This is a genomic window from Stenotrophomonas sp. 14P6.2.3 (assembly GCF_057799055.1).
On the sequence record NZ_JBYOLA010000010.1, the window covers coordinates 1 to 57,498 of the forward strand.

A 57,498-nucleotide genomic window follows, 5' to 3' on the forward strand; every position below is an offset into this window, starting at 1 on the left:
GAACACGCGAAGGATGCGGCGGCGACGCCCGCGGATGCTTCCAGCTCCGTCGAGCCCGCAGCAGACGACGCCCGCGCGCGCATCGAGACGCTGCTCGGCGATGCGGCGCAGTATGAAAAAGTATTCAATGCCTTCAAGACCGCCGTGGTCGCGGGTGACCGTCCTGCCGTGGTTGAAGAAGTGCGGTTCCCACTGAACATCAGTGGTGGGAAGAAGATCACCGGACCCGGTGAATTCCAGCGCAACTACGAAAAGATCATCACCCCGGCGGTGGTCAAGGCGGTGTCCGCGCAGGAGTTCGGTAAGGTCTTCGTCAACCAGCAGGGCGTGATGATCGGCGATGGCCAGGTGTGGTTGAACGGTGCGTGCCTGGACAAGGCCTGCACGCGCACGGAAGTGAAAGTCATCACCATCCAATGAAAGCAGACGGCCCCGCATGCGGGGCCGTTGCAGTTCGGTAGTGCCGGCCGCTGGCCGGCAACCCGGCCAATCAGGCCTTCGGCGTGAGCTTCAGCAGCCGTGCCTTGCTGCCGTCTTCCAGCAGCCACAGCGCGCCATCCGGGCCCTGTTCCACTTCACGGATACGCTCGCCCATGTTGAAGCGTTCGGCTTCGCGTGCGTTGTCGCCGTCGAAGGCAACGCGCACCAGCGAAGTGGATGACAGGCCGCCGATGAAGGCGCTGCCCTTCCACTGCGGGAACAGGTTGCCGCTGTAGAACATCAGGCCGGCCGGCGAAATCACCGGGTTCCACGTCACCTTCGGTGCGGCGAATTCCGGTCGGGTGTCGTGGTCGGGAATCGGACGGCCATCGTAGTGGTCGCCGTTGGACACGATCGGGTAGCCGTAGTTGGCACCGCGCACGATCAGGTTCAGCTCATCGCCGCCGGCCGGCCCCATTTCCTGTGCCCACAGCTTGCCGTTGGCATCGAAGGCGATGCCCAGCACATTGCGGTGCCCCAGCGACCATACCTGCGCGGCCACGCCACCCTGCGAGGCGAACGGATTGTCGGCCGGCAGGCTGCCGTCGTCGTTGAGACGGATGATCTTGCCCAGGTTGCCGCTCATGTCCTGCGCCGGGTCGAACTTCTGCCGTTCGCTGGAACTGATCCACAGCTTGCCGTCCGGGCCAAAGGCAAGGCGATGGCCGTAGTGGCCTTCGCCACTGACCTTCGGTGTCTGCCGCCAGATCACCTTCAGGTCTTTCAGCTGGCCGCCGCCGCTGGCGTCGAGGGCGAGGGTGGCACGGGCCACGGCCGCGCCGCGTGTATCCAGCGTGCCTTCTTCGGCATAGCTGACGTAGACCACATGGTTGCGGGCGAAATCCGGATGCAGGATCACATCACCGAAACCACCCTGACCGCCGTACGCGACCTTGGGGATACCGGTGATCTCATGTTTCTTGCCGCTGGCCAGGTCCAGGCGCTGCAGCTTGCCGCGCTTTTCGGTCACCAGCAGGCTGCCATCGGGCAGGAAGGTCATCGCCCATGGCTGGTCGAAACGGCTGACCTCGGTGGCGGTGAAGGGGCGTTGGTCGTTGGCGGTCGCGGCGGTTGCCGGTGCCTTCTGACCTGTCGCATCAGGACCGGCGGCATTGCAGGCGGTGGTGGCGAGGATCGGCAGCAGGCCGAGTACGAGCAGCAGGGGTGTGCGGGTCATGGGTATCTCCAGCGGAAGGGGATGCGGATGGCCAGGCTCACCTTTGTATACCACCGGCGGGGTGACGGTCGTGGCCCGAAGGTCCTGCTACCCCCTGTGCGGCATGGCGCGGATCGTCTAGGGTGTTCTCGCCCGGGCAAAGCATGCCCGCCTGTCTGCCAAGGATCTGCAATGAACGCACCGATCATCCATCGACCCTCGCCCGCCTTCATCGCCGCCTCGTGGGTGGCACTGCTGCTGGGCGCGGTGGCCTATCTGGTAGGCCTGTTCAATGCCGAAATGCCGCTGAACGAAAAGGGCTATTACCTGACCCTGCTGCTGTTTGGCCTGTTCGCGGCGGTATCGCTGCAGAAGAGTGTGCGCGACCGCGTCGAGAGCATTCCGGTGAGCGGCCTGTACTACGCACTGTGCTGGTTCGCGCTGCTGTCGGCACTGTTGCTGCTGCTGGTCGGTCTGTGGAACGCCACCCTGGTGCTGAGCGAAAAGGGTTTCTATGGCATGGCATTCGCGCTGTCGCTGTTTGGCGCGGTGGCGGTGCAGAAGAACACCCGCGACCTGATTGCCGCCAATGCCGCTGAGCCCAAGCGCGCCTCGTCGATTCCGCCGCTGCCGGAACAGGACTGACGGACGGTGGTAGAGCCGAGCCCACGCTCGGCTGCTGTGTATCGGCAGCCGAGCGGGCTCGACTCTGGATACCCAGCCGAGCATGGCTCGGCTCTACAGCTGAGGCGTCAGCCGAGCATGGGCTCGGCTCTACAGGGCATGGTTATCCGCGGCTGTTCCGGCGCGGATCCAGATTCACTGCCTCTTCCCAGCCGCGACGCACGGCGCTGCGCGCCTGCGCCCATTCCAGCCGGCTCTTGCCGCGCTCCTTCGCCCATCGCGACTCCAGCTCGCCTTCGATCTCTTCGTAAGCGCGGATCATGTCCTGCGCGCGTGCGGTGTGGCCGATCTGGTACGCCGGCTCGTAATCGTCGAAGAACAGCTGGTTGTCGTAGTACGGTTCGCTGGTATAGCGATCGCGCCAGTAGTCCGAAACCGCCTGGCGGGGTGTGCCGTCTTCCGGTACGCGGCCGGGGATCTGGTAATCAGTGCTCATGGGCAGGAGGCTCCGTGGTGGACGAAGCCTGATCCTGCCTATCGGCCGGTTAACGCATCGGGCCGGCAGCGTGATCGGCAGGTCAATCGGCGCTGGCGTCCTTGCGCGGCAGCTTGTAGATGACCGCGCCAACAGCGAAGGCGACCAGCGCCGCGGCGATGTTCTGCCAGCTGGCACTGGCGAACAGGGCCACGCACAGCAGCAGGGCCAGCACCGGAATCAACGGGCCACCGGGCAGCTTCAACGCACCGGGGCGGTCCGCATAGCGCTTGGCCAGCACCAGCACCGCTGCCGCGGTACCGATGTAGGCGAACAGGCGCGTGGTCATCGACAACAGCGCCAGCTGCACGAACGAGCCGGACAGCGCCAGGCCGAGGGCGATCAGGCCCTGGCAGAAGATCGCTGCGGCCGGGGTACGGAAGCGTGGGTGCACTTGCGCCAGCACTTTCGGGCCGTAGCCATCGCGGGCCAGGGCGAACAGGAAGCGCGGGCCCATCATCATCGTGTTGCTGTTGGTGCCGAGGATGGAGATGGTCGCGCCCACGGTGAGGATCAGCGCCAGCGCCTCGCCACCGAAGCTGGAGGCGGCATCGGCCAGCGGCGTGGCCGACGCGGCCAGGCCGGGCAGCGTACCTTGCGCCACGATCTGCACCGCCGCGTAGATCACGGTGACGGTGACGATCATGGTGATCAGTGCGAAGGGAATGTCGCGGCGTGGGTTGCGGTATTCGCCGGCCGCGGCCGGGATGTTCTCGAACCCGGCATAGGCATACAGCAACAGTAGTGCCGCCTCGCCCATGCGCTGCAGGTCGTGCGGGTCCGGGCGCTGGCCGGAGAAAGCGAGCTGCGGGTCGATGTAGAACGCGCCGATGGCCACGAACAGCAGCAGCGGCAGCATCTTGCCGATCACCAGCACGATGCCGGTACGGGCGGCCGAACGCACGCCGATGATGTTCACCCCGGTCAGGAAAGCGAGCGAGACCACGATGATCGCGATGCGGCCCATGCCGGCGCCTGCCCATGGCCAGAACCGCGCCACGGCGTCGGCCAGCGCATTGCTGAGCGCTGCGGCAGAACTGATGCGGGTCAGCCAGATCATCCAGCCGATCTCGAAGCCGGCAAAGCGACCGAAGGCCTCGCGCGCGTACAGATAGCTGCCACCGGGTTCATCGAAATAGCTGGCCGCCTGCGCGTAGCACAGCACCAGCAGGGCGACGACGATACCGGCGGCGACCACACCCCACAGACTGAAGGGGCCGAGCAGGGCAACCGTGGCCGCCGGCAGCAGGTAGATGCCGCTGCCAACCACATCGTTGATCGACAGGCCGACGATCTGCCAGCGGCTGACCGCGCGTTGCAGTTGTGGTTCGTCAGCGGCGCTCAACGTGCGGCTCCTTCAAGCGCGGGCAGTTTCCACTGCGCCTGCAGGCGCTGGTATTCAGCCCGCGGCAGCAGCACGAAACGCGGCGTGTCCTGCGGGCGCAGCCAGTCCAGCAGTGCCTGCATGCGCGCCTGCGGCATTGCGGTGCAGCCGGCGGTGGCTTCGCCGGGCTGGCGCCACAGATGGGCGAAGATGCAGCTGCCCTTGCCGGGTTGGTTGTCCGGGTTGTGCGCGATCACGAAGCCTTCCTGGTAACGCACGTCGCCCTTGTTGTGCAGGTCCAGCCGCATCGGTTCGGTGGAGCCGGTGATGGCGGCACTGCCGACCTTCTTTGCATCGACGATGCGGTTGTAGAACGGCGACGCCGGTACGTCCATGCAGTAGCTGCTCTCGAACATTGGCTGGTAAATCATCGCCGTTCCGGGCCGGGTGACGGCATAACCGAACGCGCTGCCCAGCGCGAACACGCCGGCCGGACTGCGACCGTCGCCTTCCTGTTTCTGCGGGCCATCGGCCTGGGCAGGATGCAGGCCCAGGCCCCAGGCACTGCCGGTGCGACCCAGCGCCACCGGGAACGACTGGCCGTGCTTGCGCCAGTGCTTGCCGTCGCGCACGAAGGCCTGCAGCTGGCCCTGCGTACTGTCCCAGGTATCGCTGGTGACGACGATCAATTGGCGAGCGTCGTCCAGCGGAGCAGCATGGACAGTGACGGCCGCTACGAGCAGCAGCGCGGCGGATGCAAAGCGGGCCAGCAGCAGATTCATTGGGCGCTCCGGTCAGGAATCCAGCAGGTGATCGATCCGTTCCAGGTTCACCGCCAGCTGCTGCTGGCGATCCGGATTGGCGTGGCAGAGCAGCACGAACAGGAAATCGAGCAGGGCGTGCATGGCGCTACGGTACAGCAGCTGCGCCACCTGCGGCGCGCGGTCGTGGGCGCACACCACCAGCGCCGCATCGGCATGCGCGCGCAGCGGGTTGGCGGTGTGGCGGGTGATCGACACCACCTTGCCGCCCATGTCCTGGAACTGGCGCGAGAGCTGTGACAGCTGTGGCAGGTTGCCGAACTCGGAAAACATCAACAGCACATCACCCGGACGCGCCGCCGACAGGTTGGCCAGCATCAGGATCGGATCGGTATGCGGCACCACCAGCAGGCCGAGCAAAGACAGCCGCATGGCGAATTCGCGTGCGTACAGGCCGTCGTCACCGAGGCCGTGGACGAACAGCTTCGGCGCGCCGTCGAGCAGCTGCACGATGCGTTCGATCTCCTCGCGCGGGTTGGCCTGGCGGGTTTCTTCCTCGGCCTGCGCCTTGCTGCGGCGCAGGGCATCGCCCAGGCGCAGGTAGTCATCGCTGATGTCCGGTGCGGCCGGTGCCTGCTGCGGGTCGGCACCGGCGCGGGCGACGTCCTCGCCGATGGAGTACTTCAGGTCCGGGTAGCCCTTGAAGCCGAGCTTCTGGCTGAACTTGACCACGCTGGACTGGCTGATGCCCAGGGCACTGGCCAGCTGCTGCGAAGAGTAATCGCGCAGCAGGTGCGCGTTGTCGAGGATGAAGTCGGCGATGCGGCGTTCGATGGCCGACATCTGCCCGCGCTCGGTGCGGATTTTCAGCAGGGGCGGCATGCGGGGCGTCCGGACATGTGTAGGCGCGTTGCGGTTGGCTGCGTAGAGCGTTTCATGGGTTGGGTCGGGCGGGTGGGGTTTGCAGGGGACGCCGTGAATCCGTCCATGGAGGCTTGGCCGCGCTTGCTCGTTTGCGCTGTCCTGCGCAAACGGCAAGGCCGGGGTTGGGCGTCCTGCCCAACCCGCCCGAGGCATGCCTCGGGCCCATGCGGCGGACACCCCTGCAAACCCCACCCGCCCGACCCCGGACAGATCGCGCGCGTGCCAGCCGCGAAGGGGATGCGGGGTAGGGCAAAAGCAAGGGCAAGGGCATCCACGCATGGCGTGGATCTACTGATGGCGGCGATCGTTGTTTCAACGATCAACCCAGCATCTCCAGCCCCCGCACTTCGGTGATGCCCAGCCCCGGCACATCGCTGATGCTGATTTCCGACTCGTTGAAACGCACGCCGCCGCTGACCGGATCGAACTGCCCCAGCGATGGGCCATCCAGGTCGACCTTGGTGATCACATCGCTCTTGGCTACCGCCAGATGTACTGCCGCGGCCACGCTGATGCTCGACTCGATCATGCAGCCGATCATGCACGGCACGCCGTAGATGCCGGCGATGTCGGCGATGCGGATCGCGTTGGACAGGCCGCCGGTCTTCATCAGCTTGATGTTGATGATGTCGGCGGCGCGCTGCTGGATCAGGTCCATTACCTGGCTCGGGCTGAACACGCTCTCGTCGGCCATCACCGGGGTGTTGACCCGGTCGGTGACGTACTTCAGGCCGCTGATGTCGGCGGCCTTGACGGGTTGCTCCAGCAGCTCCAGCACCACGCCGGCTTCTTCCAGCGTGCGCATCGCATGCACGGCCTGCTTGGCGGTCCAGCCCTGGTTGGCGTCCAGGCGCAGCAGTGCACGGCCTTCAACGGCGGCATGGATTGCCTTGACGCGCTCGATGTCCACGCCGATATCCTTGCCGACCTTGATCTTCAGCGACTCGAAGCCGCGTTCGATCGCCGACAGCGAATCGGCCACCATCTTGTCGATGTAGTCCACGCTGATGGTGATGTCGGTGGTGATCACCGGGTCGCCACCACCCAGCATCTGGTACAGCGGCGCGCCATGCAGCTGCGCCCACAGATCGTAGAGCGCGATTTCCACCGCGGCCTTGGCGCTGGTGTTGCGCTCCATCGCGGTCTGCACCAGCGTGCACAGGCGGTTGAGGTTGACCACCTCCTGGCCGATCAGGCGCGGGGCGATGAAGTGGCGGATCGCTTCGATGATCGAGCCGTGCGTGTCACCGGTGATGACCGCGGTGGCCGGCGCCTCGCCGTAGCCGGTGTGGCCAGTGTCGGTGCGGATCAGCACCACCACGTCTTCCACGGTCTCCACGGTACGCAACGCGGTCTTGAACGGTGTTTTCAGCGGCACGCGCAGCATGCCCAGTTCGATGGCAGTGATCTTCATTCAGGGATTCTTGGCACGCAGGCGTTGGATGTTGGTGATGCGGTCGATGTAGCGGACGCTGTCGCTGGCCATCATCGGCTCCAGCGGCGTGACCGATACGCCATTGAGATGGGCCTGCACACGCTTGCCGTCGGCGCCGAACCAGCTGCCGCCCGCGGTATCGTGGATCACCCAAGTGCGACCGTCGACGTGGCCGATGGCCATCATCACGTGGCCGGGGATGTAGACCAGATCGCCCACCTGCAGATCGGTGACGGCGCGGTCGCGCACGGCCTTGCTGTCCTTGCTGGTGAACGGCAGGCGGTCCAGCGCCGGGCTGATCGCCTGCGCGCTGGTATTGCGCGGCAACAGTACGCCGAAGCTGCGGTAGATCTCTGATACGAACCCACTGCAGTCGCGGGTGTCGTAGTCGTGGCCCCAGCCGTAGCGCTCGCCGAGGAACTTGAACGATTGCTGCAGCAGCAGGCGCGGGGTCAGCGGCAGGTAGTCGGCGGCGGTGTCCTGCGAGCGCGGCAGCAGTGCCGGCACCAGGCGCAGGCGGCCATCGGCCTCGCGCACCGGCAGCTGCACCACCCACGAGGCGTGTGCCTGCTGGCCGTTCACCGGTTCGGCGGCGGGCCAGTCGGCCAGCACCGGCAGGCGCACGCCCATGTCCAGCTGCAGGCGCGATACACGCGGTTCTTCCGGTGTGTAGGCGGTGTGCGCGGTGGCACCGGTGACGATGCGGTACGGGCCCTTCGCGCCGTAGCCGAGCACCGTGGCCTTGTCACCACTGGCCACGGCATCGGCTTCGATCCAGGCGCTGTAGCGCTCGCTGTGCACGAACAGCCAGCGGTCATCGGCACTGCGGTGGACCACGGCTACCTTGTCACCGGGGAACAGCGCCGATTCCTGGAAACGGTCGATATCGGTGTCGCCGACGGTGCTGAAAACACGCTGACGGGTGGGGAAGGTGCGCAGCGCGGCGCGCTTCACCACCAGCCCGTACGACGGTGCGACCTGCGCAGGAACCGCGTCGAGGCCGAGGTTGGCTTCGATTGCAGCCCGCAGGCCGGGGGCAATGGCCTGTCCCTTCTCGTCATACAGCGCCCGCTTGGGCCAGCTCGAAAGCGCGCCGATGCTGTCGCGCACCTGCGTGGCGCCGAGCTGTGCAGGCAGCGTGGCGATGTCCTGGATGTGGCTGTCCTGGGCACGCATTCGCGCGTTCTGCGCCTGGATCTGCGCGCGGTCGAGGATCGGTGCGTCGGCGTTGTCCAGGCGTGCCGCCCAGTAGTCCGGGGTGAGGTAGGCCTCATGCAGGCCGATCACGTAGGGCAGCGGTACGCCGGGGTCGGGTGCAGGCGTGGCCGCTTGGGTAAAGGCCGGTACGGCCAGCAGGCCCAGGGCCAGCGCCAGGGTCAACCTGCGCGGCCAGTGCCGACGCGGTTCGCGGGAAGCCAGGATCATGCGCTGCACACCCTCCTCGAATGCCTTTTGGAATATTTATTCCTTTTGGCGACGAAAGCAAGAATAAATTATTGACCGGTCCCCCGGCCCGTGTTACACAGCCGTTACCACCCGCGCTTGGGAAGTGTCGCTGTGGATCCTGCCGTTCGCAAACCGTCTCTGCCTGTCGCTGCCGGACTATGCGCCGCGCTGCTGCTGTGGGCGTGGGCGGCACCGGCCGCGGATCAGCGCAGTGCCGTCGATCGTGAGCAGGAAACGCGGTTGATCGATCTGGTCGACAGCGGTCGCTTCAGGGATGTCGATGCGACGTTCGCCGCAGACGGAGTGCCCGCACCCGCCGACTTCCAGTACGAGCGCATGCGCCGCATCAAGCTGGATTTCAGCCTCGACGAAGCCGCAGCCAAGGCCGCCGTGCGTCGCTGGATTCCCAACCTGACCGACGAGGAGTTCGCACGCTGGGACCAGCTGGGCCTGATCGAACACTACGATATCGACGGAACGCGCTGGTACTTCAAGCGCGCGTCCTCCAACCTGTTCCTGCTCAGCGACGAGGCGCGTGCGCGTCGTCGGGCAGATGCGCCTATGCCACCGCCCGGCCCGAATGAAGTGCTCAATGCGCATCACGCGCGCGCAGTCGCTGTCTCCGAACAGAGCGGCACGACATCTGTGCTGCCGCAGCGCATCGAATTCACGCAGTCGCTCACGGTGAAAGCGGACGCAGTGCCGGCAGGCGAAACCGTACGTGCATGGATTCCGTACCCGCGCGAGATTCCCGGCCAGCAGGAGCGCGTGCAGTGGATTGCCAGTTCGCCGGGCAAGGCGCGCATCGCCCCGGCCAGCATCCAGCAGCGCACCGCCTATCTGGAAGCCAAGGCCGTCGCTGGCAAGCCGACGCACTTTGAAATCCGCTATGCGGTGACGATCTTCGCGCGCCACACGGCAATCGACGCGACCAAGGTGCAGGCCACGCCGGATGATCCCGCGTTGAAGCCCTATCTGGCCGAGCAGCTGCCGCACGTGCGTTTCACGCCCGCCCTGAAGCTGTTTTCCGACCAGGTGCTGCAGGGCGAGACACGCCCGTATGAAGTGGTACGCAGGCTGTTCGCCGCGGTTGATCGCATTCCGTGGGCCGGTGCACGCGAGTATTCGACGATCAGCAACATCAGTGACTACGCGCTGCGTGCCGGTCACGCCGATTGCGGGCAGCAGACCCTGCTGCTGATCGCCCTGCTTCGCATGAACGGCATTCCCGCGCGCTGGCAGTCGGGCATGGTGTTTTCCGACGATGACAGCGGCTACAACAACCTGCACGACTGGGGCCAGGTCTACCTGGCGCCGTATGGCTGGCTGCCGATGGATGTGACCACCGGTGCGCTGGCCAGCGACACGCCCGCGCTGCGTGATTTCTACCTCGGTGGCCTCGATGGCTACCGCATCGCGTTCAACGACGATTTCGGCCAGGCCTTCGTGCCGGCCAAACAGCACTACCGCTCGGAAACGGTCGACTCGCAGCGCGGCGAGGCCGAGTGGTCAGGCGGCAACCTGTACTTCGACCAATGGAGCTATGACTTCCAGTGGCGGGTACTGCCAGCCGGGCAACGCTAGCGCGACACACCACCCCACCACCATTCAATTCTTGCAGGAGAGAGCAGGGGATGAAGGCTTACAACATCAAGCGGGCGGCCTTGTGCGTCGCCCTCGGTACGTGTCTGGCAACGCTGGCACCCAGCGCATTCGCACAGGACGGCGCGGTCGTCGGTCGCCTGACCAGCGATACGGGGCAGGTGCCTGCCGGCGCCACGGTCACGGTCCGCAATCCCGCCACCGGTTTCGTGCGCTCGGTGCAGGCCGACAGCAAGGGCAGCTATCGCATCCCGTTGTTGCCGGTCGGCACCTATGACATGGAGGTAAACCTGCCAGGCGGTGCTGCCAGCCGCGTCGGCCAGGTCACGGTCAGCCTGGGCAGCGCAACCACGGTGAACGTGCCGCTGGGAGCTGTCAGCACGCTGGGCACCGTGGAAGTGCGCGCGCCGCAGGTGGTGTCGATGGTGGACGTGAAGTCCACCGAGTCGGCCACCAACATCACCCGCGAGGAACTGTCTCGACTGCCGGTGGACCGTGACATCACCGCAGTGGCGCTGCTGGCGCCGGGTGCGGTGAAAGGCAAGGGCTCGCTGGGCGGGCAGGGCATCTCCTTCGGTGGCTCGTCAGTGGCCGAAAACACGGTCTACATCAACGGCCTGAACGTCACCGATTTCTATAACCGGGTTGGCTTCTCGTCGGTTCCGTTCGCGTTCTACCAGGAATTCCAGGTCAAGACCGGCGGCTATTCGGTGGAGTTCGGGCGCAGCACCGGCGGTGTCATCAACGCGGTCACCCGCTCGGGCAGCAACGACTTCAAGGCCGGTGCTGAACTGGTGTTCGAGCCGCGTGCCTGGCAGTCGCAGGCGCGTGACCGCTACGACGGCGAAGGCAGCCGCTACATCTCGGCGCGTCGCGACGACTATTCGCGCAGCGCACTGAACGTGTTCGCTTCCGGTGCGCTGGTGCAGGACAAGCTGTTCTTCTTCGGCATGTACGAGGCACGCGACTATCGTCCGACCTCGACCAATGACGCCGGCACGTTCCTCAGCCAGGGCAAGGCCGACGAGCCCTTCTGGGGCGGCAAGCTGGATTGGCAGATCACCGACAACCAGATGTTGTCGCTGTTCGGCTTCTCCGACAAGAACAAGACCCTCACCGACGTCTACCGTTACGACTACGACAGCGGCGACATCCTTGGCGAGCGCAGCAACCAGATCGTCAACACGGTGGGCGGAAAGAACTGGTCCGGTACGTACAGCTGGCAGGTCAACAACGACCTGACCATGAAGCTGATGTACGGCGAGAACAAGCGCAACCGAGTGCAGAGTTCGCTGATGGACGAGAACTGCAACCGCGTGTTCGACAACCGTACCGCGGCCCAGGGCGTGCCACCAAACCTGCAGGGTGACCGCAGCTGTACAAGCAGCTCGCAGCTGGAAGCGGCGCTGGATACACGCAAGGCTGCACGCGCCGACTTCGAGTGGTCGCTCGGCAACCACCTGCTGCGCTTCGGCCTGGACCGCGAAGAAAACACCTCCGACTACGAACGTGCCTATCCCGGTCCCGGTGGGCTGCGTTATGACATCTATTACCGGAATCCGGGCAGCCCGCTCAATGGCGGTACCGTACCTGCCAGCGGCCTGGTCGCACGCACCCGCCGCTATGAAGTGGCCGGCTCGTTCGAAACCATCAACTCGGCGTACTACCTGGAAGACAACTGGCAGGTCACCCCGAACTTCCTGCTGAACATCGGCGCGCGCGTGGAGAGCTTCGACAACAAGGGCGGCGACGGCGACAGCTACATCAAGATCGACAACATGATCGCCCCGCGCCTGGGCTTTTCGTGGGACGTGCGTGGTGATGGCACCACCAAGGTGTTCGGCAACCTGGGCCGCTATTACCTGCCGGTGGCCAATGTCATCAACATCAAACAGGCCGGCGGCTTCCTCGATGAGCGCACCTGGTACGAATTCCTGGGCTACACCGGGGCCGCCAACAACATCCCGAACCTGGGTGGGCAGATCGGCCCGGTCGACAATTCGCAGGGCGACGGCAGCGTGCCGGACCTGCGCGCCGAGGTGAACCGGGACATGGACCCGGTCTATCAGGATGAGGCCATCCTCGGCTTCCAGCACATGCTGAGTGAATCGTGGTCGGTCGCCGCCAGCGTCACCTACCGGCGCCTGCACAACGCCATTGATGACATGAACATCACCGCCACGGGGCAGTGCGGTGCGATCGACGGCGTGTGGATCATGGGCAACCCCGGGCGCACCAACACGGTGTGGGGCGATACCAACTGCGATGGCAGCAACGACGGCTGGATCGACATCGATACCTCCAAGGAGGGTTGGGCGCTGTATGACGACGATGGCAACTATGTGGGCCAGCGCGGCTGGGTGAAGCCCAAGCGCGACTACAAGGCGCTGGAACTGCAGGTCGACCGTGCGTGGGACGGCAAGTGGGGCTTCAATGCCTCGTATACGCTGGCCTACGGCCGCGGCAATGCCGAAGGTCCGGTCAACTCCGATACCGACTTCGCGGACGCCGGCCGCACCGAGAACTTCGACAATCCGTGGGTGAACTATCGCGGCTATGGCTACCTGGCCAACGACCGCCGCCACCAGTTCAAGTTCCGCGGCAGCTACGCGCTGACCGAGAACCTGAGCGTGGCGGCCACGCTGGGCGTGCAGTCGGGAAGCCCGATCACCCGCTTCGGCGCCGGCAATCCCTTCGACGACACCGATTTCCACAGCTACTACGTGTGCGTGTCCAACTGCCAGTCGACGGTGCCGTCCGAGCGCGTGTTCGTGCATTCGCCGCGCGGCGGTGACGGCCGTACCCCGTGGACCTACGACCTGGACGTGAGCGTTTCCTACAAGGTGCCCATTCCCACCGACCTGCGCCTGAAGCTTGCGGTGTACAACGTGCTCAACCAGCAGCGTGTGGTCACCGTGGACCAGGACTACGAGCCGCAGGACAGCATCGGCACGCCGAACACGATGTATGGCTATGGCACCGGGTTCCAGTCGCCGCGCTACGCACAGCTGACGGTGACCTGGAATTATTGAGGACGCATCTGCGCGCCGCCCTGCCGGGGGGCGCGGATTTGTGATCGCCGGATGTGATCCGGCACCGCCTGACGGAGACTGACTTGCATCGTCTGTTGCTACTGCTCGCGGCACTGGCCAGCCCCGCTGCCCATGCGGTGGACAGCGCACGCCTGGATGCCGACATCGCCTTCGTGGACCAGCATGAGCACCTGCCGGGGGTGGCGATGGCGGTGGTCGAGGATGGCCAGGTGGTCTATCGCCACACCGAAGGGGTGCGCGGTGACGGCGGCCGCATCGACGAGGACACGCTGTTCAAGATCGCCTCCAACAGCAAGGCGATGACCGCCGCGCTGCTGGCCACGCTGGTGGAGCAGGGCAAGCTGCGCTGGGACGATCCGGTGCAGCGCCATCTGCCGGCATTCCGCATGCATGACCCGTGGGTGGGCGAACACCTGCAGGTACGCGATCTGCTGATCCACAATAGCGGCCTCGGCCTGGGTGCCGGCGACCTGATGCTGTGGCCCGAACCCAACATCTTCACCCGCGCCGATGTCATCGCCGGTCTGGCACACCTGAAGCCGGTCACCAGCTTCCGCAGCGGTTACGCCTACGACAACCTGATGTACGTCGTTGCCGGCGAGGTGGCCGCGGCCGCCGGTGGCAAGCCGTATGACCAGCTGATGCGCGAGCGCGTGTTTGAACCGCTGGGCATGACCCGCTGCCAGGTGGGCGCATGGTCGGTGGAGCAGGTCGGCAATGTCGCCCAACCGCATGTGCGGCGCGACGGCCGCAATGTGGTGGTCGGTGCGGATGGAACGCTCAGCCCCGACCTGACGTCGATGGCGGCTGGTGGCATCCGTTGTTCGCTGCGCGACATGACGCGCTGGATGCAGGTGCTGCTGGACCCGTCGCTGGCGCCGACGTGGTTGGGTGCTGAGCAACGCCGCATGCTGTGGACACTGCACATGCCGATGCCGTTGGGCGAACGCCAACGCGACTGGGACAACGCCCGTTTCTACGGTTATGGGCTGGGCTGGCGGGTGTCGGACATGGACGGGCACTGGAAGGTCGCGCACACCGGGACACTGTCGGGCATGTATTCCTCGCTGGCGCTGCTGCCGGATCGGAAGGTCGGTGTGGTGATGCTGATCAACGGCGAGGCCGAAGACGCGCGTACCGCGCTGATGCAGTCGACGCTGAAACAGTTCACCGCGCCGGAAGACGCGCAACATGTGGGGTACTACCTGGCTGAGCTGGCCGCCGAACGGGCCGTGCGCGCCGCCACGGGAAGTCGTGCGCCCTCCACCCGGACTGCGCAACCGGCTGCTGCCACCGATCTGGCGCAATGGCAGGGGCGTTACCGCGATCCCTGGCTGGGCGCCGCCTCGCTGTGTCCCACCGGCAACGGCCTGCGCTTCAGTGTCGACAAATCGCCCACGCTGCAGGCAACAGTGAAGCGGCTGGAAGGGCGCTGGCTGTTGCAGTGGGATACGCTGGAACCCTCGGCGCAGGCGTGGCTGAATCCCGGCGCAGACACGCCGACGCTGGAGCTGCGCGCCATCGATCCGGAGATCGACTTCAGCTATGACTTCCAGGACCTGCATTTCACTCGTACTGGCGATTGCCCTGGCCCCGGCGGCCCACGCCGCTGAGTCACCACGCATCTCGCCCGCCACCGACGCCACTGCGGCGGGACTGGTGGAGATCCGCATGCTGTCGCCGCGCATCGAGATGGACATCCGCTATGCCGGTGCCAACAACTTCACCGCTGCGCCAGTGCCCGGCTATGAGGCGCCTGCATGCTATCTGCTGGCGCCAGTGGCAAAGGCGTTGGCCGATGTGGAGGGCGACCTGCGCGCGCAGGGCTTTGCGTTGCGCCTCTACGATTGCTACCGCCCGGTGCGCGCGGTGCAGGCGTTCATGGCCTGGGTGAGTGATCCGCAGGAACAGTCGCGCAAGGCGCTGCAGTATCCGGATCTGGGTAAGCCGCAGCTGCTGAGCGACGGCTACATCGCCGAGCGTTCCGGCCACAGCCGCGGTGCCACCGTGGATCTTGGCCTGCTGGATTGTCGCAGCGGGCGCTGCACGCCGATGGACATGGGCACCGACTTCGATTTCTTCGGCCCACGCGCGCATACGCAGACGCCGGGCTTGAGTGATGCACAGAACGCCAACCGCCAGCAGCTGGTGCAGGCGATGGCGCGGCGTGGTTTCGCCAACTATGCGCAGGAGTGGTGGCACTACACGATGCAACCCGAGCCGGATGCCGGTACTGCCTACGACGTGCCAGTGCGGTAGGGGTGTCGGCAGGGCTGCGCCCTGCACCTGCCGAAGCCTCAAGCCAGAGCAACGGCAACGGCAACAGCGGGCATTCCGTGGGATGGCGGGGTGGGTCCGGTTGCGGGGGACGCCGTAAATACTTCCCTGTAGGCTTGGCCGCGGCATCCATGCCGCGGACACCCCCGCAACCGGACCCACCCCGCCTTCGACAGATTTCCGCGATCTGCCGGAATGGCATGGCCTGCGCTCGGTGGGTGTCGACCTTGGTCGACACGTAGATCCACGCCATGCGTGGATGCTCTTCGATCAATTGTCGAGATATTCGATCTCGATGGAGATTCATCCACGCATGGCGTGAATCCATCAGCCACCGGGAATCTGTCGAAGGTGGGGCGGTGTCGGATTGCGGGGTGTCAGCCGCATGGATGCGGCTGCCAAGCCCCCAGGGATGGGTTTACGGCGTCCCCGCACTCCGACACCGCCCCGCCACCCCACGGAATGCCTGCTGTTGCCGTTGCTTCGGCATCTGCAGGTGCAGGGCGCAGCCCTGCCGATACCCCTTACACTGGCCGCCTTCTCCTGCGTCCCCGCCCGATGAACCTTCCCCTGCATTTCGGCCTGCTCGGTACGCTTGAAGCGGGCCTCATCGCCCTGCTGGTCGGCCTGTTGGTGTACTTCCTGTGGCACCACCTGTGCCGGTTGCTGCACTGGACCGTGGGCCATGCGATCGGCTGGTCGTGCGTCATCGCGGTGATCATCTCCGCCGGCATCGACGCCTGGAAGCTGTTCTACATGGGCATCGTGCGGCTGGAGTCGCCACTGTATGCGCGCCTGTTCCTGTCCACCATCCACGATCCGAACGAACTGGGCAGCCGCGTGGTGCTGGAAATCGCCGGCGCGCTCTCCGGTGTTGCATTGGGCTGGGTGTTGTTCAGTTCGCGGTCATCGGAAAAAACCGTCGACTGACGCAGGTTTTTCGTTCGCTGCCGGTTAAATCCGGTAGCGCTGAATGCTCGTCTTACTCCCTGCTCACTTCGCACTAACCACCGCGCTAACGCATGCGTCTGCGTGGGTGGTTAACCATGCGTGTTCGCGGCGATCGCCGCGCAAAATCGATTCAGAAACGCGGTGGCAGGGTAGGTGCCGTGCGGAGACAACGACCGCGCACTACCACCCTTCAGGAGACACCCCAGATGACTATTCGCAACCGCAAGCCCCTGATCGCCCTGATCGTCGCCGCCGGCAGCGTGTTGGCCATCCCGGCGATGGCGCAGACGGCAAAGCAGCAGGCCGCGCATGCACAGAACGAAGCGGCGCAGGCCCAGCAGTCAGCGGCACAGGCAGGCCAGGCCGCCGACCAGGCGACCGATGCGGCCGCGGCAGCATCGGCGCAGGCCAACGGCGGTGGCCAGACCTGGGCCAGCATCGATACCGATGGCAACGGCACCATCAGCAAGAGCGAAGCGCAGGTGAATGCGGGCCTTGCGCAGGTGTTCGACCAGGCTGATGCCAACAAGGACGGCCAGCTGAGTGCCGACGAGTACAAGGCCTACGTGGCCGCCCAGCAGGCCGGTGCCGGCGCAGGTGGCACGGCCGCGGGCCAGGGCCGCTGATCCACGGTTGAATTCGGGACAACCGGTGCATGGGCAACCCGGGTGGCTTCGGCCACCCGGGTTTTTTTCGTCATCTCCGCGCCTGTATCCTAGGGCGATGAACACCTCCACGCCTGCGCCTTCGCGCGCCATCGGCCTGGTCGGTTTTGACGGTGACGACACGCTGTGGAAGAGCGAGGACTACTACCGCAAGGCCGAGCAGGATTACCTGGACCTGCTGTCGCGCTACATCGACGTCCATGACACCCAGACCGCCCGCCACCTGCTGGAAGTGCAGCAGCGCCACCTCGGCGTGTTCGGCTACGGGGTGAAGAGCATGACGCTGTCGATGATCGAAGCGGCCATCGAGATCACCTCGCAGCGCATCGAGGCCAAGGACATCCAGCGCATCCTCGACATTGGCCACGACACCCTGCGCCATCCGGTTGAACTGATCGACGGCGTACGCGAGTCGGTGGCGGCCATCGCCGCGCAGTACCCGGTGGTGCTGATCACCAAGGGCGACCTGTTCCACCAGGAAGCCAAGATCAAGGTGGCGGCGCTGTCCGACCTGTTCCCGCGCATCGAGATCGTGTCCGAGAAGGACCCGGAAACCTATGCACGCGTACTGGCCGAATTCGACCTGCCGATGCAGCAGTTCGTGATGGTCGGCAATTCGCTGCGCTCGGATATCGAACCGGTGATCACCCTCGGCGGCTGGGGCATCCATACCCCGTACGCGGTGACCTGGGCGCACGAGACCCAGCACGGCGTGGCCGACGACGAACCGCGCATGGTCAACGCCGATACCGCCTGGGACTGGCCGGCCGCGCTGGCGACGATCGAGGCCAAAGCAGCTGCCGTGGCCTGACACGGAGCGCCCGCTGCGGCAGAATCGGGTCATGAAACTGCCACTGCGCGCGCTGCTGCTGTCCCTGCTGCTGGCGCCGGCCATCGTGCTGGCCCAGCAGACCGCCGAACGTTCGGCGACCTACGAGGTGGATACCGGCGACGCCTGGGTCGACACCCAGCTGGCTGACATCAACCACTACGCCGAGCGCTACCCCGATGCCTTCCTTGACGAGGTATCGCGCTACGCCGGTGTGCCGCGTGGCTACATCGCCGCACTGGCCACCACCCACCAGTGGCAGGCCGGCGACATCTATTTCGCCTGCTTCTGGGCCAAGGCCAGTGGCCAGACCTGCCGCGACAGCGTGCGCGCCTTCAGCCAGGACCCTGAGGGCGGCTGGGCCGAGGTGGTGAAGCGGATGCCGGCCAAGCCGCAGAACCTGCACTACCGCGCCGTGCGCCACGCCATCGTGGCCAGCTACGAGCACTGGGACCGGCCGATCACCCTCGATGCCACGCTGAAGCGCCAGCTGGGCAGGTAGCGCCGGGCCGTGCCCGGCGAGCGCGCAGCGCGGCCCTGGGGTCCGCCGGGCATGGCCCGGCGCTACCGATGTTCTTCATGCTGCTCTGCGTATCGCCGCGGCCGCGCACTCCGGCGACAATACGGGTTCTCGCCGTTCCCCGTTCCCGTAATCGAGTGACTGATGAGCGCCTCTTTCGTTTCGCCTGATGTGATCCGCCGCCTGTTCGCCCAGGCCATGTCCCGCATGTACCGCACCGAAGTGCCGCTGTACGGCACGCTGGTGGAACTGGTGGAGCGGATCAACTCGCAGGTCCTGGCGCAGGACCCGGCGCTGGCCGCGCAGCTGCTGCGCAACGACGAGCGTGCCCGCCTGGATGAAGAACGCCATGGCGCGATCCGCGTCGGCACCCCGCAGGAACTGGCGACCCTGCGCCGGCTGTTCGCGGTGATGGGCATGTACCCGGTGGGCTACTACGATCTGTCGGTGGCCGGCGTGCCGGTCCATTCCACGGCCTTCCGCCCGCTGACCGCCGCTGCGCTGGCGTTGAACCCGTTCCGCGTGTTCACCTCGCTGCTGCGCCTCGAACTGATCGAAGACGAGGTGCTGCGTGCGCAGTCGGCCGAGATTCTCGCCCGCCGCCGCATCTTCACCGACGACGCGCTGGCACTGATCGAGCAGGCCGAGCGCGAGGGTGGCCTGACCCAGGCCGATGCCGAGCGCTTCGTCGAACAGTCACTGGAAACCTTCCGCTGGCATGGTGACGCCACCGTGGATCTTCCGACCTACCACGCCCTGCACAAGGCGCACCGGCTGGTGGCCGACGTGGTCAGCTTCCGTGGCCCGCACATCAATCACCTGACCCCGCGCACGCTGGACATCGACGCTGCACAGGCGGCAATGATCGAGCACGGCATGGCTGCCAAGGCGGTGATCGAGGGCCCGCCGCGTCGCGCCTGCCCGATCCTGCTGCGGCAGACCAGCTTCAAGGCCCTGGAAGAGGCCGTGCACTTCCCGGACAACGAGGGCGGCGACGCCGGCACCCATACCGCGCGCTTCGGCGAGATCGAGCAGCGCGGCCTGGCACTGACCGCGAAGGGCCGCGCGCTGTACGACCAGCTGCTGACGCAGGCGCGCGATGCCGGCGGCGCGGGCAGCACTGGTGGTGACTACGGCCAGCGCCTGCAGGCGGTGTTCGCCAGCTTCCCGGATGACCATGACACCCTGCGCCAGGAAGGCCTGGGCTACTACCGCTACCAGCTGACCGACGCGGGCCGCGCCGCACCGGAACGCGTGGCCGATCTGCCGGCCGAAGTGCTGGTTGCAGCGGGCCTGGCCACGGCCGATCCGATCGTCTACGAGGACTTCCTGCCGGTCAGCGCCGCAGGCATCTTCCAGTCGAACCTGGGCGGTGGCGAGCAGCGCGCCTACACCGCACATGCCAATCGCGAAGCCTTCGAACAGGCGCTGGGCGCGGCGGTGAACGCTGAGTTCGAGATCTACGAGCGCATCCAGGCCGAATCGCTGGCGGCGCTGCGCGGATAAGCCGCGTGCTGCGGAGCCGAGCATGGGCTCGGCTCCGCAGGATGTTGCGGTGCTGCCAGTTGTAGAGCCGAGCCATGCTCGGCTCCACAGAAGCGGGCGTCAGCCCTTCATCGTGCCCGTATCCAGCCAGCGCTGGTGCCACGACAGCGCTTCCGGCAGCAGGTGCGGGGTGTGCTTGCCGTAACTCTCGCGGCTGGCGCGGTCGAAGTAGTCCTGCAGCTGCGCGCGGAAATCCGGGTGCGCGCAGTTGTCGATCAGCACCTGCGCGCGCTTGCGCGGGGTCAGGCCACGCAGATCGGCCAGGCCCTGTTCGGTCACGATCACCGACACGTCGTGCTCGGTGTGGTCGACGTGGCTGGCCATCGGCACGATCGCCGAAATGGTGCCGTTCTTCGCCGTCGACGGGCTCAGGAACGCGGACAGGAAACCATTGCGCGCGAAGTCGCCCGAACCGCCGATGCCGTTCATGATCCGCGTGCCCATCACGTGCGTCGAATTGACGTTGCCGTAGAGGTCCACTTCGATCATGCCGTTCATGCCGATGCAGCCCAGGCGGCGCACCAGTTCCGGATGGTTGGAGATCTCCTGCGTGCGCATGATGATGCGCTCGCGGTAGAAATCGATGTTTTCCTTGAACGTCTCGTTGGCCTGCGGGCTCAGCGCGAAACCGGTGCATGAGGCATAGCTCAGCACGCCGTCGCGCAGCAGGTCGAGCATGCCGTCCTGGATCACTTCGGTGAACGCAGCCAGGTCGCGGAAACCGCTCTTGGCCAGGCCGGCCAGCACCGCGTTGGGGATGTTGCCCACGCCCGACTGCAGCGGCAGCAGGTTGGCCGGCAGGCGGCCGCGCTTCACTTCGTGCTGCAGGAACTCGATCAGGTGCGCGGCGATCTGCTCGCTGGTCGCATCGATCGGGCTGAACGGGCTGTTGCGGTCCGGGCCGTTGGTGCGCACCACTGCCACGATCTTGTCCGGGTCGCAGCGCAGCGCGGTCTCGCCGATGCGGTCGTTGGCATTGACCAGCGGAATCGGCTTGCGGTGCGGCGGCAGCGCGGTGCCGTAGTAGATGTCATGCATGCCATCGACGCCGGCCGGCTGCCACTCGTTGACCTCGATGATCACCTTCTTGGCCAGGTCCAGCCAGGTCTTGTTGTTGCCCAGCGAGGTGGACGGCACCAGCGAACCATCCTCGCGGATGGCCGAGACCTCGATCACGGCGGTATCGATCTCGCCGTAGAAGCCGAACCAGACGTGCTGGGCGACGTGGCTGAGGTGGATGTCGATGTAATCCAGCTTGCCCTCGTTGATGCGGTTGCGCGCATCCGGGTCGCTCTGGAACGGCATGCGCATGGCGATGCCATCGGCCTTGGCCAGCGCGCCATCGAGTTCCGGTGCAGTGGAAGCGCCGGTCATCAGGCTGATCTGGAAGGGCAGGCCCTGGGCATGCACCGATTCGATGCGGCGGGCCAGTTCAACGGGAACGGCCTTGGGGTAACCGGAGCCGGTAAAGCCGCTCATGGCCACGGTTTCACCGGGCTGGATCAGCGCGGCTGCGGCCTCGGCGGAGACCACGCGGTCACGAAGACGCGCGTTGGCGATGCGATCAACAGTCATGACGACAGCGTTTCTGGGGGGAATCCCGATTATCGGCCATCCCCTGCCGTACGGGGGGTTCTACCTTCGTGGAATGGTGTTTCCGGCAAGGCCTCTCCCATACCCGTCAGTTTTGTTTTGCAGTGCAGCGTGCAAAGTACTTTCGTACACCGCACGATGGCCCTGCATCCCGACGTGGGGGAGGGAGCAGAGCCCGCTGGCAGTTCGCTGCAAGCGGGCTTTTTTATTGCCTGCCGCTAAAGCTGAATGCGCGGTGCCGGGGTCGGATCCTTTTGCCAAGGGCAAAAGGCTCTGACCCCACAGGCCACGGCAACGGGTCACAGCCCTTCGCCGTTGGCAAAGGGATCCGACCCCGCGAGAATCACGGTATGACCCTCGCCCCCGCCGAATTGCCCGCCACCCTGCAGCCCCTCGTTGACCGCGCACTGGCGCGCCTGGCCCAGGCAGTGCCCGATCCCATCCCGGCCGAGCTGCAGCCGATGCTGGTGCAACTGGCGGTCAGCAGTGACTTCGCCATGGACACGCTGGTGCGCCAGCCCGGCCTGTTGGCGCAGCTGTCCGCGCCGGGCTGCCCGCCGCTGCCGGCGCCGGTGCTCGACCCACTGCAGCCCAGCGACTGGCCGGCACAACTGCGGCGCTGGCGCACGGCGATGTCGACCCGCTTGATCTGGCGCGACCTGGCCGGGCTGGATGACGTACCGCAGACCCTGGCGGGCGCCACCGCGTTGGCCGAGGACTGCCTGCGCTTGGCGCTGGACGCCCTGCAGCAGGAGTTCGCCCAGCGCCACGGGGTGATTGCCGATGACAACGGCCGACCGCAGCAGCTGGTGGTGTTCGGGCTGGGCAAGCTGGGCGGTGGCGAGCTCAACTTCAGTTCCGATGTCGATCTGGTCTACGCCTACGTGCAGGGCGGTGAATCCGACGGTCCGCGCGCGCTGGCGGCCGAAGAGTATTTCGCCCGGCTCGGCCAGCGCTTGGCCAAGCTGCTGGATGAAACCACCGTCGATGGCTTCAGCCATCGCGTCGACCTGCGCCTGCGCCCGTTCGGCAGCGCCGGCCGCGTGGCGCTGTCATTCGCGGCGATGGATCAGTACTTCCAGCGCGAAGGCCGCGACTGGGAGCGCTATGCCTGGTTGAAGGCGCGCGCGGTGGCCGGTGACATCGCGGCCGGCGAGGCGTGGCTGCAGACCCTGCGTCCGTTCGTGTACCGCCGCTACCTGGACTTCACCGCGCTTGATGGCCTGCGCGAGATGAAAGCGGCAATCACCGCCGAAGTCGCGCGCCGCGAGATGCACGACGACATCAAGCGCGGCGCCGGTGGCATCCGCGAAATCGAATTCCTGTGCCAGGCACTGCAGCTCATTCGCGGCGGCCGCGAGCCGGCGCTGCGCGAGCGGCGGCTGCTGGTCGCACTGGATGCGCTGGTCGCTGCCGGGCAGATCGCCAGCGAGGATGGCGCTGCGTTGCGCGAGGCCTACCTGTTCCTGCGCCGGCTGGAAAACCGCCTGCAGATGCTGCGCGATGCACAGACCCATGTGCTGCCGTCCGATGTGCTGGATCGCGAACGCATTGCCGTCGGCCTCGGCTATGCCGATTGGGATGCGCTGCGTGCTGCATTGAGCGTGCAGCAGCAGCGCGTCAGTACCGAGTTCGCTGCGCTGCTGGCACCACGCAAGGGCCAGGCCGCGCCGGATGCGCTGGCCAACTACTGGCGCAGCCTGCCCGAGGGCAGCAACGCGCCGCTGCTGGCCGAGGCGGGGTTCCTCGATGCCAATGGCGCCGACCAGTCACTGCGCGATTTCGCCCAGGGCACGGGCGTGAAGTCGCTGTCCGATGCGGCACGTGCGCGCCTGGATCGCGTATTGCCGGCCTTGCTGCACGCCGCCACCCGTTCGCCGCAGCCCGACGCTGCACTCAAGCGCGTGCTCGGCCTGCTGCAGGCAGTGCTGCGTCGTACCAGTTACCTGGCGCTGCTGGACGAACAACCCAGCGCGCTCGCGCGCCTGGTCGACGTGCTGGCACGCAGTGCATTGCTGGCCGAACGCCTGGCCGCGTATCCGCTGCTGCTGGACGAACTGCTGGATGTTCGCGTGTCCGGGCCGATGCCCGATGCAGCCGGCATGCTGGCCGAATGCCAGCAGGTGCTGACGGTTGAAGATCCCGAATCGGCGCTGCGCTGGCTCAATGAAACGCGGCTCGCCCTCAGTTTCCGCATGGCCATGGCCACGCTGGATGGACGCCAGGGCGCGGTCGACAGCACCCGGCAACTGGCCGAACTGGCGCAGGCGGTGGTCATCACCGTGCTGGCGATGGCCGAGGCGGATATGCACGCCGCGCACGGCGCTATCGCCGGCGGCCGCTTCGCGATCATCGGTTACGGCAGCCTGGGCGGCCTGGAGCTGGGTTTCGGCTCGGATCTGGACCTGGTGTTCCTGCACGATCACCCGGCGGGTGTGGAAGCGAGTGATGGCGCCCGCCCGCTGGAGCCGGGCCGCTGGTATGCGCGCCTGGCCCAGAAGGTGATGGCGCTGCTGGCTGCGGTCACCGCCGCCGGGCGGTTGTACGACATCGATGTGCGCCTGCGCCCGGACGGTGGCAAGGGCTCGTTGGTGTCTTCCCTGGCCAGCTACACCGAGTACCAGCGTGATCGCGCATGGACCTGGGAGCACCAGGCGCTGGTACGCGCACGCGGCGTGGCCGGCGATGCCAGCCTGCTGCAGGATTTCGAACAGGTACGTGCGCAGACGCTGGGCCGCGAACGTGATCGCGCGACGCTGTACGCCGATGTGCTGAAGATGCGCGGGCGCATGCGCACCGAACTGGACCGCAGCGATGCCGCACGGCTCGACCTGAAGCAGGGCGCAGGCGGCGTGGTCGATCTGGAATTCCTGCTGCAGACCGGCGTGCTGGCGTGCAGTGCGCAGATACCTGCGTTGCTGCAGCCACGTGCCACGCCGGCGTTGATCGACGCGTTGGCAGCGGCGGGATTCCTGCCCGACGCCACCGCGCAGGCGCTGCATGGCGCGCACGCCACGCTGCTGGAGGTAGGGCTGGCCTGCACGCTGGATCGCAGGCCGCGGTTGGCGCCGACGACGCCGGCCATCGAAGACGCGTGTGCGGCGATCAGCGCCGCGTGCATCGCCGCGGATCTGCCGTTCGCCTGACCACCTGCAACGGCTGTAGCGGCTTTGGGTAGGTGCCGACCGTTGGTCGGCACAATCTCTCAGCTGCGATGAACCCTGAAGAAGCGTGCCGACCAACGGTCGGCACCCACCGGGGTCTGGGAATGTGCCAAACAAGGATGGCAGCCACCGGGTTCAGGGAGTACGCCAGCCAAGGTTGGCAGCTACCGGTTCAATGGCCCGGCGATGGCCTTACATTGGTAGGTGCCGACCGTTGGTCGGCACAATTTCTCAGCTGCGATGAACCCTGAAGAAGCGTGCCGACCAACGGTCGGCACCCACCGGGGTCTGGGAGTGTGCCAACCAAGGTTGGCACCTACCCGTGCAACGGTGGTCAGCCGGCGGTCCGCAGCGGCGCCATCTTCCACAGCAGCGCGCGGAACGGGGCCAGCAGGCATACGCCGATCGCCAGCTTCACCGCCAGGTCGCCCGCGGCCCAGCTCACCCACGGCAGGGTGGAACCGGCGAAGGCGATCGACCAGAAGATAGTGGTATCCACCGTCGCGCTGCAGGTGGTGGCCACCATCGGCGCGCGCCACCAGCTGCCACGGCGCAGGCGGTCGAACACGGTGATGTCCAGCAGCTGGGCAACGATGAAGGCCGAGCACGAAGCGATCGCAATGCGCGGAGTCGCCACCCACACCGACAGCAGCACCGCCACCGCGAAACCAATCCACGCCACGCGGCGGGCCGGGCCCGGGCCGAAGCGGCGGTTGATCAGGTTGCTGACCAGGAAGGCCACCGGGTAGCTGAAAGCACCCCAGGTCAGCCAGTCATTGATGGGGTACTGCACCAGCACGTTGGACAGCAGCACTACCGCGCCCATGGCCAGCACCGCCAGCACCAGGGCGCGGGCGGTCAACGGGGCAAAAACAGGCGCAGGACGCACGGACATGGCGAGCCAGGGGAAAAAGGGGATCGCTCATTATCCGCCCGGCCCGCCGCAAAGCCAAAAACGGCCGTTCAGCTTTACAGCTGCTCGCTCAGCGCGTCGCCGGCGGCATAGGCCGTGGGCACATAGGCCAGGGCCTTGCCGTCGCTGTTCTTCACCGTCCAGCCGGCACCGGCATCGGTCGGGTCGAAGCGCACCTGCTGGCCGACCACGAAGCCGGCCACCGGGTCTTCGCCCTCAATCGCCGGCCACTGCAGGGTAGCGGTCTGGTCGGCCTTGTCCGGTACCTGCAGATGCACCTGGCGCTCGCCAGCGGCGGTGGTCGCCACCTGCTTCACTTCCATCGGCGGCAGCGGCACCGCCGGGGTGCGCTCGGCGACCTTGCCATTGCGCTCGCTGGCCTTGAACGGCGCCTTGGACAGCGCGGCCAGGCCCATCGAGGTGGCCAGCGGAACCGACACCACGATCAACGAAGTGACCAGCACGCTGGCCTGGCCACTGTTGAGGTGCGGGGCGGCACCGGCGTGCACGGTCGGCACCGTCAGGGCAGACAACAGCAGGGCGGCGGCGGGGGCGCGCAGGGAACGAAGCATGGTGACCTCCTGGTCGGGAAGAGAAGCAGCGGCTCAGCGCTGCGTATCGAAAAGATCGCGTGGGCCGGTGGCCTCGGGCAGGTATTCCAGCGGCCGGCCCTGGTTGTCTCGCACCTGCCAGCCGTCGCCCGATCCGGTGGGTTGGAAGTTCACCGTCTGCCCGACGTTGAACTGCACGGCCGGGTCGCCGGGGCGCTTGGGCCACTGCATCGAAGCAGTGTTCTGTGGATTGTTGGCATCGCGCAGCAGTACTTCGCGGCGACCATCGACGGTGGTGGAAATGGCGCTGACCTGCATCTGCGGCAGCTTCACCGCGCCCTGGCCCGCAGGCACGCCGGTATCTTCGGCTTCTTTGGCCGCCGCCGCTTGCGCAGCTGCCACCATCGGTGCGGACATCTCCAGGCTCGGCCCTTCGGGCACGCTGTTCTGGATGATCACGATGCGGCGCTCGGCGTGTGCCGGCGCTGCGGACAACAGGCTGCCGCACAGAAGCACGGCCAACGCGGAAAACTGCAGGTTGCGCATCATCTTCTCCTTGCCAGGTCAGGGCGCAGCGGCGGCGGTGCCGTCGACCGTCGCATGCGCAATGGTCAGTTCCTGCTGCAGCTGGCTGCGCTGGTGCAGGAAGTCGAATACCGATTCCACCGTCACCACCGAGTAGTTGCCGGAAATGCGTTCGCTGGCCGGATGGTCGGTGGTGGTGGCGTTGGCCACGAACAAGCGCGCACCCACGCGCTTGCCCAGGCCGATATGCAACACGCTGGGCTGGAACTTCTGCGCGCGCAGCCATTGCTGCGCCTGTTCGCGCTTGACGATGACCGGGCCACCTTCAGCCTGCGCCATTGCCGCGGCCAGCACTTCCAGGATCCACTGGTTGGAATTCTGGAAGTCGGTGGCGAACGGATAGGCCACGACGTTGTACTTCGATTCGTGCAGCGCCTTGGGCTGGATCGCCGGTGCTGCCAGCATCCGCTTCAGTGCCAGCTGCAACGCCGGCGGCGGCACGCCGATGCGCAGATCGGTATGGGTGCCGCTCTCGCCGACGAAATTGCCCAGGCCCTCGCGGTACAGCTGCGAGCTGTCGGTCTTGCAGCGGTTGAGCAGGTGCATCGCACGCCAGCGGCCGTCGTCTTCGCGCAGCAGGAAGGCCAGGTGGCTGTGGCGCAGGCCGTAGCGGCTCAGGTCCTGGCCACCACGCGCGGCGATCACCACGTCAACGTCGGGCAGCGCATCCAGGCGCTCGGCCGTGGTCCACGCCACATCGAACATCGCCGCCTGTGCGGCCACGCTGGGGTAGCGCTCCAAGCAGGTGCCGCTGTCGGCCCATGCCGGCGCGGTGGCCAGCAGGCCCATCAACAGCAGCAGGCCGCAGCGCAGGCGATGCAGACGTTCCATGTATACCGCTCCAGACGCGGGCAGGCCCGCGCGCCGATCATACCCGCATCGCTGGAATCAGCGCTCCACGCCCTTGCGCCGCAATTCCTTGTCGCAGGTATCGCTGATCGGCGCGATCGGCAACGGCGGGCGCTCGTTGCGCGGATTACGCAGCGCCGGCTGCTCGCGGTAGGCATCCAGCTGCTGCTGGCAGGCGTGCGACAGCGGATCAAGTTCGGTGGGGGTGGTAGAGCAGGCCGCCAGCAGGGCCAACGGCAGCAGAAGCAGGGTACGCATGGGGACGTCCAGTCCGAGGGGGAGGCTGGACTCTAACCGCGCAGCCGGATCGAAATGTTCAGAAAACGCTGGCCGGCGTCATCCCAACGCCAGGCGCGCTTTGACCTCGGCGGCAATCCGCGCGGTCTCGCGCAGCGGCTCGATGCGGTCGTACTGCCAGTCCAGCCAGCGCGCCTGCAAGCGCCCGCGCTCGCGCAACTGCTGCTGGAAGCGCGCCAGCCGTCCCTGCGCGGTATCGGCCAAGGCCACCATCACCGGCATGCGCGTGGCGCTGGCCTCGGACAGCAGGTTCACCGAATCGGGCGACACCACCACCCGGTTGGCCCAGCCGAGCAGGCCGGCATACGGGTTCACGCCATCGCCGCCATCACCCCAGATCACATGCGGCAGGTCGGCGAACTTCGCCCGCAGGATCTCGGCCAGCGCCGGCGGCGTGCGCCGCGAAGTGGTTGCCAGCAGACTGCCGCCCTCGCTGCGGATCTGTTCGGCCAGCGCCTGGAACACGTGCACCATCGCGGTCTCATCCCACGGTGCCAGCGGCGTCGGGCCGCCCACCAGCAGTGCCGTGCGCGGGCCGGGCAGGGTGCTGAAGCTGGCGAACGCGGCGCGGCCCCAGGACAGCCAGTCATCGTCCACCGGGTTCAGGCTGCCGATCAGGGTCAGCACGTTGCTGCCGCGCAGGGCGTCATGCTCGGGTACCACCACCACGTCCCAGTGGCGGGAACCGATGCGCGGGTCGAGGATCTGCACCACCTGGCTGCCGCGCGCGCGCAGCACGCGCAGCGCACTGGCGGCCTGGCGGCCACAGCCGATCGCCAGCGTGGGCGCATCGGCAGCGAGGGACGCGAACGCCTCGCCGTAGCCGTTCATATCACCGGGCAAGCGCCGCGGTGACAGCCAGCGCCACGGGGCGCGGGGTTGCAGAACCAGGGGGCGGTGGCTGCCCAGGCGCAGCGCCGTCGCCAGCGCGACCGCCTGGCGGACATTACCGGCACGGCCATCGGTGACCGTCCATGGCGTGCTCGATCGTTTCACCATTGGCATTAATTCGTTTCAATCCTGCTGGGTGTTGCAACAGTCGCGACACTCTACACTGCGGATCGACGTTTCGCCCCGCGCCGCCCGCGGGCACTGACCTTAGCCGCCCTGGAGATCCACCGATGTCCCACGCGCTCGACGCTGCTGCACTGGACCAGTTGTTCCGCACCGCCCGTACCCAGAACGCGTTCCTCGACAAGCCTGTCGAAGACGCGCAGCTGCACGCCCTGTACGACCTGCTGAAGTGGGCGCCCACCGCCGCCAACGGCAGCCCGGCCCGCTTCGTGTTCGTGAAGTCGGCCGAAGCCAAGGCCAAGCTCGCACCGGCGCTGTCCGAAGGCAACCACAACAAGACCCTGGCCGCCCCGGTCACCGTCATCGTCGCCTTCGACCAGGACTTCCACGAGAAGCTGCCGTACCTGTTCCCGCACACCGATGCCAAGGCCTGGTTCGACGGCCCGCGCGAAGGCCGCCATGAAGGCGCGTTCCGCAACGGCAGCCTGCAGGGCGGTTACCTGATCCTGGCCGCGCGCGCGCTGGGCCTGGATGCCGGCCCGATGTCCGGCTTCGACAACGCCAAGGTCGACGAAGCCTTCTTCGCCGGCACCAGCATCAAGTCGAATTTCCTGGTCAACCTGGGGTACGGTGACGATTCGGGCCTGTTCCCCCGTCTGCCGCGTCTGTCGTTCGACGAAGCGGCGCGCATCGCGTAAGTCGCTGTATCGGTTTCGGGCCCGCCCGCCGTGGCGGGCCATTGCTGCACTGTGTTCCCACCCTACGATCCGGAGAGTTCCTGAGATGAGCGCCACCCGTAAACTGCTGCTGCCGCTGGCCCTGACCCTGGCCATCGCCGCCTGCTCCAAGCCGGCCGACACCGCCGCCCCGGCCGCCGATGCTGCTGCCCCGGCCACCACCGAGCAGGCTGCCACCACCCCGGCCGCCGATGCCGCTGCTGCTGCCCCGGCGGCCGCCGCCATCACCATCGCCTCGGGCACCTACAAGCTCGACCCGACCCACACCGACGTGCTGGCGCAGTGGAGCCACTTCGGTTTCTCCAACCCGAGCGCGCACTTCGGCAACGCCGAAGGCACCCTGGTGTACGACGCCACCGACGTCACCAAGTCCACCGTGGAAGTGAAGCTGCCGCTGAGCGGCCTGAACAGCTTCACCGCCAAGTTCGACGAGCACCTGAAGAGCGCCGACTTCTTCGACGCTGCCAAGTTCCCGGCCGCCAGCTTCAAGAGCACCAAGGTCGAATCGGCCGGCACCAACAAGCTGACCGTCACCGGCGACCTGACCATCAAGGACATCACCAAGCCGGTGACCCTGGATGTGACCGTCAACGGCGGCGGCGAGCACCCGATGGCCAAGGTTCCGGCCGCCGGCTTCGATGCCACCACCACGATCAAGCGCAGCGATTTCGGCGTCGGCGCCTACGCCCCGAACGTCAGCGATGAAGTGAAGATCCGCATCACCACCGAAGCCACCGGCGAGAAGCCGGCTGCTTGATGCAACATCCCGCTCACTCGTCGTGAGAAGGCAGAAGGCCCGCTGAAAAGCGGGCCTTCTTTTTTGGGTTCTGGTAGAGCCGGCCGCTGGCCAGCTGCGGACCTGGATTCGGTGGGTGCGGACCGTTGGTCCGCACAATCTCTCCGAAGCAGGATTTCTCAGCGCAGCGTACCCAGCCACGCGGTCGACGCTTCGCTCGGGCTCTGCTTGGCCTTCACCACCAACCCGCTCGCGCGCACGAACGTCTGCGCGGCCTGTGCCACCACCTGGCGGGCGATCAGCGCGGCCTGCCTGGTAGACGCCTGCTGCTTGCGTAGCTGCACGATATGCACCGACGGGCGACCCACCGGCGCGTACTTCTGGTCGCGGCGCAGGATGTCGGCCACCTGTGCCACTTCATGTTCGGCCTGCAGGTAGCGGTGCTGTGCTTCGACCAGCTCACGCAGCGGTACGCGCGCCGCAGCCGGGTCGGCGAAGGCGGACAGCGCTGCGTCGCAGGCGCTGTCATCGGCCAGGCGGGTACGCAGCGTGTCCACGCCGCTCAGGGTCAGTTTGCCCACGTGGGGCCTCGTTGGTGCAGGAAAGGAGCGCGATTGTCGCATGGGGTCGCGGTTACCATGGCGGCCGCACTGAACCACGGAAGACAACACCATGCAGGAAGCGCAGTACTGGCTTGGCGAATTCTGGACCGGCCTGAGCGTGCTCGATCTGATCGGCGGCAGCGTGCTGGGCACCCTGCTGGGGCTGGCGCTGGGCATCCTCGGCTGGCGCTGGCTGCATCGACGCGGTTGGCTGCGGCGGCAGCGGCGTTGGCACCATGGGCTGCTGGCCTCGTATGTGGTGCTGCTGCCGTTGCTGGTCGCGTTCTTCGGCCTGCAGCTGGGCTTTACCGCCGGCGCGCACCGCGCGCTGTTCAAGCAGCTCGATCACTTCCAGCCGCACCTGCAGACGATGGTGGAAGGCTGGAGCAGTGGCTTCACCGCCTCGCTGGAGGACGAGCGCATGCGTGCCGCGCTGCAGAGCCAGGGCACGGTGGGTGATGTCGCGGATTCGCTGGCCGCGATCTACCTGAGCGAGCATCCGTTGCCCGGTGTGGACCGGCTGGGTGACGGGCCGATGGCGCGTGGCGTGGGCTGGGTAATCGGAAAGGTGCGCGCCGGGCTGCTGCGCGCGATGGTGGAAGACACGCTTATCGACAAGGCCGGCACGGTCGGCCTGGAGCCGAAGATGGTGCGCGAGGCGCTGACGATGCGTATCGACGAGCTACTGCATACGCGCGGCGTGCTGCGGCTGGTGAAGGCGCAGATCAACGGCATGATGCCGGGCGTATACCTGGGGTTGCTGCTGCCGCTGGCGATCATCGCGCTGCTGCTGGCGCTGGAGATCTGGGCCGCGCATCGGTTTGGGTGGGCGCGTGGGGCTGCGCCCCGCGCTCCTGTAGAGCCGAGCCCATGCTCGGCTCATCGCGCGTAGCGCGAGGGCGGATAGAACAGCAGCCGAGCGTGGGCTCGGCTCTACATAGTCAAAGACGTGCGGACCAACGGTCCGCACCTACCGTTCTGCGGTCAATCGCCGTCGGTTTCGTCCGGGTGCGCCTTCCAGTAACCGGTCGAGCGGATCCAGTCGCGCGGCACGCCCAGGTGGCCTTCGATGAACTTGCGCATCATCCGTGCGCGGCGCGATTCGGTGGCGATCCAGTAGAACGCATCGCCGTCCGGGGCCTCGAAATCGGTCAGCATGTCTTCCAGCAGCGTGCTGCTGGCCGCCGGGAAGCCATTGCGCTCCAGCCAGTGGATGCGCACGTTCTCGTACTGCGGCAGGTCCTGGCGCTCGTCCTCGTCGGCCACTTCGATATACGCCTGCACCTGCGCACCTTCGGGCAGCACGTCCAGCCAGCGGGCGATGGCCGGCAGCGCGGTCTCATCGCCGATCAGCACATAGGCGTCGTAGCTGTCGGCCACCACGAACGAACCGCGCGGGCCGCCGATCACCAGCGTGTCGCCGGCCTGTGCGCGCTCGGCCCACGGCCCGGCAATGCCCTGGTCGTGCAGCACGAAGTCGATGGCCAGCTCGCCGGTTTCGTGGTCCCACCAGCGCGGGGTGTAGTCCCGTGCCGGCGAAGGATGCTTGCCCTCCGGGTAGCTGCGGCCCTCGGCGGTCAGCACCGGCAGCACCATCTCGCCGCTGGCGTTGGGGAAGAACAGCTTGATGTGGTCGTCGGCGCCGGGCGAATCGAAGCCGGCCAGGTCGTCGCCGCCCAGCACGATGCGGCGCATGTGCGGGGTGACAGTCTCGGTGCGCAGCACCGTCAGTTCACGGAAGCGCACATCCAGGCGCAGGCGCGAGTTGTGATGTTCGGTCATGGGGGTACCTGTGGGAAGGTCGCGCGGGGGCGCGCGGCATGGGGGAAGACCTGGCTGGATTCAGTCTGGCTGGGTCGTAGAAAAGGGAGAGGACACGTTGCCGGCCTGGCCATTGATCAGCGCCGACGCGCGCGACAGCAGCGCGGCCACCTGCTCGGCTTCACCGTCGGCCCAGCGCCCGTGGTGGTGCACCAGCGCCAGCTTGAACTCGCGCAGCGCAGCGGCCAGCGGCGCCGGCAGCGAGGCCTTGGTGATCTCGCGGGCGCGGTCGAACGCGCGCCGCTGCGCCAATCGCACCTGGGTGCGCTGCACCTTCAGCTCGAACTCGCCAGCGGTGGTGATGCGGAACACACGGCGGCCGTCCACCTCTTCCGACGCCACCCAGCCGGCCTGCTCGAAGCTGGCCAGCAGCGGGTACATGGTGCCGGCACTGGGGGTGTAGGCCTGCATGAACATGGTGCTGATGTGCTGCATCAACTCGTAGCCATGGCGCGGCTGCTCGCCGATCAGCGCCAGCACCAGCAGGCGCAGGTCGCCACGGCTGAGCACGCGCGGCTGGCCGTTGCGGCGGGGTACCGCGGCATCGTCGGTGCGGCTTTTGGGGGAGGGGGAGCGACCCATTTCGATATATCGGTAACGTGTGTCGTAAACGATATATCGATAAACCGGACCCGACAAGTACGGTTTCGGCCACAACGCTTGCCAGATCGGGCCACGCCGCCAGGTACTGCAAGGGATCAGGGGACGATTGCGTGCGGCGCAGGCCACCGTTGCGCGGCCCGACATCCGTATCGGGCCACGCAACAGCGCTGCGGGTTTTCGCCCCGGCCGGGGCGCAGCAGACGAGCGGCGAACCGCGGGAAGGGGCCTGCTCGCCGCCAACCGTGCGCAGCGGCCCCATCCGCGTCGAGAGGCGCGCGCGACACGTTGTCGCGGGTTCAAGCGGCAGGCCGTCAGACAACGCCGACACGGCGCCGGGCTTGCCCTACAACGGTCATCCGCAGCAGTAACACTGCGTCCTGCGCATGGGCGCAGCAGGCCGCGAACGACAGCTGGCGCAGCCCTTGCAGGCAGCCACAGCGGCCTGCAGCAGTGCTTTGTCCCGCTGGTGGACGTCCCGGGACATGCCGTGCAGACAGGGGTGGCCTGCCTCCATACGCCAGCGTAGCCAAGTGACGAAAGCCCTTGGTGCGCTACACTTTGCGGTCTAGAAATCTATCAACAGTCGCGCGCGTGCGTGCGGTAATGGGAGCGCTAATGAACTGGTTGAACGAGGTGCTGAACAACGACCCGAATCCTGTGGAAACCCAGGAGTGGATCGAGTCGTTGAAGGCCGTTATTGATGTCGAGGGCCCCGAGCGCGCGCATCAGCTGCTGGAAGGCATGGTGGAACTGACCCGTCGTTCGGGTGCCTATCTGCCGTTCTCTCCCACTACCGAATACGTCAACACCATCGAGCCGCAGCTGGAGGCCAAGAGCCCGGGCAACGCCGAACTGGAATGGCGCATCCGTTCGATCATCCGCTGGAACGCGATGGCCACCGTCGTGCGCGCCAACCGCAAGCCGGGTGACCTGGGCGGCCACATCGCTTCGTTCGCCTCCGGCGCAACGCTGTACGACGTGGGCTTCAACCACTTCTGGCGCGCCCCGAGCGAAAGCCACCCGGGCGACCTGCTGTTCATCCAGGGCCACAGCGCCCCGGGCATCTACGCGCGTTCCTTCCTGGAAGGCCGCATCAACGAAGAGCAGCTGGACAAGTTCCGCATGGAAGTGGACGGCGGCGGTTTGTCGTCGTACCCGCATCCGTGGCTGATGCCGGAATACTGGCAGACCCCGACCGTGTCGATGGGCCTGGGCCCGCTGGCCGCCATCTACCAGGCGCAGTTCATGCGCTACCTGGAAAACCGTGGCCTGATCGAGAAGTCCGACCGCAAGGTGTGGTGCTTCATCGGCGACGGCGAGAGCGACGAGCCGGAAACCCTGGGTGCCATCGCGCTGGCCGGCCGTGAAGGCCTGGACAACCTGATCTTCGTGGTGAACTGCAACCTGCAGCGTCTGGACGGCCCGGTGCGCGGCAACGGCAAGATCATCCAGGAACTGGAAGGCGTGTTCCGTGGCGGCGGCTGGAATGTCATCAAGCTGCTGTGGGGCGGTTACTGGGATGCCCTGCTGGCCAAGGACACCAATGGCGTCCTGAAGAAGCTGATGATGGAAACCGTCGACGGCGAATACCAGAACTGCAAGGCCTTCGGTGGCGCGTACACGCGCGAGCATTTCTTCGGCAAGTACCCGGAAACCGCTGCGATGGTGGCCGGTCTGTCCGACGACGACATCTGGCGCCTGAACCGTGGTGGCCACGACCCGCACAAGGTGTACGCCGCCTACCACCAGGCCGTGAACACCAAGGGCATGCCGACCGTGATCCTGGCCAAGACGGTCAAGGGTTACGGCATGGGCAGCGCCGGTGAGGCACTGAACCCGACCCACCAGACCAAGAAGCTGGACGACGAAGCGGTGCGCCACTTCCGCGACCGCTTCAACATTCCGGTGACCGACGCGCAGCTGGCCGACGGCCAGGTGCCGTTCTACCACCCGGGCCCGGATTCGCCGGAAGTGCAGTACCTGCAGGAACGCCGTGCGTCGCTGGGTGGTTACCTGCCGCAGCGCCGCCGCAAGGCCGAAAAGAGCTTCAACGCACCGAAGCTGGAAAGCTACGAGCGCCTGCTGAAGAGCAGCGGCGAGCGCAGCTACTCCACCACCATGGCCTTCGTGCAGAGCCTGAACATCACCCTGCGTGACAAGGAACTGGGCCCGCACATCGTGCCGATCGTGGCCGACGAAGCCCGTACCTTCGGCATGGAAGGCCTGTTCCGCCAGATCGGCATCTACGCGCCGTTCGGCCAGAAGTACAAGCCGGTCGACGCCGACCAGCTGATGTTCTACCGCGAAGACCAGAGTGGCCAGGTGCTGCAGCAGGGCATCAGCGAGCCGGGTGCGATCAGCTCGTGGATGGCCGCCGGTACCAGCTACTCGGTCAGCAACGTGCCGATGCTGCCGTTCTACATCTACTACTCGATGTTCGGCTTCCAGCGCGTGGGCGACATCGCCTGGCAGGCCGCCGACATGCGTACCCGCGGCTTCCTGCTGGGTGGTACCGCCGGCCGCACCACGCTGAACGGTGAAGGCCTGCAGCACGAAGATGGCTTCAGCCATCTGGTGGCCGGTGGCATTCCGAACGTGCGCAGCTACGACCCGACCTTCGGCTTCGAAGTGACGGTGATCCTGCAGCACGGCACCAAGGCGATGATGGAAGATCAGATTGACGAGTACTACTACGTCACCCTGATGAACGAGAACTACACCCACCCGGAAATGCCGGAAGGCGCGGCTGAAGGCATCGTCAAGGGCATGTACCTGCTGACCGACGCCGGCAAGCCGAAGAAGGGCGAGCTGCGCGTGCAGCTGCTGGGTTCGGGCACCATCCTGCGCGAAGCCATTGCCGCGGCCGAGTTGCTGGACAAGGACTTCGGCGTGACCGCCGACATCTGGAGCTGCCCGAGCTTCAACGAACTGCGTCGCGATGGTTTCGACGTGGAACGTGCCAACCGCCTGCATCCGGAAGGTGAGCAGCGCAAGGCCTACGTGACCGAGCTGCTGGAAGGCCGCCAGGGCCCGGCGATTGCCGCCACCGACTACGTGCGCGCGTATGCGGACCAGATCCGCGCGTTCGTGCCGATGTCGTACACGGTGCTGGGTACGGATGGGTTTGGTCGTTCGGATACGCGTGCGAACCTGCGTCGGTTCTTTGAAGTTGACCGGTACTACATCGCGCATGCCGCGATTGCGGCGCTGGCGAAGGACGGGAAGATGACGGCTAAGGATGTGGCGCGGGCGATCAAGCAGTACAAGATTGATCCGGAGAAGGCTAATCCTGTTGGGGTTTGATTGACTGAGGAGCGCCAGCGCACGTATTGTGCGCTGGCGCTCTTCTAGAGCGAGTTGATTTCCAAGTAGTTACAACGGAATCATGCGCAGGGGGCGCAATCATGGATGCGATTCTGAAGTTCTGGCCGGAAGTAGTTTCTTTTCTAGTAGGTGGCGGCCTAGGTTCGCTGATCACGTTTCGACTTACCCGGACACAAGCCTCAGGTCACGGACGTGTCGTCGATCAGAGTGGTGCAAAGGCTGGTGGTGATGTTGTCGCTGGAAACAAGACGACCACTACAGGCTCAGAACGCACCTAAATAACTACGTGGCGGTGCGTGATGAACCTTGTTAATCAGCACGGCGCTGTTGCTGGCGGCGATGTCGTGGCCGGAGACAAAGTTGTTACGGTCAATAACTATGCCGTGCAGCCAGGACAGTCCCCTAAGATTAGAGTGCTTATGGAGAAGCTCGCTCAAGAGCATGCGGCGGGGATGATCTCTGACGCCGTGATTGAGGAGCTGACGGACTTTTATAAAAGAATTCCGGACGACGCTGTGGTCGGCCTTGAAGCAAAACTGCAGAGAGCTGGGCGAGACGCTGAGCTGATACAGGCATTGGCTAAAAAAGAACGATTTGCAAAGCTTCTGGAGCGCTGGTCGCTTTACGGCTCTGCTCAGGAAATATTTGTCCACATTCTAGCGATGGTTGACCATCGATACTCAACCAGGGTACTTCCTCAGGTTGACGTGCTCTCGCCTCATCAGCTTGATAAAGTTGTGGAAGATGAAATCATCACTCCGCTCATTGAGATGGTTGGCGCAGACGTCTTTAGCATGAATCATCATAGTGCTATGGGAATGATCTACTGGCTGGCCGAGCAATGTCGTGTCCGGTGGCATTCATGAATCAACTATCATTTCAGCCAGCGTTTGATGTTTATCATTCGAGTTTTCGATTTCTTCGAATATTCGGCTACATAGGCAGTGATAAGCCGCTGAGCTTAGACCTTGCGAGGATAATTGATTATTATCTTCTCTTCTTTCATAGGATGGAATCTGTCAGGCTTAGGAGGACAGATTCGGCCATAAAAAAGCTTGCGAAGCAAAAGGCTGGAGACGTCCGATACGAGCTTCAACCCGATGATAAGCTGCTGTTTGCTAGAATGGAGCCATTTCAGCTTTCAGCGCTTCGAACACTGGCATTGTCAGGTTACCTAGATCTTGATGGATTAAATAACCGGAGGGTGAGTTTTCTTGGGCGAGAAATCCCGTTACCCCTGAGGGAAAGGGTATTGGAGGCAAATCAAAAAGACCAAGACGTCATGGATGCTCTTTTTGCGGTGGCTAGAGAATATCCGGTAATGGGAAGGGATGGACTGAAAGATAGGACTGGACTCCTGGAGTATAGGTATGACCCGGTTTGATCCCGTGCTCTTTGTTCAAAGGCTTATTGTAAAGAAGGTCAACGTCGTCATGTACGACGAGGTGTTCCATCGCGGTGTAAATATCGTTAGAGGGGAAAATTCCTCTGGTAAGTCGACTGTCCTCAACTTTGTCTTCTACGCTCTCGGTGGAGATGTCGTTGAGTGGAGTGATGCAGCTCTTCAATGCGATAGGGTTTTCATAGAAGTATTTCTTAGTGGCAAAGTTGTAACACTGTCTCGCGTGGTTGAGGAAAAGTCCGGCCGGCCGATGGATTTCTTTATGGGCAACTATGAAGAATCATTGCTGGCAGACGCTGCATTGTGGTCTCGTCATCCCTATAGGCGATCGATTAATGCTGAGAGTTTCTCTCAGGTAATTTTCAGGCTTCTCGGTATTCCTGAGGCGGCGAACGACTCGAGTGGCAACATCACCGTTCATCAGATGTTGCGATTGCTCTATGCGGACCAACTCAGCCCTGTTGAGTCAATATTTCGATTTGAGAGGTTCGATCACGCTGCCACCCGCGAGGCTGTTGGAGAGCTTCTATGTGGCTCGATGGGCGAGGAGCTGTATTCGAACATAATTGCGTTGCGTGATCTTGAGAAAGTATTTGATCAAGTCTCGAGCGAGCAAAGTAGCTTGCTTCGCGCGCTTGGGACTGCTGGGCATGACCTGACAATGTCATGGGTTGTTGAGCAGCGTGCTCGGGTGCAAGATGAGCGTCGTGATATAATCGAAAAGATTGACAACTTAGTCCGAAATTTTGCTAAGAATCCTCAAGCTCCTGATCTGATTGCCCAGAATTTGGCCTACGCAGATCTTGTGAAGGCACAGGAGGATCTAGCCGATTTGACAGCCAGGCGTGATGCAGTTTCCTTTGAGGTTGCTGACTCAGAGGCATTTATGGCAGCGCTTGCAAAGAAGCTGGATGCACTAAAGGATTCAGAGGTCACGGCACAGACCATAGGCGCTGCCCAATTTTCATCCTGCCCTGCTTGCTATTCAGTTGTAGCTGAGGCCCCGCATGGGGTTTGTCCGCTTTGCAAGGAAGACGCAGATCCAGACAGGATTCTGGAGAGACTGGCGTCGCTAATAAATGATACGGCACTTCAATTGCGGCAGTCCAAGCTGCTTCAGGAAACGCGACTGACGGAGTTGGCTGCACTTGAGAATGCTGTGATCGACGAAAGGTCGCGCTGGGAAGTTAAAGCTCTAAAGTATAAGGAGACTCAGCAGCGTCCAACCAGTAGGGATGAGCATCTAATTTCAGATCTCAATAAGTCGCTCGGATATCTTGACCGTAGGGATGAAGATATAAATGAGAAGGCTAAATTGATTGATATTGTGGATGCCCTTGCAAAAAGAAAGGCGGAGCTCAATAGTGAAATTTCGATAATTAGAAGTCGGAATGAGGTTCTTCGGCTGTCAAGAGTAGACCGTCTGAATGAGGCATACCTTTGTATCTCCGAAAGTGTGAGAGATCTATTGATGGATGACCTAAAGCGAGAGGAAGCCTTCGAAAATCCTTCGCGTGTTGATATCGACTTCTCTGCAAATAGAATAAGCGTTGACGGGAAGTCATATTTCTCAGCTAGTTCAAGGGCAATTCTAAAAAGTAGCTTCTACATAGGATTTCATGTTGCGGCAACTTTAAAGAAGTTCTTCAGACATCCTCGTTTCTGTTTGTTAGATACAATAGAAGATAAGGGGATGGAGCAGGCGAGAAGTCAGAATTTCCAGAGGTTGATAGTCGAGCGGTCTGAAAGGTCTGGTGTGGAAAATCAGGTTATTTTCTCTACTTCGATGATTGCAGAGGAATTGGACATCCCAGAATATACGGTCGGACGCTTCTACACGAGGGATGAGCGGGCTCTTAGGGAAGTGCCGCGACTTGGTGGGAAGTAGTACTCCTTTTAGGTAAGGCAAGCGGCGCGGCGGCTGTGCTTAGTGCCCGAACTGGAGAGAGCCGCGCCTCGCTCCACTGGCTGCGGTTTCAGGCATGGAGGCACTTCGGTTTCTTTCAGTAGTGGAAGACTTCGTACAGGCGATTGCGCTCAATGGTGACCCCAAGCAGAGGGCGGCAAGCCAGCAAGCCTTTTCTCTGCTCATGGATGGTTCGCTTGCGTCATCGGCATGATTGCAGCGCTGCCGACGCATAAGCTCCAATGCCTACGGTCATATGTTGCATGGGCGCGCTTTGTTGCTTGCTCGTTTGGAGATTGGGTCATCTGGCTAGCTCATCCCGTGCATTTGGATGAGCCAGCAAAGTGGCCGCAGGCTCTCGGGAAGACTTGGCCTGGGCCTCTGATGCCTCAGAGTACGCGGCGTCATCTGGTCGAATTGAAAGTGTGCCGATTGCGACACTAAAATCCTCCGATCTACAAATCGGGGGGAAGCATGGCGTTACATGAGACGTTCGATACGCGAGCACTTGTCGTCGGCAAGGAGTACAGCCGCGTGCAGATGGCTGAAGCGGGTGGCGTAGCGCCACCGACGGGATCCAGAGATCCGCATTGGTCAAACGGGCTTGTTCGATTCAATAACGCAACGCTGCTGTTGGTCACCTTGGAAAAGGACGACGGTGGCTATGACGATCGTTTTGAGGGCGAGCAGTTCCACTGGCAGAGCCAGTATCGTCAGAGCCGAACGTCCAAGGCGCTCTTTGACATCAAGACCGGCTCTGTCGCCGCGCACCTCTTTGTTCGCATTTTCGCAAAAGGCGGGAAGACCGCAGAGCCCTTCTATTACTTGGGCGCGCTGTCATTGAAGTCCATGGAGGGCGATCAGCCGGTTGATTGTGTGTTCGATGTTAAGGAAAGTTTGCAGGATCGATCGGATTCCATTGATCAGATCCTTCGCTGGCGCCCGCTTAAGCCAACGGACGAACTCGGCGCAGCGCTGTTTCAGGCCAGGGAAGTGGCCGAGCAGGAGGCGGAAGCCCACAATGGGGAGGATCGGCGGGACAAGGAGTTGCGCGCAATCTTTGTTCGTCGCGGACAACGGGCGTTCCGTAGGAAGCTGCTGAAGGCTTATGGCAAGACGTGTGCCGTGACCGGCTGCAAGATCACCGAACTCCTGGAAGCGGCGCACATCAGCCCTTACCGGGGTGACCATACCAACAAGGTGAGCAATGGTCTGCTCCTGCGAGCTGATATCCATACGCTTTTTGATCTTGGACTGCTGTGGATCGATGAGGCGTTCACTGTGCACGTAGCAAAGAGTGCACGAAAAGCCCCCTACGACACGTTGCAGGGAGCAAGGTTGGCGGTACCTGGAGCTGCTACCGACGAGCCTAGTGCAACGGCACTCGCGGATCACGCGAGGGTTTCCGCGGAGCGGCGACAGAAGCTGCGGGAACGAAAGGCGGCGGGAAATCTGGTGTGATGAAGAATTGACGGTGGGCATCAGGAGTGCAGCAGCGGCAAGGGTGCGCTCCTGGCACCCCGCAGCGCCGGTGCGCGGCTAGCGCCACTGATCCCAGTCCGGCCGCGTGCGCACGCACCATTGCTGCTGCAGATCCAGAAGATCCGGACTCCGCTCTCCCGCATTCCCTGCAACCATCACCACCAGTTGCATCGACGAATTGTCCACCAGCATCACCGGCTGCCCGTCGGCAAGCAGTACAAAGTACCGCTCACTCCCATCCGCCGAGCTCACCTCCAACCGGACGCCACCGCGCGCCAACGCAAACGCCTCAGCCTCATCCCGCATGACCCCGAAGGAGTAATCCGACAGCCTGCGGTAGGCCTTCACCTCCAGCGCCGCCTGGGGAAGGAAGTAGTCCGAGATCACCAGGCCCATCACCATGAGCGTGCTGGTGACAACAACGGGCGGCACCCTCATGGGCAGCGCTGCGGCAACCCAGCCGCAGCGCACCAGACCCACATCGCAGGCACTAACCACGCACCTGCAGGCAGGCGCTGGCCTGCGCCGTCAGCGCCACGCACGCCAGCATCAGCCCTTCCATCGTGCGGTCGCCCAGGTGCTGCGCGGGTTCTCCGTTCTGTCGCGCGCGCTCTCCGGCCAACAGCATCTCCTGCACCACGCGCAGGCCTGCCAGGGCGCAGTCGGCGTCGGCCAAGGCCATACGACGGCCCGGCGCTGCCTGGCGCTCCGGCCAGGGCTGGCCATCGGCAGCGGCGCCGCTCTGGATGCGGCGCAGTGTGGTGAGGAAGGCGGTGGGGTCTGCACCGCCGCCCAGTTCGGGCTCGGCATTGGCCGGGTCCGTGGCAGCGTGCAGGGGGCGGAATTCCGATGCGTTCATGGCAGTGCTCCGTACAGGACAGACGGCAGCGCCACCCCGAAGGGTGGCGGACGATGCGTGGCTCGAAAACCGGTAAGTACCAGACCGGCGGGCTCGAAAGCCCCCACGCACCGCCCGCCATGGAACGCGAACGGATTGCCAGCCGGCGCCACTCGAAGGTGACGCCGGCTGACAAGCGTAAACATCTGGTACTTACACGGGTTTTCGACGCCCGTACCACCCTTTTCCGGTGGCACGCAAAGGTGTACCCGCACAGATGTCTAATGCCAAGAAACCGCAGGCAAGAAGGCCGACAGTTCTGACGCATCCAGCATTGTGGCACGGCAGAAAAGCCGCGAAACCCCTTGCAGCACAGTGCTTGCGGCGAAAGTTAAGCTGCCGCCGCTACGTCGAACGCGGAGCGCACTTTTCGCAACAAGAAATGCTTAATTGCGACACATCGCCATCCAGCGCCCAAGGCGAAAGCGGGCCAATTGCGTCATCTACTTAACACTGACGCCCAACCCAGGGCGTGGCCAGAGCGCATCGTCGCGCTCCAGATCGTAGTCACTGCCAAACGCCAGCGCCGCCTCGCACGGCGTCAGATCGGCGTAGCAGCAGGAAACACAGGCGCGGCCGGTCGGTACGAGCTGGCGTGAGGAAGCCACGCCAGAAAACCTAAGCCGGCCCTACCCACCTTCGCAGCATCTCCTGGAGCTCATCAGGGCCCTGGTCAGGCGACAGAACATGCACGCCAGTTCGATGGCTGGCGTGGAATGCCACATCCTCCAACCACGGGGCTCCACCGGCACGTGGCACCAACAGTAGTGAGCAGTCGGGGCGCTGCCCATTCCAACGCAGCGCATCCTGATAGACGTGCGCGGAACGCATGGCGTGCAGTACGTTCTTCCGCGAGGTGCGGTACTTGGCATCCAGCACCAGCATCTTCTTGTCTGCTCCAATCTCGGTGGTTACCACGATGTCAGGCTTCAGCTGCAGCGAAACGCTGCTCATTCCCGATGTGCTCTGCTCCGCGGTGGAGAAGGTTCGCTGCAACAAGACTTCTACCCGAGTCCCCTCGCATTTGCCCACGTGCCGGACGATGTCTACCGTCGCGCTGCGCTTGCACGCCCATGTCAGCCCGGGGAAGAGGGCGCGAACTGCCTGAACGACCTGCACGAAGCACCAGCGTTCATAGATCTCCCAGGTAGGACTCAGCCATAGCGATTCGTTTCGATCCGGTCCATCCACGCCCGGGCGAAGCGCTGCCCATCCCAGGCGGTACGCTCTTGCATAGGTGGGGTTGGCGGAGATTGCAGTCAGTCCCGATGCATCGACCTCTGCGCGCGCGACTGCAGCATACGGATCGCGTTTTGCAAGGCTGCGCAGCCGTGCAGAGAAAGCATTCAGAAACATCAACTTTCTCCCCATACGCGTGGCCAGCGGTGTGCGAGCGCCTTCGGCGTCCTCGTGCCGTGCTATCCGACGAAGGGCCTCTTCCACGTTGCTGCAGCGCAGACGCAACGCGGCCAAAGAGCGCGCCAGCGCACGGTTCGCGGGGTTGTCCAGATTCTCGTAGGAGTGCATCACCTCCATCGGAGGTGCGCACGCATCCAACCCCGGCTGCCGCCGGAGAACGGCGCCAGCATCTGGATGACGCATCATCCTTCGCGCTGATGTGGCATCGATGCGCTTCACTTGGTGAAAAGGGATCCGCCGGCGCTCGTGCCGTAGCCGGGTAAGAGGGCGCTCGGCTACTGCTGTGAAGGCGGCGAGTGCGGCATCGGCATGGCGCCTCAAGCGCGCGTACTGCAGCAACACTGTAGTCAGATCGCCAGTCACGCCGATTCCAAACTGGGCGGCTTCGGTGCCAAGAACCAGTGCAGGATCGAAAGCGTAAAGATCGTCCAACATGCCTTGGAACACGTCGGACCCCAGCTTTCCTTCGTCAGGTGCCACATCCAGGTGGTACGTGGCTAGCCGGTGACCCGCCATATCCACAAGCTCGACAGACACCTGGCCTGCATAGAAGCCGGGGCACCACTGCAGCATCGGTCCGCTGCTGGTACTCACCGTATCCAGCAACGCCTCGTCAATATAGAGCAAGGCGTTTGCCGGAACTGCCGGGAATTGGTAGACCCCCCGCTCACGAAAGCCGCCGCAGACGGCGCCAGGTACCAGGTGGAATTCGACGCCCGACTGGTCCAGGCAGATCAGTGCTGTCATCGCATTAGCGCCAGAACCGCGCGCTTCCCTGCTCGCGCAGATCCGCACAGAGTTCACGTGCCTTGCCGGCAGACTTGCTCAACCCATGGCTTTCCAGCACGCCTGCGACCGCATCAAAGGCATCGCGTAGCCGCTTGGTGTCTTCACCACGCAGCTTGGGCAGGATCTTGGCATACACAGAGTGATCCAAGGCTTGGGCTGCGGTGAGAGCACCCCCTTCCACGCCCGCTTCCACGTAGCCCAGCACATCGGCAATCGTGCGCCAGCCGAAGTGCAGTCGAACGGCACGCAGCGGCGTCATCAGTGCGTTCAGTACAGCTTTTACCTGTGCCAGTGCTTCTGCGCCCAGCGCCGAAGATGTCCAGCCGGGGTAGTTGTTCACCGGTATGTCCCAGAACTCAATCACGGCACTGCGGTCCAGCACCTTGTCACTCAGCCCGTGGGTGGTCTCGTCCATATTCACCGTGCCGATGATGACCAGGTTGGACGGATAGTCGATGTGTCCGGGCACATCGCCAACCTCATCCCCAAGCGCATGCAGCTCAACCGCATCGCCGCTCTCCATGGCCGACAGCAGGGGCGCCAGGTACTGCTCGGGATGGGAGAGATTCATCTCATCCAACAGCACAACGTAGGGACGGTCAGGATCTGCAATCGCACGCAGCAGGAACTCCAGGAAGCCGGTGCGCATGTAGACATCGGTGTCGATCGGATTGACATAGCCAAGCAGGCTGCTCGGGTCATGCCACCCGGGTTGTACGGCAACAATATGGTACCCGCGCTGCCCTGGATCGGCCTCAGCCACGCCAGCCCACAGTGCCTTGGCATAGCCCAGCGCAAGTTGTGTCTTGCCGGCGCCGCTCAACCCGGTCAGTACGGCGAAGTGGCGGCGCGGGTGTCTGCGGTTCCACAGCCCAGCGTGCAACTGCGCAATCAGACTGGGGTCGAAAGCCAGATCGGCGGGGAACGATGCGGTGATCTCGCTAAGCGAGGGCAGGTTCGACCAGAGGTCCTCAACTTCATCGACGGGCGAATCGGTCCGGACCTCGTCTGCATCCTTCACTACGGGGGACAGCTCGCCCGGTGTCCAATGGATACGGGACGCCCACGCACGGCCCCGCTGGGTCAGGTGCAGGACCTTCCCGGCATCCAGCTCGGCCAGTTCCATTCCCTTGATCCAGTTGATGAGCACGGTCGGGGCGAAGTTGCTGGTCCAGCCGGGATTGACCTTCTGCAGACGGCTGATCGCCTGCTTCTGCGGAAGGGGGGCCTGGTTGAGCATGTAAAGGAGATTGTCGAAGCCCAGGATCTGGGTGAGCAGCCAGTCAGAGACCTCCTCTGTTTCGCCCGATTCCAGGAAGGCCTCGCCTCGCGGTGTCAGGAAGAGATCATCGCCAGACGAGCGCAATGCGCCCCATTCGGCGATCAACGCGTTCAAGTTGGTACCCAGCGAGTTGGTCGCCAGCTTTGGATTCACCGAGCGGATATGTTCAAGGAAGTCCGCACGCTTGCGACCTCCCTTGGCAAACTCCAGCATCGCCAGCACGCTGGCAACCGATCCGTTGATGGCCAGCATGCCGCGCCGGCGGCGTCCAGCGGGCAGTGGGTTGAGCCGAAGGTCACCGGCAGACTCGCTGGGAAGCTCGGTCGCCTCGCTCCCATTCTCCTGAACGTAGTGCACGTACAGGACCCACGGAAGGGTCATGCGTTCCTCGCGACTACGGAAGACAATGCCAGCGCTATCCAGCCGCTGCAGGATGCGTTGGTGCAGCTCCGTGCGGTGGTCGGAGCCAATGCTCAGCCCCAGCGCTCTGGCGAGGCTCTTCAGCTTCTGATAGTGCGCAACGGTGGTGAAATCCTGCGGCCACAGCGAGGCGAAAACGCGGTACTGCTTCAGTCTGGGTTTGCGGTCAGTCAGCGCAACTACCAGTGCGCTTACTTCTTCCCAGGCCACGCCCAGCCAGGCTACCCGTTCGCTGAAGGAGTCGGGCAGCTTGGCTTGCTTGAGTGACCAGAGCTGCTCAGCGATTTCCTTGCTGGCAATGACGGCAGACACATCAATGTGGCCTTGCCCGGTAGCCGCGATGGTCTGGACTTCCCAGAGTTGGTGTTGGAAGTCGCGCCCGACGAACGTGTCGTGGTCAGCGCCTTCCACATGAACAAGCCATTCGGCTACGCGCGAGATCCAGCTATCCAGGCTGTGCCCATTCCGGTGTAGCTCCAGCGCTCTTGCGCTAGCTTCTCGCAGTCCGGCGTCATTAATCAGATCAAAGGCCATTGCAGCCATCCCCTTGGCAGGTCGAACAAAATTCACAAGAAAGCCCGTGCGCGGTCATGCCCGCAGCAGGCGTGCGTACTCGCCATCGAGGTACTCATCAACGGCGTCGTGATCAAGGCTGCCGGCGGCGATGAGTGCCTTCGTTTCAGTCAACGACACGCACCCGAAGCGCACCCATGCCACCATGTTTCCTCTAAGCAGGAAGCCAATGATGTCGCCGCCAGAGCGTAGTGCTGCGTCGCCGACATCCACCAGGCAGAGGCTGCCATGGCTGACGAGCAGCATTCTCCGAAGCTCGGGAATGCTGCCAAATGGCATGCACTGCGACAGCGGGCGGTTATGCACCGCCCACTGCTTAACCACCCAGGTAATGCAGGTTAGAACTTCGGTCAGCATCACCGGTATTGCCATCGCCAGACCGTGGCGGAAATCATAGCCCTGCTCGAAAACCCTGACCGCAATGGTGGCGAAGGTCTGCCGGTCTTTACCGAAGCTTCCTGCATTCACAAACTGAAGCAGAGAATAGAACGGCATCGGAATGCCGGAACCGCGCCCCTGCGCGCCAGAAGATCCGGCGACATCAGAGAACAAGTGGCCGATCCAGTTGACGAAGCCGGCGAAGATCTTTGCCGAAAGCGTTCGGCCTTTCAGCTCGAAGGTCTCGGTATCCACCGAGACCAACTTCCCATCGGCAACGAAGTGCGCGGTGCTGCAGAACTGATCAAGGATGGAGAAGAACAGGCCGACCAGGTCAGGCGAATGACCAAGGCTCTTGAGGTGGTGGTTGCGGGTACTCATCTTGAACAGACCGCCAACATCGCCACCATGGCGGTGGTCATAGTTGATACCAAAGGTCCGCTCAAGCCAGCCTATCGCGCTTCTTGTAGGATCGCTGCCTTCGGCGGGGCCCTTCCAGCCCATCAGGCGGGCAAACTGCCGTACCGCCCCGTCAACAAAGGAGTCAGCTGCATTGCCCAGTGGGCTGGCATCCTCGCCTCCTGTCGCGCTTGCCGCACCCACAAAAAGCACATCGACAAGGCCGCCGATTACGCCGCAAGCACCTGCCAGCATGTAGTCGTACTTATCACAATCCGCGGCCTTCAACGAGAAGTCCTCGAGCACCATCTTCTCGAGTGCCACGCGTTGACTGGGTGTCATCAGGTTTGCGAACGGATCTTCCTTTAGATCGATCCTGTTCCGTGCCGCATAGGCAATCAACTGCGCCTCGTACCCCTCGTCCGAAGTATCGGGAGAGATCAAAATGCCATCGATCAGCGAGAGCGGCGCTATTGTTCCGGGCTGGGCATCGGGTTCGCAATGCAACTCGGCATGAATGTTGAGTACGAGCTCTGTATCTTGCCCAGGGAAAAGTACAGAGGCATCGGCACTGGCAAGCATTGCTTCTGCCAGCGCAATGGCGTCGTCCAGCAGAACGTCCTGCTCGACCTGGGCCAACGCCATGGTATCCAGCACAGACGAGATGTTGCCGAGCTGTGCTTCGATTGCGGCGACCTGGTGCAGCTGGACACGCACGCGATTGCCGTGCGCATCCAGCTCTTCGTCTGGAGTCATGACCACAGGCTGGAAATGCCCCGGGTGGCCTTGCTGGCAAGATCTGTCACCTTGCCGGCAACCACATCGGACACACTGAAGTAGCCAATCGCCTGGAACGACTGGGCGAGATCCTCCAGCTCCCGAACGCCGTAATCCGCCTTCAGTACAAGTCGCTCCACCTCGACGGTGGTCTCGTCCTTGGTCTCCTGCACCATGTGGGGCTCATAGTGGCTGATGATCCATTCCCCCAGCTCCTGTCGGGTGGGATCGCGTGTGAGACTACGAACCCGTTCCTCATCAAGGTAGCGGGCGCAGCTGAGCTTTGTTGCGCTGCTCTGTGCGGCTTCAGAACGCTCGTTAAGCACCTTGCCGGCACCTGTAAGCTGGGTCATCAGCCGCATCAGCTTTTCGATCTTGTCGCTTTGCGCGCCGTGCATTTTGATCTGGTCATTCAGCCGTAGCGTGACGCTGTTGATGTCCGATACGAGCAGCGAAAGGGTCAGCTGGGTCTGCCTGATGACTTCCGCAAGCATCAGGCCCCTTCGCTTGAATCGGGTCAGCTCATTGGCGCCGGTCAGCTTGCGGATACCTGCGTACGTCCCGACGCCGATGAGTACAGCCACGCCAATGCCGGTGGCCATGCTGGAAAGTCCAAGTATGCCGCCCAAGCCCAGCGTGGCCAGCCCGGACGTCATGCCAGCTGCAGACATGCCAATGACCGACCCGGACAGATACACAGCAGCCAATGGCGTGCCGACTGCGGCGGCCTTGGCTGACAGAAGCTTCATGGTTTCTGTCAGCTGATCGTCGGTGACATCTTCCTTCAGCATGTCGTGCTCGCTCTTGATGGCGAGTACAACCAGTTCAACGTCTGCCTCGGAGACGTGGAACAGCTGCTTGTGTAGATCAAGGAAGGCGAACTGATCTCGATAGCGTCCGGTCATGCAGTGATGAAGGTTGATGAGCTCCTTCACCAAGGAAACGTGGACCAGGTGAATCTGGCCATCCGGGCAGGCCTGGCCGAGGTCTGCAACCAGCGTCTCAACGAGCTCGCGCTCGTCGCTTGCAGCGATGTACACGCGTACAGCCATGCGCGATTCTTCGTTGAGATTCAGGCGCGTCATCAGCAGCATTAGCTCGGCGAACACCTTGTGGCCGAGCTCCTGCCGGTTTTCGTAGGCCGCGTTCACTGCAATCTTGACGTATGCCACCTTCAGCGACTCTGCCATGTCCTCGATAGGAATGGACTGGGCCTCTTCCTGGTGGTTCTCGAAGTTGCTGATGGCTTGCTGGAGAATATCGGCAAGAGGCGGCAGATTCAGGTAGGCGCCGCGGATATCGATACTGGCGCCATTGATCTGCGAAAGGCGGACCAGCTTATCCACCTTCCCGGCCTTGCCTTCGATGGGGACCTCGAGATACTGCGCGCTCAGCAGTTCGGAGTAGGGGAACGGCTGGGGCTTGCCCAACAGAGGGCGGTAGATGACCTGTTCGCCAGTGAACAAGAGGCCTTCCTTTGCGCTGCCGAGCAGGGTGTCGTCGTAGACCGCGACCACATTTCCCGGCTTTCCTGCGTAGCCAAAGGCGCCGATAGCGTTGTTGAGCTTCTTCTCTTCGATGTTCGGTGCGATGTAAATCCGCTTCGCGGAGATCTCCACAAGGCGTTCCCGAAGGAATACGTTGATGTTGCCCATATAAGCCCCTGTTGCGACAGATAATCGACCTGGCAGGGCGCTCATCCGAGCAGGGAGAGCAGGACCCGGCCTGGCCCCGCTAAGAGTGTGACGTGTTGCTCATCTTTAGAACATCAGATTTGTCTGATGTGGTGTCGGGATTAGCCTGACATCCATTCATCAGGCTGTGGCCGGCTGTGCGGTTAGCGCGTGGATCACTAGCGACATGATTGATCGTTCAATGGGTTCCAGTTGAGGCCGATGGACTTCAGCGATCCTTTGCGGTCCTGGACAGACTATACGGTCGCCGCCTTCGTCATTCCATAAGTCGGGCCCCGGTGTTCGGTACTGCGCCCGGGCTCACACGTTCAGCAAGCCAATTTCGTCAACTATTCAACCCTCACGCCCAACCCAGAGCGTGGCCAAAGCGCATCGTCGCGCTCCAGATCGTAGTCACTGCGAACGCCGCCTCACGCGGCGGCAGATCGGCGTAGCAGCCCATCAGGAAGGCATCCATGCCAGCATCCTGGTGGTCGATGGCGAACAGGTAGAGAAGCTCGGCATCGAAGGCGGCCAGCCATGCGGAATCGATCGGCGTCATGGGCATGATCCAGGAGGGGATTCGTGGATGCCGGGCGGCGATCACCCCATACTCGCCGCACGCCCTCTCACCTCCTGCTGCACCCGCTCCTCCTGCGACTGCTGCTCAAGCTCACGACTCATCGCACGCTGCTGTGCTTCCTGGCTCACGCTTTCATATCGCTGCAGCGATTGCTCCACAGGCGTCTGTACGGCCTGCGCCGTCGGCATCGAGGCCCGTGCGTGTGACGGGTCGTTCAATTCGCCCTGTACCAGGAACACCGTGTGTCCCGCAGGGTTCTGCATGGTCGCGTTGCTCAGCAGCACGTGGTCTACGCGCGACAGATCGTTGTCTTTGGCCAGCACCAACAGGCTGGCGCTCATCCGCTCGCTGATCGCGTCGAAGCTGCGCCCGTGTTTGGCATCCAGTGCCGCAACACCGTCACGTATCTGCTCGTAGAGTGGGTGGTCAGGGTGACCCGGCGACAGCGGGTCGCCTGCGGTCTGGGAATCCTCCACGGCCTTGCGGGCGTGGTCGTGCACCGCATGGGCGGGGTGTTCCTGCACCTGCACCACGGCGGGGATAGTCGGTTGTTCGCGTTGCTGTCCCTCTGCCTGCGGCAGGGGAGGGGAAGGCGACCGATGGACCGATTGCATCCTCGCCATGTCCTCCACGGTGGTGGTGGAGGTCAGCACCATGCGGTTATCCGCGGCAGTGCCGAAGGAGGCAATCGCACTATCCGGGCTGGGTGCGTGTGTGCGTGGGTCGGGCATCAGCTCCAGCGTGATGTCGGCCTGTTTTCCAACGGCGGCAAGATTCTGTTCAACCGCGGCAGTGGTAGCGGCAAGCTGCTCCTCGGTGCGCTGGATGCCATGTTTCGCGTACAGCGATTCCACCTGTCCGCGCACACCCTCAGGCGCGATGTGCACGGTGGCCCTGATCTGCTCGGCCATCCTGCCCATGTCCGCAATACCGGCGTTCTGGCTCTGCCAGGTGATCTCCAGCTCATCGCCTACGTTGCGATTGGCCTGGCTGTTGTAGACCACGCCTTCGTGCAGCCACTGGCCATCCGCCTGGCGGCTGTAGGCACGGCCGTCGCTTGCACGCAGGGTATTGGCGCTGTCCTGGGCATCGCGAATTGCCTGCGGAACGGACGGGTTCTGGGCGTCGCCAAAATCACCCCAGCGGCCCTGTTCGTGGGCCACCATGTAGCGCGCGGCCACGGCCGCCTTGGTGTTCGCTGCGTTCTGCGCGATCACTGTGCGCGACTGCTCATCCAAGGCGGGTTCGCGTTCCGGCGGAACAGGTTCGCGTCGCGCGATGGGGGTGCGCCCGTCCACGACTTCCCTGATCTCCAGCTGCCATTGCCGCGAGGCGGTGTCGCGTACGAACGCCCTGCCGGTCTCGAACGCGCCGGGTGGTGGTTCGCTCACGCCATTGGCGCTCAGTCGGTAAGGATCCCGTGGCGGCGGCAGGTTGGCCAAGCCCAGCTCGTAGGAGGCGCGCGCCGCCTGCCAGTTCAATTGGCGCTCCAGCGTGCCCGTGGCCACATAGTCGGCGCTGAAGGTGACATCGGCGCCCTGCGCCGTCTGTACTGGCCGTACTTCCACGCCTGTACCCAGATCAGCGCTCTGCACCTGCTGTTGCTTGGCGCTGCGCAGCCAGAGGCCATCCGGGTCTGCCGGGTTGCGCGCCCAGGTGCGCTGCAATGGATCCTGCTGGATATAGACCCGCTCGATGTCCTTCTGTTCGGCCCACTTCTCACCCAGATGGGCGCCCAGCACACCGCCACCGATGCCAGCGACGACAGCGCCCGGGCCCGTCCACGAGCCGGATACGAGGCCAATGCCTGCACCTGCTGCGAAGCCGCCCAGCGCGCCCCCCAGGTTGCGGCCGACGAAATGCGCCGAGGTGGAATCTGCACCTGCGGTGTTGCCTTGCGAGTTCAGCTCCACCCATTTATGGCCGGAGGTGGCGAAGTCATGCGCCATCAAGGCGACGCCGGCAACGCCCAAGGCCTTCATGCCGGGGTTCACGCCGTGGGGTACAGCTTCGGCTGCTGTGGCCGCACCCGGAGGCCCGCGTGGCGCGCCCGGTTGCAGCGTTGAATGCGGAGTTGGCTCAGGCAGATCGGCGAACAGACGCGGGCCTGTAGACAGCGCCGAGCGAGCAGCGACCCAGTCCGCGCGGGTAGCCGACATCTCGTGGAGGCTCAGTGCGCTGTAGTCGTGCAGCGGCTTTTCGAAGAGGGTCCTGCCCACGGCGTCATAGCCATCGATGGGCTTCAGGTGCAGGCGCACCTGGGCCACGTCGACTGCTTGACCAGTGTTGGTGGTGGCGTGCTGGGCCAGAGTGCGCTCGAGGGATTGGTACTCGGCCGCGGACTGGCTCACGAAGGTGAGCGGGTCGGCACCAAAGGCACTGATGGGGTAGCCGTTGATGCGGACGTGGGGATGTTCAAGCGCAGTGGTCAGTTCAAAATTACTGAAACCTCGATTGGCAGGTGCATTCTCAACGAATGCAACGAGCGGCTTACCCGTAGCAATAGCGTTCTCGAAGAACCGGGGACTGCCGGCATTCCACATGATGTCCTGGAGAGCTCCCGCGGCTTCACCCCCGAGTGGTTTGATTCCTCGCGAGTTGAGGAAACTCTGCAGCTTTCCCTCAATGACGCCGAAGTCTGGATGATTTGCCGGATTCTCGTAGAGGTCCTGAACAAAGCTACCCCACGGAGTATCGCCAATGATGCCTGCCTTCGTACCCAGGTCTCCGCGGTAGGTCGTAGCATTGCGGTAGTTGGAAATGCCGGCGCTGTCCTTGCCCGAGAATCCCAGGTAATCCATGCCGGCGGGAAGTTCTGGAGGAAGGCTACGCAATCTCCCTTCCATATATTCTGCAAAACTCGTCGCGCTATCGGGGCCCGAACCTGGTGACTTCAGATAGCCGATCAGCTCATCCATCTGCTGGGGACTGATGACGCTGTTGTCCCCCATGTTTGTCGCCACGGAGAACGTCGTCCTGGCATAGTCATCGAAGATGAATCTGGCCATGATGACCCTCCTCAGACTTGGTGAGCGCGGATGAACGCGCTGGCGAGGATGATTACGCCGTCATCAAGGATTGGAGTTCCTTCCGGGATCGGTACGGCAACTCGTGTCAAGGCATCTGCACGGGTGAAAGCTACATAGCGCAGATCTTCCAGGTTGCCCGTCTGTACAGCGAACGAATTTACAAGACCCTGTGCAAGGCTCTGAACAAACGCGAATGGTTCGTCTGAACTGCCGAGTGAGTCTTTGAGCTTGAGCATGTCTTCGAGGACCCAGTCAGGGCCAAGATCTAGCGTGTAACGTCGTTCACGACCTCCGTTCGTACTGATGAGAGCTTCCTTGCCAAACAATCCCATGGCTCCCACAGTCATTCCGTTGCGGCGGAACGTGTACTGGTACTCAATGCCTACGCTGCCGTCTGACTGAGCATCCGGAAGCATCCTGGGTCGCAGGATGGAGATTCCGCTCTTCTGATCTACGGCGGACTTCTCTTTAGGTTCGAAGTTGAACGGCATGACAGTGTTCATCGATTTCTGTTGCTCCTCAGTTCCTGCGTTCTGTGGGGAGACTACTGGTAGTGACCAGTCATTTGGGTCAATCGGCGTCCACAAAAATAAGGAGTGCATCGGCATCGAGAGCAGCCCGGTCGCCCTTGATGCAGAGTGACATCGGGCCGTTGGCTTCTCCAACGATAGATACATCACGGGATGCAAAAGCCAGCAGCATGTTGAACCGCACTGGACGCACACGGTGCATGGTCAACCCAAAAAGGAGTGTCCGAGGGCTTGGACGTTCCGCGTCTGCATAGCCGCTTGCGTGATCTTGAGCCAATCACGACAGTGGTCCTGGTCTGAAAGCCTGGTCCACTCAAGCGTTCATACAACGGCAGCAGTGTCGGCATCCTCATGATGAGGTCCATAAGCAAGTCCATTGCTTCACATGCGCCAACTATACGAGGCGTCCCTGCTGTACTCCACACCCCAGCTCGCGGACGCCCTGGAATGCACGCTGGTTCACACATTCAGCAAGCCACCGCCATCCCGGCCCGAGCTCTCCACCTGCCCGCGAACCCACCTATGCGATCATCCGGCCAGGACCGCAGTACCCAATAAGGCTGAGCAGGCATGGAGCAAGCAGCACGCTACACGGTAACCCTCTTTCTGGTCGCGCCCGGCACGCCGCTGAACAGCGGCGGCAGCTCACCGCGCGGCCACATGTATTTCCAGACCACCGCCGGCGAGGAAGCGCACAGCTACGGCTTCGCACCGCCGCGCCTTCCGACCGGTGAGACCGCTGCCGGTGTGCAGTACGCCGAGGTCGTGCACGACGATGCCGACGAGCACCGCGACCCGTACTACAGCCGCACCCTGGAGATCAGCGAGGAGCACTACGGCTGCCTGCGCGATTTCGCCGAGGAACCGGCCGAGTTCGAGTTCGATGTTGATCGACCCGCCACCATCAACCGCTGCAGCGATTTTGTATGGGCCGCGCTGCACTACGCCGGCCTGCATTCGCAGCCGGCACCTCTGGACGGTGGCAGCGACCTGGGCGAGTTCGCGGTGCTGTTCAACCTGCCGGAAATCCAGTGCATTGCGGCGCCATTCCCGGCCAGCGAGCTGAATGGCGAACAGCATCACCCGATGCCCGAACGCGAGGCCGAGCTGCACCGCGAAGGCGGTCGCCCGAGCCACGAGCCGCCGCCCAGCGCGATGGAAGTGGCCGGCACGCTGCTGGATCCCTCGCACCCGGACCACCGGCTGTTCGCGCAGCTGATCCAGAAGGTGGCCGAGCTGGACGCCGCCCACGGCCGCACCTTCGACGACACCAGCCAGCGCATCAGCGCCAGCTTGCTGGTGCTGGCCAAGCAGAACAACCTGTCCCGCGTGGACCACGTGCTGCTCAGCCGGCCGACGAAGAGCAGCCACGAGGCCGAGAGCATCTTCATCGTGCAGGGTGACCGTGACGACCCGGGGCATCGTCGTGCGAGCATTGCTACCGAGGTTGCGGCACAAACCGACGTGGCCGATTCGCTGCGGTTGAAGGAGCAGTGATGCGGGCGGTGCGTGCGGTTGTTGCGTTTGCTGCGCTTGCCCTGTTGGTGGGCTGCGGCAGCGCCTCACCGCCAGCTGAAGCGCCGAAGCTACTGACCCGGGCCGAGGCTGATGCACGCACTGTGGTGCCTTTCACGCGCGGCGTGCGATTGGACAAGGCGGGGCGCATCGTGGATGTGACCTTTGAGGCGCCCGTGGTGGTCGACCCACAAATGTCCTGGCTGAAGCTCGGGCTGAGAATGCAGGGCGCCGATCAGAAGCCTGTATCAGATGCTGCTGATCGCCTCAGGCGCGGGGCGTTTCAGACGCGGATTCGCTTGGAGCGTGTAGACGGCTCAACGCCGGTGCCCATGCCGCTTTCAAGGTCGTCCGATGATGGCCGTGGCTGGCAAAAGCTTCCTCAGGATGGCCACGTCGAACGTTTGTTCCAAGACAGCGTGGACGCCTATCCCCTGGAACAGGCCGGGCTGCAATCCCAGGATATGTTCTATGAGGTTCTGCAGATCGCCGATGCAGGTTTGATTGATCCGGGTCGCTATCGCGTTACCGTTGATATTGTCGAAGATCGCCCTGAGTTCGAGGGGATGCAAGCCGAGTTCATCGCCGCGTATTACTCGCTAGGGAAGAAGTAGATCATGCAGGATGCAGCAGAACGTTACACCGTCACCATCCATGTTGCTGCGCCGGGCACGCCTCGTCGCGGCATGCGGGGCAATGAATGGATTGATCTGGACAGCTCCGATGTCGGCCATATGTATCTGTCCCTCAATCAAGTGGGGGAAAAAGCAGACCCGCTGAGTTTTGGTTTCACCCGCAAGATCGAGCCGGATGGCAGCAGCCATGGCACGGTGGATGCCAATGATGTGAGGGTCTACCAGGATCCTCGCTATCAGCGAACAATCGAGATCAGCAACGAGCAGTACAACAAGATCGTCGAGTTCGCCAAAGATCCTGCCAAGCACGGCTTCGATGCAAAGAACTACAACCTTGCCTCCAACTCCTGCGTGGACTTCGCCTGGGGCGCTTTGAACCACGCCGGTATTCATGGCAACACCATCTTCGGTGAGTTCAAGACGTACGAAGGTACGTTGAAGGTGCTGGACAACATCGGACCGGTGCAGAGCATCCGGCCACAGGTGAAAGGCAGCGAGCTGGACCGGGAAGAATGGAAGCCGATGCCCGTGCAGACCAATGCGATACAGCGGTGGTCCACGGACATCAATGATCCCGCCCGTGCAGATGCCTTGGCCTGGACCGGTACGCCGGGCGATCCCAGCCACGCCGACAACCCATGTCTGAATCAGATCCATGAGCGCGTGGTCGCGATGAATGCCTTCGGCGCGCAGAACGGCAACGTCAGCGCCAGCCTTCTCGCGCTCTCCAAAGAGCAGCAGTTCGCTCGCGTGGACGACGTGCTGCTCGGCGACCGCCGTGGCGATGCAGCACCGAACCTCTTCATCGTGCAGGGCGACCGCAACGACCCGGCGCACCAGCGCGCCAGCCTGCCGGCCGACGTTGCCGCACAGACGCCGGTGGCGGCCTCCT

The 57,498-nt window shown here is 63.9% G+C and carries 48 protein-coding genes and 1 pseudogene (1 of these 49 only partly in view); 23 read left to right on the top strand and 26 right to left on the bottom strand.

Annotated elements, in window-relative coordinates; genetic code table 11:
* A partial coding sequence (locus AC27VL_RS09920) for a hypothetical protein (protein ID WP_488766192.1) occupies positions 1-420 on the top strand: 420 nt, incomplete at its 5' end.
* A gap of 70 nt (positions 421-490) precedes the next feature.
* Here the strand turns inward: AC27VL_RS09920 and AC27VL_RS09925 are convergent.
* Positions 491-1,657, bottom strand: a complete 1,167-nt coding sequence (locus tag AC27VL_RS09925) for a PQQ-dependent sugar dehydrogenase (RefSeq protein WP_488766194.1) — start codon at positions 1,655-1,657, stop codon at positions 491-493.
* Positions 1,658-1,828: 171 nt separating this feature from the next.
* On the opposite strand from AC27VL_RS09925, the gene yiaA reads away from it, so the two are divergent.
* Positions 1,829-2,281 (top strand): inner membrane protein YiaA, encoded by a 453-nt coding sequence (yiaA, locus tag AC27VL_RS09930; RefSeq protein WP_089238256.1) that lies wholly within the window; start codon positions 1,829-1,831, stop codon positions 2,279-2,281.
* Positions 2,282-2,423: 142 nt separating this feature from the next.
* Here yiaA and AC27VL_RS09935 read toward each other — a convergent pair whose 3' ends face one another.
* From AC27VL_RS09935 to AC27VL_RS09960, 6 genes are all read right to left on the bottom strand, one after another.
* Positions 2,424-2,756, bottom strand: a complete 333-nt coding sequence (locus AC27VL_RS09935; protein ID WP_488766196.1) for a hypothetical protein — start codon at positions 2,754-2,756, stop codon at positions 2,424-2,426.
* An 82-nt stretch (positions 2,757-2,838) separates the two neighbouring features.
* Positions 2,839-4,140 (bottom strand): APC family permease, encoded by a 1,302-nt coding sequence (locus AC27VL_RS09940; protein WP_100554552.1) that lies wholly within the window; start codon positions 4,138-4,140, stop codon positions 2,839-2,841.
* Positions 4,137-4,901, bottom strand: coding sequence for a L,D-transpeptidase family protein (locus AC27VL_RS09945; protein ID WP_100554553.1), 765 nt, complete (start codon positions 4,899-4,901; stop codon positions 4,137-4,139). Before AC27VL_RS09945 ends, AC27VL_RS09940 begins: the two co-directional genes overlap by 4 nt.
* Positions 4,902-4,913: 12 nt before the next feature.
* The gene (locus AC27VL_RS09950) at positions 4,914-5,762 is read right to left on the bottom strand and encodes a MurR/RpiR family transcriptional regulator (protein WP_100461502.1); all 849 of its coding nucleotides are present in this window, start codon (positions 5,760-5,762) and stop codon (positions 4,914-4,916) included.
* 361 nt (positions 5,763-6,123) lie between these two features.
* A complete protein-coding gene (locus tag AC27VL_RS09955; RefSeq protein ID WP_089238266.1) occupies positions 6,124-7,218 on the bottom strand; it encodes a dipeptide epimerase in 1,095 nt (364 codons plus the stop codon).
* On the bottom strand, positions 7,219-8,664 hold the full coding sequence (locus tag AC27VL_RS09960; RefSeq protein ID WP_488766199.1) for an SH3 domain-containing protein: 1,446 nt from the start codon (positions 8,662-8,664) through the stop codon (positions 7,219-7,221).
* Between the two features lie 132 nt (positions 8,665-8,796).
* Here AC27VL_RS09960 and AC27VL_RS09965 point away from each other — a divergent pair, with 132 nt between their 5' ends.
* The 9 genes from AC27VL_RS09965 to hglS all read left to right on the top strand — a co-directional run bounded on the left by AC27VL_RS09965 (position 8,797) and on the right by hglS (position 20,088).
* Complete coding sequence (locus AC27VL_RS09965; protein WP_488766201.1) at positions 8,797-10,269, top strand: transglutaminase-like domain-containing protein; 1,473 nt, start codon at positions 8,797-8,799, stop codon at positions 10,267-10,269.
* A gap of 50 nt (positions 10,270-10,319) precedes the next feature.
* The gene (locus tag AC27VL_RS09970; protein ID WP_488766203.1) at positions 10,320-13,319 is read left to right on the top strand and encodes a TonB-dependent receptor; all 3,000 of its coding nucleotides are present in this window, start codon (positions 10,320-10,322) and stop codon (positions 13,317-13,319) included.
* Between the two features lie 83 nt (positions 13,320-13,402).
* The gene (locus AC27VL_RS09975; protein WP_488766205.1) at positions 13,403-14,953 is read left to right on the top strand and encodes a serine hydrolase domain-containing protein; all 1,551 of its coding nucleotides are present in this window, start codon (positions 13,403-13,405) and stop codon (positions 14,951-14,953) included.
* Positions 14,886-15,599 carry a M15 family metallopeptidase gene (locus AC27VL_RS09980; RefSeq protein ID WP_100554558.1) on the top strand — a complete coding sequence of 238 codons (714 nt, stop codon included), beginning with the start codon at positions 14,886-14,888 and terminating at the stop codon, positions 15,597-15,599. Before AC27VL_RS09975 ends, AC27VL_RS09980 begins: the two co-directional genes overlap by 68 nt.
* 576 nt (positions 15,600-16,175) lie before the next feature.
* The gene (locus AC27VL_RS09985) at positions 16,176-16,547 is read left to right on the top strand and encodes a hypothetical protein (protein ID WP_025878234.1); all 372 of its coding nucleotides are present in this window, start codon (positions 16,176-16,178) and stop codon (positions 16,545-16,547) included.
* A gap of 227 nt (positions 16,548-16,774) precedes the next feature.
* Complete coding sequence (locus tag AC27VL_RS09990; protein WP_089238276.1) at positions 16,775-17,194, top strand: EF-hand domain-containing protein; 420 nt, start codon at positions 16,775-16,777, stop codon at positions 17,192-17,194.
* A gap of 97 nt (positions 17,195-17,291) precedes the next feature.
* Positions 17,292-18,044 (top strand): HAD family hydrolase, encoded by a 753-nt coding sequence (locus tag AC27VL_RS09995; protein ID WP_488766208.1) that lies wholly within the window; start codon positions 17,292-17,294, stop codon positions 18,042-18,044.
* 31 nt (positions 18,045-18,075) lie between these two features.
* Positions 18,076-18,564, top strand: coding sequence for a hypothetical protein (locus AC27VL_RS10000; protein WP_367786104.1), 489 nt, complete (start codon positions 18,076-18,078; stop codon positions 18,562-18,564).
* A 162-nt stretch (positions 18,565-18,726) separates the two neighbouring features.
* On the top strand, positions 18,727-20,088 hold the full coding sequence (hglS, locus tag AC27VL_RS10005) for a 2-oxoadipate dioxygenase/decarboxylase HglS (protein WP_488766210.1): 1,362 nt from the start codon (positions 18,727-18,729) through the stop codon (positions 20,086-20,088).
* A 99-nt stretch (positions 20,089-20,187) separates the two neighbouring features.
* Here hglS and scpC read toward each other — a convergent pair whose 3' ends face one another.
* Positions 20,188-21,702 carry a succinyl-CoA:acetate CoA-transferase ScpC gene (gene scpC, locus AC27VL_RS10010; RefSeq protein WP_229980891.1) on the bottom strand — a complete coding sequence of 505 codons (1,515 nt, stop codon included), beginning with the start codon at positions 21,700-21,702 and terminating at the stop codon, positions 20,188-20,190.
* 368 nt (positions 21,703-22,070) lie between these two features.
* On the opposite strand from scpC, the gene glnE reads away from it, so the two are divergent.
* Entirely contained in the window at positions 22,071-24,866 is a 2,796-nt protein-coding gene (gene glnE, locus AC27VL_RS10015; RefSeq protein ID WP_488766211.1) for a bifunctional [glutamate--ammonia ligase]-adenylyl-L-tyrosine phosphorylase/[glutamate--ammonia-ligase] adenylyltransferase, read from the top strand.
* Between the two features lie 352 nt (positions 24,867-25,218).
* Here the strand turns inward: glnE and AC27VL_RS10020 are convergent, their stop codons facing one another.
* From AC27VL_RS10020 to AC27VL_RS10045, 6 genes are all read right to left on the bottom strand, one after another.
* Positions 25,219-25,779, bottom strand: a complete 561-nt coding sequence (locus AC27VL_RS10020; RefSeq protein ID WP_025878224.1) for a queuosine precursor transporter — start codon at positions 25,777-25,779, stop codon at positions 25,219-25,221.
* 74 nt (positions 25,780-25,853) lie between these two features.
* Positions 25,854-26,369, bottom strand: a complete 516-nt coding sequence (locus AC27VL_RS10025; protein WP_089238290.1) for a hypothetical protein — start codon at positions 26,367-26,369, stop codon at positions 25,854-25,856.
* Between the two features lie 33 nt (positions 26,370-26,402).
* Positions 26,403-26,894 (bottom strand): hypothetical protein, encoded by a 492-nt coding sequence (locus AC27VL_RS10030; protein ID WP_100554566.1) that lies wholly within the window; start codon positions 26,892-26,894, stop codon positions 26,403-26,405.
* Positions 26,895-26,912: 18 nt separating this feature from the next.
* Positions 26,913-27,764 carry a DUF2145 domain-containing protein gene (locus AC27VL_RS10035; protein ID WP_100554567.1) on the bottom strand — a complete coding sequence of 284 codons (852 nt, stop codon included), beginning with the start codon at positions 27,762-27,764 and terminating at the stop codon, positions 26,913-26,915.
* A gap of 57 nt (positions 27,765-27,821) precedes the next feature.
* Entirely contained in the window at positions 27,822-28,040 is a 219-nt protein-coding gene (locus AC27VL_RS10040; protein ID WP_100460003.1) for a hypothetical protein, read from the bottom strand.
* A gap of 78 nt (positions 28,041-28,118) precedes the next feature.
* Positions 28,119-29,078, bottom strand: a complete 960-nt coding sequence (locus AC27VL_RS10045; RefSeq protein ID WP_488766214.1) for a mitochondrial fission ELM1 family protein — start codon at positions 29,076-29,078, stop codon at positions 28,119-28,121.
* Between the two features lie 122 nt (positions 29,079-29,200).
* Here AC27VL_RS10045 and AC27VL_RS10050 point away from each other — a divergent pair, with 122 nt between their 5' ends.
* Positions 29,201-29,791 (top strand): malonic semialdehyde reductase, encoded by a 591-nt coding sequence (locus AC27VL_RS10050; RefSeq protein ID WP_089238298.1) that lies wholly within the window; start codon positions 29,201-29,203, stop codon positions 29,789-29,791.
* 85 nt (positions 29,792-29,876) lie between these two features.
* The gene (locus AC27VL_RS10055; RefSeq protein ID WP_089238300.1) at positions 29,877-30,587 is read left to right on the top strand and encodes a YceI family protein; all 711 of its coding nucleotides are present in this window, start codon (positions 29,877-29,879) and stop codon (positions 30,585-30,587) included.
* A 158-nt stretch (positions 30,588-30,745) separates the two neighbouring features.
* Here the strand turns inward: AC27VL_RS10055 and AC27VL_RS10060 are convergent, their stop codons facing one another.
* Complete coding sequence (locus AC27VL_RS10060) at positions 30,746-31,147, bottom strand: hypothetical protein (RefSeq protein ID WP_488766217.1); 402 nt, start codon at positions 31,145-31,147, stop codon at positions 30,746-30,748.
* 91 nt (positions 31,148-31,238) lie between these two features.
* On the opposite strand from AC27VL_RS10060, the gene AC27VL_RS10065 reads away from it, so the two are divergent.
* Complete coding sequence (locus AC27VL_RS10065; protein WP_488766219.1) at positions 31,239-32,060, top strand: hypothetical protein; 822 nt, start codon at positions 31,239-31,241, stop codon at positions 32,058-32,060.
* A 92-nt stretch (positions 32,061-32,152) separates the two neighbouring features.
* On the opposite strand, the gene AC27VL_RS10070 is transcribed toward AC27VL_RS10065, so the two are convergent.
* Entirely contained in the window at positions 32,153-32,950 is a 798-nt protein-coding gene (locus AC27VL_RS10070; RefSeq protein WP_488766220.1) for a siderophore-interacting protein, read from the bottom strand.
* Positions 32,951-33,010: 60 nt separating this feature from the next.
* Complete coding sequence (locus AC27VL_RS10075) at positions 33,011-33,571, bottom strand: PadR family transcriptional regulator (RefSeq protein WP_488766222.1); 561 nt, start codon at positions 33,569-33,571, stop codon at positions 33,011-33,013.
* A 636-nt stretch (positions 33,572-34,207) separates the two neighbouring features.
* Between AC27VL_RS10075 and aceE the strand changes: the two genes are divergently transcribed.
* From aceE to AC27VL_RS10100, 5 genes are all read left to right on the top strand, one after another.
* On the top strand, positions 34,208-36,895 hold the full coding sequence (aceE, locus tag AC27VL_RS10080) for a pyruvate dehydrogenase (acetyl-transferring), homodimeric type (RefSeq protein ID WP_099821378.1): 2,688 nt from the start codon (positions 34,208-34,210) through the stop codon (positions 36,893-36,895).
* A 320-nt stretch (positions 36,896-37,215) separates the two neighbouring features.
* Positions 37,216-37,782, top strand: a complete 567-nt coding sequence (locus tag AC27VL_RS10085) for an ABC-three component system protein (protein WP_488766224.1) — start codon at positions 37,216-37,218, stop codon at positions 37,780-37,782.
* The gene (locus AC27VL_RS10090; RefSeq protein ID WP_488766226.1) at positions 37,779-38,300 is read left to right on the top strand and encodes an ABC-three component system middle component 5; all 522 of its coding nucleotides are present in this window, start codon (positions 37,779-37,781) and stop codon (positions 38,298-38,300) included. The genes AC27VL_RS10085 and AC27VL_RS10090 overlap by 4 nt, the downstream gene beginning before the upstream one ends.
* Positions 38,287-40,206 (top strand): ATP-binding protein, encoded by a 1,920-nt coding sequence (locus AC27VL_RS10095; protein ID WP_488766227.1) that lies wholly within the window; start codon positions 38,287-38,289, stop codon positions 40,204-40,206. The genes AC27VL_RS10090 and AC27VL_RS10095 overlap by 14 nt, the downstream gene beginning before the upstream one ends.
* 558 nt (positions 40,207-40,764) lie before the next feature.
* Complete coding sequence (locus AC27VL_RS10100; RefSeq protein WP_488766341.1) at positions 40,765-41,685, top strand: HNH endonuclease; 921 nt, start codon at positions 40,765-40,767, stop codon at positions 41,683-41,685.
* 78 nt (positions 41,686-41,763) lie between these two features.
* On the opposite strand, the gene AC27VL_RS10105 is transcribed toward AC27VL_RS10100, so the two are convergent.
* From AC27VL_RS10105 to AC27VL_RS10145, 9 genes and pseudogenes are all read right to left on the bottom strand, one after another.
* Positions 41,764-42,144 (bottom strand): hypothetical protein, encoded by a 381-nt coding sequence (locus tag AC27VL_RS10105; RefSeq protein WP_488766229.1) that lies wholly within the window; start codon positions 42,142-42,144, stop codon positions 41,764-41,766.
* A 52-nt stretch (positions 42,145-42,196) separates the two neighbouring features.
* Positions 42,197-42,565, bottom strand: a complete 369-nt coding sequence (locus AC27VL_RS10110) for a hypothetical protein (RefSeq protein WP_488766230.1) — start codon at positions 42,563-42,565, stop codon at positions 42,197-42,199.
* 657 nt (positions 42,566-43,222) lie between these two features.
* Positions 43,223-44,770, bottom strand: a complete 1,548-nt coding sequence (locus AC27VL_RS10115) for a nuclease domain-containing protein (protein ID WP_488766232.1) — start codon at positions 44,768-44,770, stop codon at positions 43,223-43,225.
* Between the two features lie 4 nt (positions 44,771-44,774).
* The gene (locus AC27VL_RS10120) at positions 44,775-47,048 is read right to left on the bottom strand and encodes an McrB family protein (RefSeq protein ID WP_488766233.1); all 2,274 of its coding nucleotides are present in this window, start codon (positions 47,046-47,048) and stop codon (positions 44,775-44,777) included.
* A 54-nt stretch (positions 47,049-47,102) separates the two neighbouring features.
* Positions 47,103-48,620, bottom strand: coding sequence for a hypothetical protein (locus AC27VL_RS10125; RefSeq protein WP_488766235.1), 1,518 nt, complete (start codon positions 48,618-48,620; stop codon positions 47,103-47,105).
* Positions 48,617-50,296, bottom strand: a complete 1,680-nt coding sequence (locus AC27VL_RS10130; RefSeq protein ID WP_488766237.1) for a hypothetical protein — start codon at positions 50,294-50,296, stop codon at positions 48,617-48,619. The genes AC27VL_RS10125 and AC27VL_RS10130 overlap by 4 nt, the downstream gene beginning before the upstream one ends.
* 368 nt (positions 50,297-50,664) lie before the next feature.
* A pseudogene (locus AC27VL_RS10135) lies at positions 50,665-50,876 on the bottom strand (hypothetical protein).
* Between the two features lie 41 nt (positions 50,877-50,917).
* Positions 50,918-53,905, bottom strand: a complete 2,988-nt coding sequence (locus AC27VL_RS10140) for an XVIPCD domain-containing protein (RefSeq protein ID WP_488766239.1) — start codon at positions 53,903-53,905, stop codon at positions 50,918-50,920.
* A gap of 11 nt (positions 53,906-53,916) precedes the next feature.
* A complete protein-coding gene (locus AC27VL_RS10145) occupies positions 53,917-54,429 on the bottom strand; it encodes a hypothetical protein (RefSeq protein WP_488766241.1) in 513 nt (170 codons plus the stop codon).
* 597 nt (positions 54,430-55,026) lie between these two features.
* Here AC27VL_RS10145 and AC27VL_RS10150 point away from each other — a divergent pair.
* The 3 genes in view from AC27VL_RS10150 to AC27VL_RS10160 are tightly spaced (at most 3 nt apart) and all read left to right on the top strand, a layout consistent with a single transcriptional unit that may run on beyond the window.
* Positions 55,027-55,953 carry an XVIPCD domain-containing protein gene (locus AC27VL_RS10150; protein WP_488766243.1) on the top strand — a complete coding sequence of 309 codons (927 nt, stop codon included), beginning with the start codon at positions 55,027-55,029 and terminating at the stop codon, positions 55,951-55,953.
* Positions 55,953-56,585: a hypothetical protein gene (locus AC27VL_RS10155; RefSeq protein WP_488766244.1), complete on the top strand. Its 633-nt coding sequence runs from the start codon at positions 55,953-55,955 to the stop codon at positions 56,583-56,585. The genes AC27VL_RS10150 and AC27VL_RS10155 overlap by 1 nt, the downstream gene beginning before the upstream one ends.
* Before the next feature lie 3 nt (positions 56,586-56,588).
* On the top strand, positions 56,589-57,498 hold the 5' portion of the coding sequence (locus tag AC27VL_RS10160; RefSeq protein WP_488766246.1) for an XVIPCD domain-containing protein. Its footprint extends 104 nt past the window's final position; the window shows 910 of its 1,014 coding nt (coding positions 1-910); the start codon lies at positions 56,589-56,591; the stop codon falls past the right edge of the window.

What these genes read in the sequence shown, in the direction of transcription:
- AC27VL_RS09985 (WP_025878234.1), top strand. Translation starts at nt 16,176, where the DNA reads ATGAACCTTCCCCTGCATTTCGGCCTGCTCGGTACGCTTGAAGCGGGC.
- AC27VL_RS09995 (WP_488766208.1), top strand. Translation starts at nt 17,292, where the DNA reads ATGAACACCTCCACGCCTGCGCCTTCGCGCGCCATCGGCCTGGTCGGT.
- AC27VL_RS09935 (WP_488766196.1), bottom strand. Translation starts at nt 2,756, where the DNA reads ATGAGCACTGATTACCAGATCCCCGGCCGCGTACCGGAAGACGGCACA.
- yiaA (WP_089238256.1), top strand. Translation starts at nt 1,829, where the DNA reads ATGAACGCACCGATCATCCATCGACCCTCGCCCGCCTTCATCGCCGCC.
- glnE (WP_488766211.1), top strand. Translation starts at nt 22,071, where the DNA reads ATGACCCTCGCCCCCGCCGAATTGCCCGCCACCCTGCAGCCCCTCGTT.
- AC27VL_RS10090 (WP_488766226.1), top strand. Translation starts at nt 37,779, where the DNA reads ATGAATCAACTATCATTTCAGCCAGCGTTTGATGTTTATCATTCGAGT.
- AC27VL_RS09955 (WP_089238266.1), bottom strand. Translation starts at nt 7,218, where the DNA reads ATGAAGATCACTGCCATCGAACTGGGCATGCTGCGCGTGCCGCTGAAA.
- scpC (WP_229980891.1), bottom strand. Translation starts at nt 21,702, where the DNA reads ATGACTGTTGATCGCATCGCCAACGCGCGTCTTCGTGACCGCGTGGTC.
- AC27VL_RS10110 (WP_488766230.1), bottom strand. Translation starts at nt 42,565, where the DNA reads ATGAACGCATCGGAATTCCGCCCCCTGCACGCTGCCACGGACCCGGCC.
- AC27VL_RS10115 (WP_488766232.1), bottom strand. Translation starts at nt 44,770, where the DNA reads ATGACAGCACTGATCTGCCTGGACCAGTCGGGCGTCGAATTCCACCTG.
- AC27VL_RS10040 (WP_100460003.1), bottom strand. Translation starts at nt 28,040, where the DNA reads ATGCGTACCCTGCTTCTGCTGCCGTTGGCCCTGCTGGCGGCCTGCTCT.
- hglS (WP_488766210.1), top strand. Translation starts at nt 18,727, where the DNA reads ATGAGCGCCTCTTTCGTTTCGCCTGATGTGATCCGCCGCCTGTTCGCC.
- AC27VL_RS09950 (WP_100461502.1), bottom strand. Translation starts at nt 5,762, where the DNA reads ATGCCGCCCCTGCTGAAAATCCGCACCGAGCGCGGGCAGATGTCGGCC.
- AC27VL_RS10100 (WP_488766341.1), top strand. Translation starts at nt 40,765, where the DNA reads ATGGCTGAAGCGGGTGGCGTAGCGCCACCGACGGGATCCAGAGATCCG.
- AC27VL_RS10130 (WP_488766237.1), bottom strand. Translation starts at nt 50,296, where the DNA reads ATGGGCAACATCAACGTATTCCTTCGGGAACGCCTTGTGGAGATCTCC.
- AC27VL_RS09960 (WP_488766199.1), bottom strand. Translation starts at nt 8,664, where the DNA reads ATGATCCTGGCTTCCCGCGAACCGCGTCGGCACTGGCCGCGCAGGTTG.
- AC27VL_RS10145 (WP_488766241.1), bottom strand. Translation starts at nt 54,429, where the DNA reads ATGAACACTGTCATGCCGTTCAACTTCGAACCTAAAGAGAAGTCCGCC.
- AC27VL_RS10095 (WP_488766227.1), top strand. Translation starts at nt 38,287, where the DNA reads ATGACCCGGTTTGATCCCGTGCTCTTTGTTCAAAGGCTTATTGTAAAG.
- AC27VL_RS10125 (WP_488766235.1), bottom strand. Translation starts at nt 48,620, where the DNA reads ATGACTCCAGACGAAGAGCTGGATGCGCACGGCAATCGCGTGCGTGTC.
- AC27VL_RS10150 (WP_488766243.1), top strand. Translation starts at nt 55,027, where the DNA reads ATGGAGCAAGCAGCACGCTACACGGTAACCCTCTTTCTGGTCGCGCCC.
- AC27VL_RS10000 (WP_367786104.1), top strand. Translation starts at nt 18,076, where the DNA reads ATGAAACTGCCACTGCGCGCGCTGCTGCTGTCCCTGCTGCTGGCGCCG.
- AC27VL_RS10105 (WP_488766229.1), bottom strand. Translation starts at nt 42,144, where the DNA reads ATGAGGGTGCCGCCCGTTGTTGTCACCAGCACGCTCATGGTGATGGGC.
- aceE (WP_099821378.1), top strand. Translation starts at nt 34,208, where the DNA reads ATGAACTGGTTGAACGAGGTGCTGAACAACGACCCGAATCCTGTGGAA.
- AC27VL_RS10140 (WP_488766239.1), bottom strand. Translation starts at nt 53,905, where the DNA reads ATGGCCAGATTCATCTTCGATGACTATGCCAGGACGACGTTCTCCGTG.
- AC27VL_RS09980 (WP_100554558.1), top strand. Translation starts at nt 14,886, where the DNA reads ATGACTTCCAGGACCTGCATTTCACTCGTACTGGCGATTGCCCTGGCC.
- AC27VL_RS09925 (WP_488766194.1), bottom strand. Translation starts at nt 1,657, where the DNA reads ATGACCCGCACACCCCTGCTGCTCGTACTCGGCCTGCTGCCGATCCTC.
- AC27VL_RS10155 (WP_488766244.1), top strand. Translation starts at nt 55,953, where the DNA reads ATGCGGGCGGTGCGTGCGGTTGTTGCGTTTGCTGCGCTTGCCCTGTTG.
- AC27VL_RS10035 (WP_100554567.1), bottom strand. Translation starts at nt 27,764, where the DNA reads ATGGAACGTCTGCATCGCCTGCGCTGCGGCCTGCTGCTGTTGATGGGC.
- AC27VL_RS09990 (WP_089238276.1), top strand. Translation starts at nt 16,775, where the DNA reads ATGACTATTCGCAACCGCAAGCCCCTGATCGCCCTGATCGTCGCCGCC.
- AC27VL_RS10065 (WP_488766219.1), top strand. Translation starts at nt 31,239, where the DNA reads ATGCAGGAAGCGCAGTACTGGCTTGGCGAATTCTGGACCGGCCTGAGC.
- AC27VL_RS10030 (WP_100554566.1), bottom strand. Translation starts at nt 26,894, where the DNA reads ATGCGCAACCTGCAGTTTTCCGCGTTGGCCGTGCTTCTGTGCGGCAGC.
- AC27VL_RS09970 (WP_488766203.1), top strand. Translation starts at nt 10,320, where the DNA reads ATGAAGGCTTACAACATCAAGCGGGCGGCCTTGTGCGTCGCCCTCGGT.
- AC27VL_RS10050 (WP_089238298.1), top strand. Translation starts at nt 29,201, where the DNA reads ATGTCCCACGCGCTCGACGCTGCTGCACTGGACCAGTTGTTCCGCACC.
- AC27VL_RS10070 (WP_488766220.1), bottom strand. Translation starts at nt 32,950, where the DNA reads ATGACCGAACATCACAACTCGCGCCTGCGCCTGGATGTGCGCTTCCGT.
- AC27VL_RS10020 (WP_025878224.1), bottom strand. Translation starts at nt 25,779, where the DNA reads ATGTCCGTGCGTCCTGCGCCTGTTTTTGCCCCGTTGACCGCCCGCGCC.
- AC27VL_RS10055 (WP_089238300.1), top strand. Translation starts at nt 29,877, where the DNA reads ATGAGCGCCACCCGTAAACTGCTGCTGCCGCTGGCCCTGACCCTGGCC.
- AC27VL_RS10025 (WP_089238290.1), bottom strand. Translation starts at nt 26,369, where the DNA reads ATGCTTCGTTCCCTGCGCGCCCCCGCCGCCGCCCTGCTGTTGTCTGCC.
- AC27VL_RS10085 (WP_488766224.1), top strand. Translation starts at nt 37,216, where the DNA reads ATGAACCTTGTTAATCAGCACGGCGCTGTTGCTGGCGGCGATGTCGTG.
- AC27VL_RS10045 (WP_488766214.1), bottom strand. Translation starts at nt 29,078, where the DNA reads ATGGTGAAACGATCGAGCACGCCATGGACGGTCACCGATGGCCGTGCC.
- AC27VL_RS10120 (WP_488766233.1), bottom strand. Translation starts at nt 47,048, where the DNA reads ATGGCCTTTGATCTGATTAATGACGCCGGACTGCGAGAAGCTAGCGCA.
- AC27VL_RS09945 (WP_100554553.1), bottom strand. Translation starts at nt 4,901, where the DNA reads ATGAATCTGCTGCTGGCCCGCTTTGCATCCGCCGCGCTGCTGCTCGTA.
- AC27VL_RS10075 (WP_488766222.1), bottom strand. Translation starts at nt 33,571, where the DNA reads ATGGGTCGCTCCCCCTCCCCCAAAAGCCGCACCGACGATGCCGCGGTA.